This window comes from Thermoactinomyces sp. CICC 10521 (assembly GCF_016055135.1).
In the GTDB taxonomy this organism is placed as follows: domain Bacteria; phylum Bacillota; class Bacilli; order Thermoactinomycetales; family Thermoactinomycetaceae; genus Thermoactinomyces_A; species Thermoactinomyces_A daqus.
On the sequence record NZ_JAECVZ010000007.1, the window covers coordinates 1 to 54394 of the forward strand.

Here is a 54394-nt window from a genome sequence, read left to right on the forward strand (position 1 = left end):
GTTATCCCCGTCTTGCGGGCAGGTTGCCCACGTGTTACTCACCCGTTCGCCGCTAGGTCCGATCCCGAAGGATCTTCCCCCGCACGACTTGCATGTATTAGGCACGCCGCCAGCGTTCATCCTGAGCCAGGATCAAACTCTCCGATAAAGATCTAGCTCAAAAAGAATTAACAGGTCATGCTTCACTCTTTAGTTTTCAAGGAACACATTATTGTTTTTTCTCAATTGCCGCTTTCTTGCGGCGACATTAGCTATATTAACACGCCTCAGAAAAGGTGTCAACATTTTTTTGATAAATATTTAACCGCCATTGATAAAAATCATTTCCCTTTGGCATAAGGAAAACAGATTACCACCTGTTATCCTTTTCTTCTAAAGTCAACCAAACAGGCGGAGACCTTTTGTCCCCGCCTGTTTCGCGTTTCACCTGACGCAGCTTCCCTGCAATCGGTGACGGCACGCGATGCCCGATAACCCCGTATTTGGAGAAATCCGGGGAACACCTGCTTTCCTTTTCCCTGTTGAAATGTGGAGCATTCCGTTCACAATTCTTAAACCTCGTAACGCTCCCCGTTAATTTCAAAACTGGTCGTTACCTTGCTGCTCAACGAATTGGAAACGGAACAGTATTTTTCAACCGACAATTTCACCGCGCGACGCACTTTTTCCTCAGGAAGGTCGCCTGTCAATTTATAGTGCATATGAACATGAGTAAATCGCCGCGGATGCTCTTCTGCCCTTTCCCCGCTCACCTCCATTGAAAAAGATGCAACCTCCAAACGCATCTTGCGCAAAATGTCAACAATATCAATACCCGAGCAGGTGCCTACCGCCGACAAAAGAATTTCTGTCGGGCGCGGTCCCAAATTTTCGCCTCCGACTTCCGGAGAGGCATCAAGTGAAAGTTGATGCCCGGAACCCGTCGTCGTCTCAAAATGCATTTTACCTTTCCAAACAATATCCACTTTCATCTCATTTCCTCCTATCCAAGCGGTTTAACATAAAGAATCAGGCTTGCTTCAATAAGGGCCGCAATCAAAAGCAGCGAAACAATCGTCAAGAGAATGGGGATGATTCTTCTCCGAATCCCCTGCCACTCCTCTTTGCTTCTTTCCATCAGCACAGGGGAGACAAAACTGAAAAACCGGCGAAGCACCGCCATTCCCAGATGAATGCCAAACGCAGCAGCCAAAATCGCCGCCGGAAGCTCAACGATTCCGTGAGGCAGGATCGTTGTCAAAAAAACAAACAGGGGCGAAGCATGACTCTCTGATGCAGCCAGGTGTAAAGTAACCCCCAGCATCAACCCGTTCGTCAGCATTGAAAAGAAAGGAACGAGTCCCAAAAGGAGCCCGAGCCCAATCATCGTAACAGAGGCGAGCAAATTATTGGCAAAAATCGTCAAAAAGGCATGCAGAAAGGTCGGGTTATGGTCGATTGATTTGGCGATTTGCTCCAGTTGGTCAAAAATCCCTGCTGCTTTTAACGTGCGTAACAATCCGTTTGTATTGAGATATCCCATGATGGCACTCACGATAAAAACGACGGTCGACATCCCGATGTACCGGCTTTCCTCCCGCAGTGCCCTGGTCCAGTTTCTCATGCTTCCACTCCTTTTTCGGACAATCCAATCATAACCCTCGTCCATCCGCATACATTTAATTATAGATCGAAACTTGGGAGGGTCGCCAACAATGAACTATTTTCTGGTCTTATCCGGCAAGCGGCTCAAGCGTGCGCTCATGATTTTAATCGCGTTCCTTTTTGCCGCCGGCATCTTTTATGCAGAAAATGAAAACATTCAAGTCTTCATGCCACTTGACCCTGGTCCATCTGCCATTTACAGTGTGGATACCAATAAAAAACAAGTTGCCCTCACCTTTGATATCAGCTGGGGAGAGGAACGCACCGGGCCAATCCTGGATGTATTGGAGCAAAAAGGGTTAAAGAAAGCCACCTTCTTCCTCTCTTCTCCATGGGCCGAAAGTCATCCCGATCTGGTCAAACGCATTGTAGACATGGGATATGAAATCGGAAGCCATGGTCACCGCCATGATAATTATAGCGAGTACAACGATCAGCAAATTCGCACGCAGATTGGAAAAGCCGATGCGATCCTGACAAAATTAACGGGGAAAAAGCCCAAATTAATTCGCTTTCCCAACGGAGACTTTGACAAACGCGTGCTTCAGATCGCCGGACAGATGGGGTACACCACCATTCAATGGGACACGGATTCCTTTGACTGGATGAATCCCGGCAAAGAAAAGATCGTGAAACGCGTATTGAGCAAGGTCCATCCCGGAGATATCATTCTCATGCACGCCAGTGATTCATGCCGCCAAACTCATGAAGCGCTGCCGGAAATTATCGACTCCCTGAGAAAGCAGGGTTATCAGTTTGTGACGGTTTCGGAATTGATCTCCGGTTCCAGAGTGGATACGAAATCGGTCGATTGAGCCCATCACCTCAGCTGAGCTGCACGGAGAGAACAGCAGTATAAACCAATCGGCACAGAAAAAGCCAGGCTTTGCATCATTTGATGCCCGGAGCCGGCTTTTGCTTTGTTTCCTTTCGCAGAAGTTTGCGGTTGGTGCCAGGCGCAGCAAGGCGATGAAGCTGCAGAATTTGCCATGCATTGCAAATGAGGAGAACAATGACGGTATGCAGAATCATGAGCAGCGGAATTTCCCCCGCTTTGGTATGGAAGGTTGGTACCGCCTCAATCACCGTTGCGACTACCATAAAAAAGAATGTGGGAACGTAGGCCGTTTTTTGCGTCCACTTCACCTTGAGTCCGGCAACAATGAACGCGGCGAGCAAGACGGTGAATGGAACGAGCAGATGCAGCCAGAGCGATTCTCCATTAAATTTCGACAAATTGAGATAAACCCAATCTCCCAGCACAATCAACATAAGAAACAGCAGAAACAGATCATAGGCGCTTTTTTGCCGAATCAAACCCTTGGCCAGCCAATTGAAGACGAGGAAAGAGAAAAATCCCAATTCCGCCAGAGCCGCCAATGTCAAACTCAGCAAAAGCTGTTTGGGAATGGGTCCAAATAAATCACTTCCGGCTGACCATTCGAAAATCGAGCTCAGGATCAAGGCGGATGCCCCGCCGATGAACAATGTCGACCAAAACCAATAGAGCAGTTTTTTCAGTGTCATCCCTTATTCTCTCCTGTTCGCTGTCCTGCCTTCGATTTTAGCAGATTTCGATCTTCGCATAAAGAAAAGTCCCCCATGACATATTAAGATTAGCATAGCTTGAAACGGAGGAGCAAAGATTGATACATCGCATAAAGTGGTTTTTTCCGATCCTGACCGTCTTTCTTCTTATTTCCTGCAGCTCCAACCAGTCTCAATCCCAAGAACCCGATTATCAAAAAATCAAAGAGATTACCCTGGATGTTTTACATACGGCCGAAGGCAAAAAAGTACTTCAAGATGTGATGTCCGATCCGGAATTCAAACAAAAGATCATGTTAAACAGCCAGGAGCTGGAAAAAGCATTGGCCAAATCCCTTTCTGATCAAAATTCAAAAAAGGATTGGCAGAAAGTGTTTGGAGATCCGGAAGTGGCAGGCAATCTGGCCAAATCAACACAGGAGCAGTCCAAGCAAACCCTGAAAATCTTGATGAAAGACCCTGAGTATCAAAAGATGATGTTGGATCTGATGAAAGATCCGCAGTTCTCGGCCCATCTTCTGGAACTGATGAAAAGTCAGCAGTACCGCCAGCAAAGCCTGAAAATTTTCCAAGAACTGATGCAAACGCCCAGCTTCCAAAAACAGATTACGCAAATCTTGCAACAAGCGAAAAAGCAAAAACAAGGTAAAGAGGAAGGTTCAGGCGAAGGCGGAGATGGAGGAGAAGGTGGAGACAGCCAGGGAGACAGCGGCAGCTCATGATAAAGCCGATGGGCGGTTGTCTAAAAGACCGCCCATCTTGCTTTCGCTTAAGTTTTAAGAGACCTGCACCTTGCGGATGATTTTACGGGCCAGCTCCTGATACAGAGATGCTGTCGGATGATTTTCCGGGTAAACCGAGGGCGCATACCCGGGATCATCCACACTTTCATATTGCGGGGCTCCGAGCGGAATTTGGGCGAGCAGGTCCACATGAAGCTCCTCAGCCAGCTTCTGACCGCCTCCGCGACCGAAGATATATTCCCGTTCCCCGTATTTATTTTGATACCAGGCCATATTTTCCACCACACCGAGCAACTCGTGTTTTGTCAGATGAACGGCCATCGCTCCCGCCCTGGCGGCGACAAAAGCTGCAGTGGCATGCGGCGTGGTTACAATAATCTCTTTGCTTTTCGGAATCAGTTGATGTACATCAAGAGCAACATCCCCGGTTCCAGGCGGCAAATCGAGAAGCATATAATCGAGGTCCCCCCAATGAACCTCACTGAAAAAGTTGCGCAGCATTTTGCCCAACATCGGCCCGCGCCAGACAACCGGAGAATTGTCTTCCACGAAAAAGCCCATCGACATCACTTTCACGCCAAACCGTTCAACCGGGAGAATCGTGTCACCGATCACCACCGGCCGTTGCTCGATTCCCATCATGTCCGGGACACTGAACCCATAAATATCGGCATCGATCACGCCGACTTTTTTTCCTTCACGGGCAAGAGCCACTGCCAGGTTCACCGTTACCGTTGATTTTCCGACACCGCCCTTGCCGCTGGCAATCGCAATAAATTGAGTAGAGCTGTCCGGTCCCAGAAGCGGACTGCCTGCCTGAGCCTGTCCGCCGCTTTGCCCCTGACGCAGGGAGGAGGCCAGCGCAGCTCTTTCTTCATCCGTCATCGAACCGAAATGAACCTCAACCGTTTCCGCACCCAGATTGCGAATCGCCTGCTCAACGTCTTCCTGAATTTTTATTTTTAATGGACACCCCTGAATCGTCAGAATCACATCGAGTGAAACTTCTTTTCCTTTAATCCGTATATTGCGGATCATATTGAGTTCAACCAAACTCCTATTCAATTCCGGGTCTTTTACTTCCTTTAATGCTTCAAGAATTTTTTCTTTGGTTAACATGGGAAAGACACCTCAGCTGAAAACGTTTTAACTCCATTATAGCACATCACTTATCAAAGAGCGGCGGCGGTTCTTTCCCTGTATAAAACCGTATCAGCCCCAGATAGATCGATGCGGCCACTTTTTTTTGGTACGTATCCGTTGCCAGTAATCGGGCTTCCTCCGGGTTGGACAAAAAACCGACTTCCACCAGGGCGGTCGGAACGGGCGAGTGTTTGAGAATGTATACATCTCCCTTTTGTTTGGCCAGACGGTTGGTATTTTCGAGGTTTCGGATCAGTTCGGCCTGAATAAAGGTGGCCAGCCGTTTGTTCTCTTCACGAACCGGGTTGTAAAAGGTTTGCGCTCCGGACCATCGAGAGGACGGAATCGCATTGAGATGAATGCTGACGAAGGCGTCCACATTTTTCTCCTTAATCAAATAAATGCGGCGCATCAAGTCTTCCGCTTTGCGCAACCGCAACCGTTTGGTATCCGGTTGGGCCAGATCCGTATCCGTTTCACGCGTCAGAAAGACCAGCGCACCCGCTCCATGCAAATAATCCTGCAAGTAACGCGCGATTTTCAGGGTAATCTCTTTTTCGACAATGCCGTCCTGGCTGACTGCCCCTCCATCAGGTCCTCCGTGTCCCGCATCGATCATAATCACTTTGCCCGAAAGCGGCATATACCAAGCATCTTTTACCTGATCAGAAAAAAAGTCCGCAATCCAGAGAAAACCGATCAGAAAAAAAACGACCGCCAGTAGGACAATCTTGGCTGTCCGGCTTTCTTTGATCTTGACCCTCATCGACCTCGCCTCACTTACCCAAACTCTTCAGTTATGTATATGGGACGAAGTCTCTCATTATGTATGCAAGGCGGGACGGACGCTTATTTCTTCTTGCGGCCCGCCTTTTTCCCCATGATAAACCACTGCCTGCCAAGCTCTTGCATCAGAATCTCCACTGATTCGGCACTCCACTCATCCAACCAGCGATGCAGGTTGAATTCATCCATCAACTCTTTGAGCAACCGGTCACATGCTTTTTGTCCAAACAGGGACAAATCATCGTCCTTGCGATTTCTAAAGAAAATGCCTTTTACCCATCCATCCTTTTTGCCTTCCTTCATCCCGGCCACATACGCTTCAAAAACCAGACGGTACAATAATTCCAAAAGGATCACCTTGCGCGAAGCCGGCCAAAAACGGGTCAGCGGATCGACCAATTCGCCTTTGATCCGATCCATTTCCTCCCAAGGGAAACGGGAGAGGGCGCATTCACGTATTTCTTCATCTCTGCGAATGCGCAGATGTTCAATATCGATGATCTCCGCCATCATTCACCGCTCCTTTGTCACACATGGGATATCCATAGTGTTGACAAAGGGATGAAAAAAAACCCCCCGACGAATCGGGGAGTTTTTGAACATTAGCGTTTGGAGAATTGCGGTGCACGACGTGCGGCTTTGAGACCGTATTTTTTACGTTCTTTCATCCGCGGGTCGCGAGTCAGGAAACCAGCTTTTTTCAAGGCCGGGCGCAGTTCCGGATCCACTTTGAGCAGTGCACGGGCAATTCCGTGGCGAATGGCGCCGGCTTGACCGGTGAAACCGCCGCCGTTTACGTTTACGAGCACATCATAACGGTCGAGCGTATTGGTCAACACCAAAGGCTGACGCACAATCGCTTTTAAAGTTTCCAGACCAAAGTAGTCATCGATATTCCGTTTGTTGATGACAATCCGTCCATCGCCGGCAACCAGGCGAACGCGAGCGACCGATTCCTTACGGCGACCGGTTCCATAGAATTGAACTTGTGCCAAATCGGTTACCTCCTTTTATTAACCACGCAGTTCCCACTCAACCGGCTGTTGAGCCTGATGAGGATGTTCGGAACCTGCGTATACTTTTAATTTTTTAAACTGTTGACGACCCAAGCTTCCTTTCGGGAGCATCCCTTTTACAGCGAGTTCGATCATACGCTCGGGATGTTTGATCCGCATTTCGCTGGCCGTAGTCGATTTCAAGCCGCCCGGATATCCGGAATGGCGATAATAAACTTTTTTCGACCATTTTTTCCCGGTCAATTCAACTTGTGCTGCGTTGATGACGATCACAAAATCGCCCGTATCCACGTGGGGAGTAAATTCAGGTTTATGTTTTCCACGCAGGATGGATGCAACTTCAGATGCCAGGCGTCCCAATGTTTTGCCTTTCGCATCTACCACATACCATTTCCGTTCCACTTGCTCTGGCTTTGCCATAAAGGTGGTACGCATCATATTCCCTCCTCTATCAACAACGGGAATTCCGTTAATGTTGTCTTAGGTTAGAAGCATTGAAAAATGTGTGACTTTCTTCGCGCCGAACAAACTCCATCGGGGCATGGAGTGGAAAATACCAAGCGTTATCTTACCTTAAAAAGCGCGCAATGTCAAGAACCTCAAGGGGAGATAACGTTTGCGGAGCGATGAAAATCCTGCCAAGGCCGATATCCAACTTCAAGCAAAATTAATCCTTCCGGCGGAAACGTCGGACCGGCCAGGCGGCGATCCCGCCCCTCGAGAATGGCGGGAATTTGCTCCGGGTCCAAGTTTCTCCTTCCGACTTCATATAACGTGCCGGCAATAATCCGAACCATGTTATACAAAAACCCGTTCCCGGTCACTTCGATAAAAAAGCCGTGCGTATCTTCGCCTACTTCGCAGCGGTAAATCGTGCGCACCCGATCTTCAATCACCGTCTTTGCCGAACAGAAAGAGGTGAAATCATGAGTGCCGACGAGCCGGTCCGCAGCCCTCTGCATGGCTGGCTGATCGACTTCATACGGAAGATGGGTGCGAAAGCGGCGCTCAAACAAATCGGGAATGCGATGACGATCCGTTTGATAACGATACGTTTTCCAATATGCGCTCTTACGGGCATGAAAGTCCGATGCTGCTTCTTCTGCGGACAGAACAAGGATATCCCTGGGAAGCGACCGACGCAAAATATATGGATATTTATCGACAGGAATGGGGCTTGTTGTCTCAAAATGGCAAACTTGCCCCAAAGCATGCACACCTGCATCTGTCCGGCCCGAACCGTATATTTCAATCGGTTCACCGGTGATTCTGGTCAGCGTTTCCTGCAGAGTGCCCTGGATTGTCCGTTGTCCCGGTTGCGCCTGAAAACCGGAAAAATCAGTCCCGTCATAAGCAATGACCAATTTGATCTTCTTCATCATCTTCCTCCGTCCTTCATCCCGAAAGAACCGGGAAACCGCCGCCTATTCCAAAAAGCGGAGAACGAAAAATAAAAGAACTGCCACAATCAAAAGCCACCCATCAAGCGATGAAAATCGAAGCTGCCGCCATTTGGTTCTTCCCTCACTCCCGCGATATCCCCTGGCTTCCATCGCCAATGCCAACTCCTCCGCCCGGCGAAAAGCGGACAAGAACAAGGGGATCAAAACGGGAATATAGCTTTTGAGCCGCTTGATGAAAAAGCCCGTATCGAAATCGGCGCCTCTGGCTGACTGGGCTTTGCGAATCTTTTCCGTCTCTTCCCAGAGCAAGGGGATGAAACGAAGAGCGATCGACATCATCAGCGCGATTTCGTGCACCGGGATTTTAAATCGCTGCAAAGGTTTCAGCAGCCACTCGATGCCGTCGGTCAGATCGATGGGCGAGGTGGTAAATGTCAATAAAGAAGCGACTGAGATGAGGACAAACAACCGTGCTGAGACAAAAACCGCCTGCCTCAGCCCTTCCTGATAAATCGTGATAAACGGAAGTCGCAGCAGGGCTTCCCCGCCTTTGGTCATCAAAAGATGAAGAATCATGGTAAACAAGATGATGAATAATGCCGGACGGATTGCCCGTATAAAAACCGATACGGGAATGCGGGCCATTCCTGCCGCAACCAGCGTGAAGAAGAGCAGCACAGCGGTTGACCGCAAATGGTTTGCCCAGAAAACAAAAATCATAAACACCATTAAAAAGAGCCATTTAGCCCTGGAGTCCATCCGATGAACAAGGGAATCACCCGGGTAATACTGTCCCATTACAATCTGACTCATGGCAGTTCCCTCTTTTTGCGTCTTTCCTCCAGCAATCGTTCCAGCTCATCCAAGGTAAACACATCCTCAGGGAGCGGAGGGTCCAGCTTCCGGTTCAACAACTGAACAAACCGGGTGATCTCCGGCAATTCGAGATGATAGGAAGACAGGATATCAGCTCGGGAGAAGACTGCTTTTGCCGTCCCGCTCAACACGGACCGCCCCTCAGCCAGAACACAGAAACGATCGGCATACCGCACTGCCTGATCCATATCGTGCGAAACGAGAATAACCGTCACCCCGAAATCCTGATTAAGTCGCTTCAAAAGGCTTAAGATTTCCTCCTGCCCCTTCGGGTCCAAACCGGCCGCAGGTTCATCCAGGATCAGAATCTTCGGGCTCATCGCCAAAACTCCGGCAATCGCCACCCGCCTCATCTGTCCGCCGCTGAGCTGAAAGGGGGATCGGTCTGCCAGTTCCGAATCCAAACCAACCCATTCCATCGCCTGCTTCACTCTTCCATCCACTTCAGACTGCGGCAATCCCAGATTCGTCGGTCCAAAAGCGATATCCTTTGCCACTGTTTCTGCAAACAGCTGATGTTCGGGGTATTGAAAAACCAATCCGATCAACCGGCGCACATCGGCCGTCTGTTTGCGATTCGCGTCAATCAGATGGGAACCGATCCTAATTGTGCCCCGCGTTGGCCTGATCAAGCCGGCAATTGCCTGGATCAGCGTTGACTTTCCCGAGCCGGTCACACCCAAAATCGCCGTGAACGATCCGCCCGGAACTGTCAGATTCACCCCGTCGAGCGCTTTCTTCATCCACGGTGTTCCTGACTGGTATACCACTTCTAAATCTCTGACAACGATCTCCATATTTCCTCAACCAGTTCCTCTTTGCCCGAAATCGTCGGAGAAAGCGGCCATCCTTTGCCAAGGAGTCGCTGATGGAGCTCGATCTCCGGCGGAACGGCCAATCCCCACTGCTTTAGCATCACAGCCTTGGGATAAAGCACTTCAGACGGCAAATCAAGTTTCACTTCCCCCTGGTTCATGACAATCACCCGCTCAGCCCTGAACGCTTCCCTGGCGGAATGGGTGATGTGAATGATTGTCTTGCCCATGCGGTGAAGCTCCGCCGCAACCTGGCTCACATCATTTTTCCCCTGCGGGTCCAGCATGGAAGTCGCTTCGTCCAGTACAATCACGTCCGGCGACATGGCCAGCACTCCGGCCAATGCCAGCCGTTGCTTTTGTCCTCCCGAAAGATGGTGGGGCTCTCTCGCATTCATTCCGGAAAGGCCCACTGCCGCCAATGCACGTTCAATCCGATCTTTCATCTCGGAGCGCGGAACTCCCAGATTTTCGAGACCAAACGCGACATCATCCTCAACGGTGGTCGCGACGATCTGATTGTCGGGATTTTGAAACACCATGCCCACTCTGCGGCGTATTTCCCATAAATCGCTTTCGTTTGCCGTAGAGAGCCCTCCCACTTTGACTTCGCCCCGAACTGGCAGCAGAAGCCCGTTCAATAGCCGTGCCAATGTTGACTTTCCTGATCCGTTCGCACCGATGATGCTGACATATTCACCGGTCCGAAAGGTGAGATTGATCTTTTTTAACGCCCATTTTCCGCTTGATTCATTTTCCCCTTGATAACGAAACCAGACGTCAACGACTTGAATCATCGGTTCCATTTTTTCTCCTTAAAAGAAAAAAGGGTAAACGTCAGGACCAACCGGATCCTGCCCTCACCCTTTCTAGCTCATCATTGGTTACTTCACTAATTCCAAATAAACCATTGGAGCACCGTCGCCACGACGAGGTCCCAACTTAAGAATGCGCGTGTAACCACCATTACGCTCTTGGTAACGAGGAGCGATTTCGTCGAACAGCTTTTTCACTGCGTCCACGTTCTTGTTGTGGGTTACTTCTTCACCATCTTTTACTGTGTTGGAACGTGTCTTGCGAACAAACGCAGCCGCTTGACGACGAGCATGAAGATCGCCGCGTTTACCGAGGGTAATCATTTTTTCTACGATTGAACGAACTTCCTTCGCTTTCGCCTCGGTCGTTTCGATGCGTTCGTTGATGATGAGATCCGTTACCAAATCGCGAAGCAACGCCTTGCGCGCTCCGGAATTACGGCCAAGTTTGCTGTATGCCATCGTATTTCCCTCCCCCTACATGTATTAGTCATCTTTGCGCAAAGAGAGTCCAAGTTCAGCCAATTTCTCTTGAACTTCCTCAAGCGACTTCCGTCCGAGGTTGCGCACTTTCATCATGTCTTCTTCCGTTTTTTGTGTGAGCTCTTGAACCGTATTGATGCCGGCTCGTTTGAGACAGTTATAGGAACGTACGGAGAGATCCAGTTCCTCGATGGTCATCTCCATTACTTTTTCTTTCTTGTCTTCTTCTTTTTCGACCATGATTTCGGCATCTTTGGCCTGCTCCGTTAAACCGACGAATAGCATCAAATGCTCGTTCAGGATTTTGGCCCCAAGGCTCACGGCTTCATCTGGCTTTAAGGAGCCATTTGCCCATACTTCCAGGGTCAATTTATCGTAGTTGGTAACTTGTCCAACCCGTGTATTTTCAACTTGGTAGTTTACCCGTTCAATGGGAGTGTAGATCGAGTCAATCGGAATAACTCCGATCGGCTGATCCTCCCGTTTGTTTTTGTCAGCAGATACATATCCGCGACCACGATTCGCGGTCATTCGGATGCGAAGGTGAGCATCTTCGGCCAGAGTTGCGATATGAAGATCCGGATTCAGGACTTCTACATCGCTGTCTGCACGAATATCCCCCGCTTTTACTTCCCCGGGACCCTCGATGTCAATCTCAAGAACTTTCTCTTCATCCGAATGAATTTTAAGAGCCAATTGCTTCAAGTTGAGAATGATCTCCGTGGTATCTTCTACAACTCCAGGAATCGTGGAGAACTCATGCAATACCCCATCAATCTGGATGGTTGTAACGGCCGCACCTGGCAATGACGAGAGCAGGACACGGCGCAGAGAATTGCCCAGGGTAGTGCCGTATCCGCGTTCTAAGGGTTCCACCACAAACTTCCCATATCGATGATCTTCACTGATTTCCACAGTTTCGATCTTCGGCTTTTCGATTTCAATCATACGGCTCACAAACCCTCCTTCAGAACGTCGCGTTCCGGGCGTAATCCCACCTGACGGCAGACATTGATCGTGTATAAGGAATAAGACATGCCAAAATTAGTCCTATCCAGTATACACCATCTACAGGAAAAATAAACCACGGATCAGTTTTAAATCTAAAGAATTAAACACGGCGACGTTTTGGCGGACGGCAACCATTGTGAGGAATCGGTGTGACGTCTTTAATCAGGCTTACTTCCAATCCTGCCGCTTGCAGGGAACGAATTGCTGCTTCACGACCGGCACCCGGTCCTTTCACCAATACATCAACGGTTCTCATACCGTTGTCCATCGCGGTTTTTGCCGCTTGTTCCGCAGCCATTTGCGCGGCAAAAGGCGTGCTTTTACGGGAACCTTTAAAGCCCATCGTACCGGAACTTGCCCAGGCAACCGTATTTCCGCGCGGGTCGGTAATCGTGATAATCGTATTGTTAAAAGTGGAACGGATGTGCGCGATACCAGATTCAACGTTTTTGCGAACGCGACGTTTTACGCGTTGCGTAGTAGTTTTACGCTTTGCCACTGTTCTCCCTCCTTATTCGTTATTTTTTCTTGTTCGCTACCGTACGGCGAGGACCTTTACGGGTACGGGCGTTGGTTTTCGTGCGTTGACCGCGTACCGGCAATCCGCGACGATGGCGAATGCCACGGTAAGAACCGATCTCGATCAACCGTTTGATGTTGAGGGCAACTTCACGGCGAAGATCCCCTTCAACCACCAGGTTTTTATCGATAAAGCTCCGGAGTTTGGACACTTCGTCTTCCGTCAGATCACGAACGCGAGTATCCGGGTTGATTCCGGTAGCTTCCAGAATTCGTTTGGATTGAGAACGACCAATGCCATAGATATAAGTGAGCGCGATCTCTACGCGTTTTTCACGGGGCAAGTCGATACCTGCAATACGCGCCATGCCTTACACCTCCTTGAATTTAACCTTGTTTTTGCTTATGCTTGGGATTTTCGCAGATTACCATGACAGCCCCTTTGCGACGAATCACTTTGCACTTTTCGCAAATGGGCTTCACCGAAGGTCTTACTTTCATTTGAGCTACCTCCTGTCAAATATTAAGAGCCCCCTAAACTTCACAGACCGTCTTTACTTGTAACGGTAAGTGATCCGTCCACGGGTTAAATCATACGGAGAAAGTTGCACCGTCACTCTGTCACCCGGCAAGATGCGGATAAAGTGCATACGGATTTTACCAGAAACATGAGCCAAAACTTCATGACCGTTTTCCAACTCGACGCGGAACATGGCATTTGGCAGGGGCTCCTTGACGATCCCTTCTACCTCGATCACATCTTCTTTGGCCATTGATTCACTCTCCTTTTTGCTCAAGTTTGAGCAGATATTGGTTCAGGGCGTATCGCAACTTCGCATTGTTAACACGACCGTGACTCTTGATGGCGTCAGCTATTTCCAGATTTATCGTATTGGTAACTTGAATATGTTTCAAGTTTTTCTTTTTCGGGCAATCGGCTTTTCGCTGATCCCCATCGGCCAACAAGACAAAATGAGGCTCCTCAATGCCGATGATGACGGCATAATTTCCCGCATCACGCCCCCGCAATACGCGAACGATTTGTCCAAGACGAGGTCGACTGTCGACATCTGCCACGTTTATCACCCTTCACCTGGTTTACACTTTCGTGAGAATCTCATGGCCTTCATCCGTGATCGCAATCGTATGCTCGAAGTGAGCGCACAGAGAACCGTCAGTGGTAACAACCGTCCAGTTATCAGCGAGTGTACGAACAAACCGTTTTCCCGCATTCACCATCGGTTCAATTGCAAGGGTCATACCTGGCTTCAGGCGAGGACCTTTGCCGGGTAAACCGTAATTGGGAATACTCGGAGCTTCATGCAAGTTTTGCCCGATTCCGTGTCCGACATACTCCCGCACGATTGAAAAACCGGCACCTTCGGCATGTTTTTGAATCGCGTGGGAAACATCCCCCAGTCTTGCGCCTGGCTTTGCCTGTTCAAGACCTTTGTACAGGGATTCCTCGGTGACGGTGAGCAAACGTTCGGCTTCAGGGGAAATTTCCCCGACGCCGTACGTCCAAGCAGAATCACCATGATATCCGTCATAGCAGGCACCGATGTCCAAAGAGATGATATCTCCTTCGTTTAACACACGATTCCCCGGAATGCCATGAACCAGTTCCTCGTTCACGGAAGTGCATATGCTGCCCGGAAATCCGTTGTACCCTTTGAAGGAAGGAACAGCACCGAACCCGCGAATCACTTTTTCAGCGATTCGATCCAGCTCCTTGGTGGTGATGCCCGGGTGGATCGCTTTTTTCAGCTCCTGATGAGTCAAATATACGATTTTCCCAGCTTCCCTCATCCGTTCAAGCTCTTTAACCGATTTTAAGATAATCATGCTTTTAAACCTCGAATCAGTGACAAGATGGATTCTGTCACATTTTCGATCGGCTGTTCCCCATCAACACGATGAAGTTTACCAGTCGATTCATAGTAGTGAATCAAGTGTTGGGTTTGCTCAAGATTCACTTTCAAACGTTCTTTCACGGTCTCTATCGCGTCATCCGCCCGCTGATAAAGCTCTCCTCCACAGCGGTCGCAAACCCCTTCGACCTTGGGCGGTGCAAAGAGTACGTGATACGTAGCCCCGCAGTCGCGACAGATCCGTCTGCCCGTGAGGCGTTTAAGAAGTTCCTCTTCTGCAACCTCAATATAAAGAACCAGATCGATCGGGCGATTCAATTCATCCGTTAATTCGTCCAAAGCCTCGGCCTGTGGAACCGTTCTGGGAAAACCGTCCAATAAAAAGCCCTTGGCACAATCATCCTTGCCGAGCCGGTCGCGGACGATCCCGATCGTCACACGGTCAGGTACCAACTGGCCTTTATCCATATAGGACTTGGCTTCCATTCCCAGAGGGGTTTGTTCCTTAACAGCCGCTCGAAACATATCTCCCGTAGAAATATGCGGGATATCCAGCTCTTCCACGATTCGAGCTGCCTGTGTCCCTTTGCCGGCTCCGGGCAATCCCATCAGTACGATATTCAAGCGTCATCCCTCCCGGATCAGAATTCTACGGGCGGTCCGCATGACAGTTCACATCAGTGAGCTGGTGCTCATGCATAGTCCCCGGATGTAGCTCCGGGGGTGGCAAACAGAAAGTCTATTTATGCATAAAGCCCTTGTAATGGCGTTTAATCAGCTGGCTTTCAATCGTCTTCATCGTTTCAAGTGCAACCCCGACCACGATCAGAAGCGAGGTTCCCCCGATTTGCACATTGCTCGGAAGACCGGCAAGATTGATGAAGAAGATCGGCAAAATGGAAATCAGCGACAGAAAAATCGCGCCTGACAGCGTTAGACGATTCATGACCCGGGTTAAATAGGTGGTTGTATTCTTGCCCGGGCGAATCCCAGGAATAAAGCCGCCGTTTTTCTTCATCTGATCAGACAACTGAACCGGGTTAATCTGCACAAAGGTGTAGAAGTAAGTGAAACCGATAATCAGAATCACATACATTGCCGCACCGAGCGGGGAACGGGTGTAATCGAAGTTGTAGATAAACCAATCCGCAACCGGGTGTCCTTGCCAGAAGCTTGCAATCGTAACCGGGAACATCATCAAGGACAAGGCGAAGATTACCGGAATCACACCGGCCGCGTTCACTTTCATCGGAATGTGAGTCGATTGGCCGCCGTACATTTTACGTCCAACCACCCGTTTCGTATATTGAACGGGTATTCTCCTTACGCCCTGTTGGATATAGATCGTGGCGATAATGATAACCACAACCACCAACAAAAGCCCCACCGCTTTCAGGATACCGATAAACAGCTGTGCATTTTTGCCGAAGAAGGACGTATAGATCTGTCCGATGTGCATCGGGATGTTGGCCACGATCCCGGCAAAGATCAGAATGGAAATCCCGTTTCCGATCCCTTTGTCCGTGATCTGCTCACCCAACCACATGAGAAAGGTTGTGCCTGCCGTCAAAGTCAGAGCGATGAGTGCATAGCTCCAGACGCTGGTGTCCAATACAAAGCCCTGGTAGACCCTGTTGAAACCTATGGCAACTCCCACCGACTGGATCAGTGCCAAAACCACCGTAAAATAGCGGGTAAACTGAGCCAGTTTGCGGCGGCCCACCTCTCCCTCTTTTGCCCATCTTGCAAAAGCCGGGATGACATCCATCGTCAGCAACTGCACAATGATCGAAGCGGTGATGTAAGGCATAATCCCCATGGCGAAAATGGAGAAGTTGCGGAATGCCCCACCGGAAAAAGCGTTAATCAAACCAAATACGCCTTGACCGCCTCTCTCCATCATGCTCTGCAAGATCGCCGGGTCCGTGTTAGGAACCGGAATAAAGCTTCCGATTCGAAACACGACCAAGATCAAAAGCGTGAAAAAAATACGACGACGAAGATCTTCCACCTTAAAGATGTTACCCAGGTTCCGGATCATTAGATTACCTCCGTCGCTCCACCAGCGGCGTTGATTTTTTCAATCGCAGAGGCAGAGAATTTTTGAGCTTTTACCGTGAGTTTTTTGTTCAACTCACCATTGCCCAACACTTTCAACCCGTCTTTCAGATCTTTTACAACGCCTTGCTCTTTCAACAGTTCTGGAGTTACGACAGTTCCCTCTTCGAAGCGGTTGAGCACATCCAGGTTGATGATGGCATATTCCACTCGATTCGGGTTGGTAAATCCGCGCTTCGGCAAACGACGGTAAATCGGGTTTTGGCCGCCTTCAAAGCCAGGACGAACACCGCCACCGGAGCGTGCGTTTTGCCCTTTATGGCCTTTTCCGGCCGTTTTACCCTGGCCGGCAGAAATACCGCGGCCAAGCCGTTTTTTCTTGTGACGGGCACCCTCAGCCGGTTTCAGTTCATGCAGTTTCATTCCTCGCACCTCCTCTTTGACAAGTCATGTGCATTATTCGCTGATTTCTTCAACGGAAACGAGGTGTTTCACTTTATTGATCATACCACGGATGGCCGGATTATCTTCATGCGTTACGGTCTGTTCCCGTTTTGTTAAACCGAGTGTACGCAGGGTGACACGTTGCACTTCAGGACGGCCAATCATACTCCGCTTGAGTGTAATTGCCAGTTTCTTTGCCACGGTCATCCCTCCTTATCCCATCAATTCTTCTACGCTTTTTCCGCGCAGTTTTGCTACGTCCTCAGGACGTTTCAAGCTTTGCAAACCGGAAAGTGTGGCACGAACCATGTTGATCGGGTTGTTGGAACCCGTCGATTTGGTGAGAATGTCACCAACACCTGCCGCATTCAATACGTCACGCACAGGACCGCCTGCGATGACACCCGTACCTTTGGAAGCAGGTTTCAGAAGAACACGGCCTGCGCCAAACTCACCGATCGTCTCATGCGGAATGGTTGTCCCCAGAAGAGGAACGGTAACCATATTCTTTTTCGCATCTTCAATCCCTTTGCGGATCGCTTCAGGAACCTCAGCCGCTTTACCAATTCCTGCACCGACCTTGCCTTTGCCGTCACCGACAACAACAAGCGCACTGAAGCTGAAACGGCGTCCGCCCTTCACAACTTTCGCTACGCGATTAATGTTAACCACTTTTTCGATAAACTCGGATTGCGCAGCATCTTTGCGACGTGGCTTTTCTTGCTTGCTCAAAAGTCTAGACCCCCTTCCCGTGCTCCTTCTGCCAAAGCTTTTACACGACCATGATAGAGGTAACCGCCACGGTCGAATACAACCGACTTAAAGCCTTTCTCAACGGCGCGCTTTGCGATCAATTCCCCTACCGCACGAGCCGCATCAACCGTACCGCCGTTGGAGAATTTCTCCTTCAGCTCGGCATCCAAGGTCGAAGCGGATGCAACCGTATGTCCAATCGTGTCATCGATCAATTGCGCATAGATGTTTTTGGAAGAACGGAAAACGTTCAAACGTGGACGCTCAGCAGTACCGAATACTTTTTTGCGGACACGCAGATGACGTTTTGCCCGTTTTTTGTTGCGATCTCCTTTTTGAATCACGGTCCAGCTCACTCCCTTCTTGTTAGGCGATTCGATTATTTACCCGTTTTACCCTCTTTGCGACGGATAACTTCATCGCTGTATTTAATCCCTTTGCCTTTATAAGGTTCAGGTTCACGGTAAGAACGGATTTTCGCAGCCATTTCGCCGACTTTCTCTTTATCGATGCCTTTCACCACAATTTGCGTTTGAGACGGAACGTCGAGTTCAATTCCGTCGATCGGCGTTACATCGATCGGATGAGAATAACCGACGTTTAACACCACGTTGTTTCCTTTTTTCGAAGCACGGTATCCGACACCGACCAATTCAAGCGTTTTGGAGAAACCGTTGGTTACACCCTCAACCATGTTGGCAATCACGCTGCGGGTGGTTCCATGCAAGGCACGATGAGTGCGGTGATCGCTTGGGCGCTCCACGATCACTTGATTGTCCTCCACTTTGATGGCGATATCGGAATGGAAGTTACGAGTTAAGGTACCTTTCGGCCCTTTTACCGTTACGGTGTTTCCTTCCAATTTCACTTCTACACCGTTTGGAATCACAACCGGTTTTTTACCGATACGAGACATTCGATTCACCTCCATCCTTTATGCCGATTACCAAACGTACGCGATAACTTCGCCGCCCACTTTTTGCTGACGGGCTTCTTTATCCGTCAGAATTCCTTTGTTGGTGGACAAAATGGCGATTCCCAAACCACGAAGAACACGTGGAATTTCGTTCGCTTTTACATAAACGCGCAAACCAGGTTTGCTGATCCGTTTCAACCCGGTAATCACTTTTTCGTTGTTCGGTCCGTATTTGAGGAAAATCCGGATGATACCCTGTTTGTTGTCTTCGATATATTCAGCATCGCGAATGAAACCTTCACGTTTCAGGATCTCAGCGATTTCCCTTTTGATACGAGATGCCGGGAACTCAACGCTCTCATGGCGAACCGTGTTAGCGTTGCGAATTCTGGTCAGCATATCTGCAATCGGGTCTGTCATTACCATGCGAAACCCTCCTTCCTATCCTCATTACCAACTTGCTTTTTTAACACCGGGAATCTGCCCTTTGTAGGCCAATTCACGGAAGCAGATCCGACAGAGACGAAACTTGCGTAATACGGCGTGTGGTCGTCCGCAACGTTCGCAACGGGTATAAGCACGAACTTTGAATTTCGGCTTACGTTGGGACTTCACGATCATCGACTTCTTGGCCAAGTGATTCCCTCCTTTACATCGTGGTGACGTACAGTGATTATTTACGGAATGGCATACCCATCAGAGTCAAAAGATCACGTGCTTCCTCGTCGGTATTGGCAGTCGTCACGATAACGACGTCCATCCCGCGAACTTTGTCAACTTTGTCATAAGAAATTTCCGGGAAGATCAATTGCTCTTTCAGACCGAGCGTGTAATTGCCGCGACCGTCAAACGATTTCGGGGAAACACCGCGGAAATCGCGTACACGCGGAAGAGCAACATTGATCAATTTATCGAGGAAATGATACATACGCTCTCCGCGAAGTGTCACCTTTACACCGATCGGCATTCCTTCACGCAATTTGAAGCCGGCAATCGATTTTTTGGCACGTGTGACCACCGGTTTTTGCCCGGAGATGAGCGTCAGGTCTTCTACTGCACCATCCAAAGCTTTGGCATTTTGTACAGCTTCACCCACACCCATGTTAATCACGATTTTTTCAAGTCTTGGAACTTGCATTGGGGATTTGTAGTTGAACTTCTTCATTAACGCAGCGGTTACCTCATTGAGGTAATGCTCTTTCAAACGTGCTGCCATCAGGTACCCTCCCTTCTCTCGCGTTATTTGTCGAGGATTTCACCGGATTTTTTCGCATAACGCACTTTCTTTTTCTCGCCGTTTTTACCCTCGATGAACTTGTAGCCAACCCGGGTCGGCTCCTTCGTTTTCGGGTCTTCAATCATCAGGTTGGAAACGTGAATCGGCGCTTCCTTCTCGATGATGCCGCCCTGAGGGTTATCCTGGGTCGGACGGGAATGTTTTTTCACCAAGTTTACACCTTCGACGAGCACACGATCTTCCTTGGGAAGAACTTTAATTACACGACCGCGGGTGTAAACTTTTTTGCCGTTTTCAAAGTACGGAGCTTCTTTACCGCGCATGACGATTACCATATCGCCTTTTTTGATGTGCATACGGGGCACCTCCTTACCTTCCAGTGTGTTGCCGCAAATCATTTTCAGAACCAAGTATTAAAGAACTTCCGGTGCCAAAGAAATGATTTTCATGAAATCGCGATCACGCAATTCGCGGGCAACAGGTCCGAAGATCCGTGTACCGCGCGGGCTTTTGTCTTCCTTAATCACAACCGCAGCATTTTCATCGAAGCGAATGTAGGATCCATCCGGACGACGGGTCGGACGAACGGTACGTACAACCACGCACTTCACTACATCCCCTTTCTTGACAACGCCACCGGGTGTAGCTTGTTTGACAGAAGCGACGATAATATCACCGATTCCAGCGGTAGATTTTTTGGATCCACCCAATACACGGATGCACATAACTTCTTTCGCACCAGAGTTATCTGCTACACGAAGACGTGTTTGAGGTTGAATCATGGTTTTCCCTCCTTCCCGCGTCATTCACGCGTGCCATGGGTTAAATGATAACAGCTTTCTCTACGATTTCCACCAAACGCCAGCGCTTGTCTTTGGAAAGCGGACGCGTTTCCATGATTCTTACGATGTCGCCTACTTTTGCTTGGTTTTCGGCGTCATGCGCTTTGAACTTTTTGGTATACTTTACGCGTTTACCGTACAGTGGATGTTTCTTGTAGGTCTCAACAGCGACAACGATTGTTTTATCCATTTTATCGCTGACCACTTTGCCGACACGTACTTTACGGCGAGTTGTACGCTCGTTCATCCCTGTTTCCTCCTTTCGATCCCCAGTTCGCGCTCCCGCAAGATCGTTTTGCAACGAGCAATGCTTTTGCGAACCTGACGCAACCGGGCTGGATTATCCAATTGTCCAGTAGCCGATTGGAAGCGGAGGTTAAACAGTTCTTCCTTGTACTGTGCGAGCTTTTGCTCGATCTCGGCGGTGGTCAACTCAACTAGCTCTTTTGCTTTCATTCGTTACCACCCGCTTCTTCTCTTTTTACGAACTTCGTTTTGATCGGCAGCTTATGAGCTGCAAGGCGCATCGCCTCACGTGCCGTCTCTTCTGGAACACCAGCAAGTTCGAACAAGATTTTGCCTGGTTTTACAACAGCCACCCATTTTTCGGGAGAACCTTTACCGCTACCCATCCGTACCTCGAGAGGCTTTTGAGTAATCGGGTGATCAGGGAAAATCTTGATCCATACTTTACCACCACGTTTGATATAACGAGTCATCGCGATCCGGGCAGCCTCGATTTGACGGTTGGTGATCCATGCCGGCTCAAGCGCCTGTAAACCGTATTCACCAAATGCTACTTCCGTACCGCCTTTCGCACGGCCTGTCAGTTTGCGCGGACGATGCGGGCGACGGAATTTCACGCGTTTAGGCATTAGCATCGATTACTCGCCTCCTTCCGCTGCTCCTTTGTTTTTGGTCGGCAAAACTTCACCGCGATAGATCCAAACTTTCACACCGATCCGTCCATAAGTGGTGTGTGCTTCAGCAAAACCATAATCGATATCAGCACGCAATGTATGGAGTGGTACCGTACCTTCGCTGTAGCCTTCGCTGCGGGCAATATCGGCACCGCCGAGACGACCGCTTACCATGGTGCGTACCCCTTTGGCTCCGGCGCGCAAAGAACGCTGAATCGCTTGTTTCATCGCACGGCGGAAAGCAACACGGCGTTCCAGTTGTTGTGCGATATTTTCAGCGACAAGGTAAGCATCAAGCTCCGGATTTTTGATTTCGCTGATGTTGATGTGAACTTTTTTATTGGTGAGCTTCACCAAGGCTTGGCGGAGCGCTTCGACTTCAGAACCGCCTTTCCCGATCACCATGCCGGGTTTCGCCGTATGAATGGTAATGTTGACGCGGTTTGCTGCGCGTTCGATTTCCACAGTGGAAACGGCCGCGTCTTTCAGTCGGTTTTTGATAAACTCGCGAACCTTAATATCTTCATGCAATAGATCAGCATAGTCCTTGTCTGCGTACCATTTGGATTCCCAGTCACGGATAATTCCCACACGCAGACCAACTGGATTTACCTTTTGACCCAAAGCTTCATCCCTCCTTATTTAGTGATTCACGCCTTTTCCGATACAACCACGGTAATGTGGCTGGTGCGCTTGTTAATGCGGCTGGCACGGCCCATCGCACGAGGCATATAACGCTTCATCGTGGGACCTTCATCAACATAAGCTTTCGACACTACCAGGTTGGCAGTATCCAAGTTGTGATTGTGCTCAGCGTTTGCCACGGCAGACGTGAGTACTTTCTCAATGATCGGGGAGGCAGCACGAGGAGTGTAGCGTAAAATCGCCAATGCCTCTTCAACAGACTTGCCACGAATCAAATCGATCACCAAGCGTGCTTTGCGTGGAGCGATACGCACGTATCGTGCTACTGCTTTAGCTTCCATAACGTAACCTCCTCTCTAAACCCGGTCCGGTCCACTTACCGTCTTTTTGTTTTCTTGTCATCGCCTGCATGACCTTTAAACGTACGGGTTGGGACGAATTCTCCCAACTTGTGGCCTACCATATCCTCCGTTACATAAACCGGAACGTGCTTGCGTCCATCATGAACGGCGAATGTGTGTCCAACAAACTCCGGGAAAATGGTAGAACGACGAGACCAAGTTTTGATTACGCGTTTTTCGTTTTTCTCGTTTAATTCATCAACCTTTTTTAACAGATGTGCATCTGCAAATGGTCCCTTTTTCAAGCTGCGGCCCATCTTAGTAACCTCCCTTCGAGTGAGGCTTTTTCACAGCCTATCTGACTACTTTTTACGACGACGGATAATATATTTGTCAGATGCTTTGTTTTTCTTCCGGGTTTTGTAACCCAAGGTCGGTTTGCCCCAAGGAGTCATCGGGGACTTGCGGCCGATCGGTGCACGACCTTCCCCACCACCGTGCGGGTGATCCACAGGGTTCATCACAGAACCGCGAACGGTTGGCCGTTTACCCAGCCAACGGGAACGTCCTGCTTTACCAATCGTGATCAACTCATGATCCAAGTTGCCTACCTGACCGATCGTTGCACGGCAATCCAGGTGAACCATGCGTGTTTCGCCGGAGGTAAGGCGGATGATGGCGTATTTCCCTTCTTTACCGAGCAATTGTGCCGATGCACCTGCTGCGCGGACAAGCTGTCCACCACGGCCCGGTTTAAGTTCGATGTTGTGAATGACCGTACCTACCGGAATATTGCGAAGAGGCAACGCATTTCCCAAACGGATTTCCGCATCAGGACCGGACGAAACGGTCATGCCCACTTTCAATCCGTGAGGAGCGAGAATGTAACGTTTTTCTCCATCCACATAGTGGATCAAAGCAATATTGGCAGAACGGTTCGGATCGTATTCGATCGTAGCCACTTTTCCAGGAATGCCATCTTTATTACGTTTGAAGTCAACCAAACGATATTTGCGTTTATGTCCGCCGCCTTGGTGACGAACAGTCAGTTTCCCCTGGTTGTTGCGGCCTGCCTTTTTCTGCAGAGGTACTACCAGGGATTTTTCCGGTTTATCTGTCGTAATCTCGTCAAAGCTGGAAACAGTCATATGACGACGAGACGGGGTCGTTGGTTTAAAGTGTTTAATTCCCATTCCTTTTCCCTCCTTCTTTTTTAGGATGGATTAAACTTCAAATACCTCGATTGGTTTGCTGTCAGCGGTGAGTTTAACCACAGCTTTCTTTCTCTCAGGTCTGCGACCGCTGTACCGGCCATAACGTTTAATTTTACCGGGAACGCGCATCGTGTTCACTTTCTCCACTTTTACGCCGAAGATCTGCTCAATCGCTTTTTTCACTTCGACTTTATTGGCACGTGGATCCACTTCAAACACGTATTTACGATCCTCCATGAGTTCCGTGGATGCTTCGGTAATGACCGGACGACGGATGATATCGCGAGGGTCTTTCATCGACCAAGCACCTCCTCGACGCGATTCACAGCTCCACGAGTGAGAATCAGCTTGTCATGGTAAAGAACGTCGAGAACGTTCAATCCATCTGCCGGTATAAGTTTCACTCCCGGAATGTTGCGGGCGGAGAGAACAGCATTGTCCTCCAATTGATCGGCAACGATCAGCGCCTTGCGATCAACACCCAGGTTTTTGAGTACTTGTACCATTTCTTTGGTTTTCGGTTGATCCATTTTCAATTCATCGAGCACGACCACTTGGCTGTCCAGCACCTTAGAAGAAAGAGCGGACTTGATCGCCAAACGACGAACCTTTTTCGGTAATTTATAAGCATAGCTGCGCGGTTGCGGTCCAAATACCACACCACCGCCTACCCACAACGGGGAACGAATGCTGCCGTGACGTGCACGACCGGTTCCTTTTTGTCTCCACGGTTTCTTGCCGCCCCCACGAACAGCTGCACGATTTTTCGTTGCATGGGTACCACGGCGCAGGGATGCTTGTTGCATAACCACAGCATCATGCAATACCGCCTGATTCGGGGTAATGCCGAACACTGCATCAGACAGCACGATTTCATCCACCTGCTTGCCGCTCATGTCTAACACTGCCAGCTTAGGCATGGATGCTCCTCCTTTCTTCAATCAATCGCTTACTTGCTTTTTACGGCTGATTTGATCACAACATAGCTGTTTTTCGGTCCAGGTACGGAGCCTTTGATCAAAATCAGGTTTTTGTCAGCATCAACACGAACGATTTCAAGGTTTTGTGTTGTTACACGTTCTCCGCCCATGCGTCCCGGAAGCGTTTGTCCTTTGAATACGCGGTTCGGAGCAATCGCACCCAACGAACCTGGTCCGCGATGGTAACGGGAACCGTGGCTCATCGGACCGCGAGCTTGGTTGTGACGTTTGATCGCACCTGCAAATCCTTTTCCTTTGGATGTGCCGGTGACGTCAACCAGTTCGCCAGCTGCGAAGATGTCTGCTTTGACTACCCCGCCAAGCTCATAGTCAGCCAGGTTTACGCCACGCACTTCTTTGATGAATTTTTGTGCTTTCGCATTTGCTTTCTTCGCATGTCCAAGCTCAGGTTTGTTGGAACGATGTTCCTTCTTCTCTTCAAAACCGAGCTGGATTGCTTCGTAACCATCGGTTTGCAGTTCTTTCTTCTGCAACACCACACACGGTCCCGCTTCAACTACGGTAACTGGAACCACCACGCCATCTTCGTTGAAGATTTGGGTCATCCCAATTTTCTTTCCGAGAATCCCTTTCACTTTGTACACCTCCTACCATCGTAGAGTGAGAGATTACAATTTGATTTCGATGTCGACACCGGACGGCAGATCCAATCTCATCAACGCATCTACGGTTTGCTGAGTTGGATTGACGATGTCAATAAGGCGTTTATGAGTGCGCATTTCGAATTGCTCACGAGAATCTTTATATTTGTGAACAGCGCGCAGGATCGTGTAAACCGTTTTTTCCGTCGGCAACGGAATCGGTCCCGACACGCTGGCACCTGTCCGCTTTGCGGTATCCACGATTTTAACCGCGGATTGATCCAGGATGCGGTGATCGTAAGCTTTTAAACGAATGCGAATCTTTTGCTTTGCCATTATTAACCCTCCTTCTCGCTCATTTTTGCAAATGAACTTCTCCGCGAAAATTTCCCGCCCGGCCATGGCAAAGGGGCCGGGTGTGTCGGCAACCTTTCGCTTCATCGCGTTCATGACAACATTCACGATTATATAGAAAAAAATTGGACGATGCAAGCTTTTTTCGCGTATTTTAGGGAAATGTAATTAAGTTGCGACCCTGACCAGCACTTGCAAAAGCCTACCTGCCATATTTTACAAAATAGTTGGGCCATTTTTCAAGTCTTAAAACAAAAAGCTGCCAGCCCGGAAATCGGGTTGACAGCTTTTTTTGATCGGCAGTGGCCATTACTCGTTAATAACGGTAACAGCACCTGCGCCTACGGTACGTCCACCTTCGCGGATAGCGAAACGGGTACCGTCTTCGATAGCGATCGGCGCGATCAATTCTACTTCCATTTCAACGTTGTCGCCAGGCATGCACATTTCAACGCCTTCCGGCAACTTGATAACACCGGTTACGTCGGTGGTGCGGAAATAAAATTGCGGACGATAACCAGAGAAGAACGGGGTATGACGTCCACCTTCTTCTTTGGAGAGAACGTATACTTGAGCTTTAAATTTGGTGTGCGGTTTCACGCTGCCAGGTTTAGCTAATACTTGACCGCGTTGTACATCTTTACGCTCAATACCGCGGAGGAGTGCACCGATGTTGTCACCAGCTTGAGCTTGGTCGAGCAACTTACGGAACATTTCTACCCCGGTTACAACGGTTTTGCGGGTTTCAGCGAGACCCACGATTTCAACTTCGTCACCAACTTTGATGACACCGCGTTCTACACGGCCGGTAGCAACGGTACCACGACCGGTAATGGTGAATACGTCCTCAACCGGCATGAGGAAGGTTTTGTCGGTGTCACGTTGCGGTTCCGGAATATATTCGTCAACTGCAGACATCAGTTCAATAATGCATTCAGCTTCAGGACCAGTCGGGTTTTCGAGAGCTTTCAGAGCGGATCCACGGATAACCGGGATATCATCTCCTGGGAACTCATACTCGGAGAGAAGTTCACGAACTTCCATTTCTACGAGTTCGAGCAACTCTTCGTCGTCAACCATGTCGCATTTGTTCAGGAATACAACGATGTACGGTACGCCTACCTGACGGGAGAGCAGAATGTGCTCACGGGTTTGCGGCATTGGACCGTCAGCAGCGGATACTACGAGGATCGCTCCGTCCATTTGTGCAGCACCGGTGATCATGTTTTTCACGTAGTCAGCGTGACCCGGGCAGTCAACGTGAGCATAGTGGCGGTTGTCCGTTTCATACTCAACGTGAGCGGTGGAGATGGTGATACCGCGCTCTCTTTCTTCCGGAGCTTTGTCGATTTGGTCGTAAGCTTGTGCTTGAGCTTTACCTTGTTGAGCAAGCACGGTGGTGATTGCAGCGGTCAAAGTGGTTTTACCGTGGTCAACGTGACCGATGGTACCAATGTTAACGTGTGGTTTTGTACGTTCGAACTTGGCTTTTGCCATGACTGATGATCCTCCTTATTTAGGACTAAGTAATATTGTAATAGATTTATGGAAATCCGGGAAGCGGATTAAACCGCTTCACCAGTTTCTTTAACACAAATTAGACATTACTGTCCAGTTGCTTTTTTGATGATCTCATCAGCAATGTTTTTCGGCACTTCTTCGTAGTGATCGAAGAACATTGAGAAGACACCGCGTCCTTGGGTGCGGGAGCGCAGGTTATTTACATAACCGAACATCTCAGCCAACGGAACCATCGCGCGGATGACTTGGGCACCACCGCGAGCTTCCATTCCCTCAACGCGGCCGCGACGGGAGTTGATGTCACCCATCACGTCACCCATGTATTCTTCCGGAACGGTCACTTCCACTTTCATGACCGGTTCGAGAAGAACTGGGTTACATTTGGATTTGGCCGCTTTCAGCGCCATGGAACCAGCGATTTTAAAGGCCATTTCCGAGGAGTCCACATCGTGGTATGAACCATCGACGAGGGTAGCCCGGATATCGACCATCGGGAATCCCGCCAAGACACCGTTTTGCATAGCCTCTTCGATCCCGCTTTGAACAGCCGGGATGTATTCTTTCGGAACCACACCGCCAACGATTTTGTTGACAAATTCGAACCCGCTTCCTTCCGGCAGTGGCTCGAATTCCACCCAAACGTGACCGTATTGTCCACGACCACCGGATTGGCGAACGAATTTCCCTTCCACTTTGGCAGAACTGCGGAAGGTTTCTTTGTAAGCAACTTGCGGTGCACCAACATTCGCTTCCACCTTGAATTCCCGTTTCAGACGGTCAACGATGATTTCAAGGTGAAGCTCACCCATACCCGCAATAATGGTTTGGGCTGTTTCTTCGTCGGTATGCGTGCGGAATGTCGGATCTTCTTCCGCCAGCTTCGCAAGTGCAACAGCCATTTTATCCTGGTCAGCCTTGGATTTCGGTTCGATGGCAATCTCGATTACCGGTTCCGGGAACTCCATCGACTCGAGCAAAATCGGGTTTTTCTCATCGCAAAGCGTTTCACCCGTCGTCGTGTCTTTCAGACCGACAGCTGCAGCGATATCACCTGCGTAAACGGTGTTGATCTCTTCACGGTGGTTCGCATGCATTTGCAGAATCCGACCGATCCGTTCGCGTTTTCCTTTAGTTGCGTTAAGCACATAGGATCCGGAGGATAAGGTACCGGAGTAAACGCGGAAGAAGGTGAGTTTACCCACATAAGGGTCGGTCATGATTTTGAATGCCAAAGCGGCAAAAGGTTCTTCGTCGCTGGAATGGCGAACCGTTTCCGTACCGTCCGGCAATGTACCTTGGATCGCCGGTACGTCAACCGGAGACGGCAGGTAGTCAATCACAGCGTCCAGCAAAGGTTGTACCCCTTTGTTTTTGTAGGAAGAACCACAGAGAACCGGAGTGATTTTCACTTCACAGGTTCCTTTGCGAAGGGCTGCCTTGATCTCCTCGACGGTGAGCTCTTCACCTTCGAGATATTTCATCATCAGCTCTTCATCCAACTCGGCCACTGCTTCCAACAGCGCGGTCCGATACTCTTCGGCTTTTTCCTTGTATTCCTCAGGAATGTCACGAGCTTCGGAAGTGGTACCGAGATCGTCGGTGTAGATAATTGCCTTGTTGGTTACGAGGTCAATGATGCCCTCGAATGTATCTTCAGATCCGATCGGCAATTGAATCGGAACTGCGTTTGCACCAAGGCGCTCTTTCATTTGTTCTACGGCCCCATAGAAGTTCGCACCGAGAATGTCCATTTTGTTAACATAGGCGATGCGTGGAACTCCATAGCGGTCCGCTTGGCGCCAAACGGTCTCAGATTGTGGCTCAACGCCACCTTTTGCACAAAATACTCCCACGGCTCCGTCCAATACACGCAGAGAACGCTCAACCTCTACGGTAAAATCAACATGTCCCGGTGTATCAATGATGTTGATCCGGTGACCTTTCCATTGAGCGGTGGTAGCGGCGGACGTAATCGTAATCCCCCGCTCTTGCTCTTGTTCCATCCAGTCCATGGTTGCGGCGCCATCATGCACCTCACCAATTTTGTGCACGCGACCGGTATAGAACAAAATCCGCTCAGTCGTCGTTGTTTTACCAGCATCGATATGAGCCATAATCCCTATATTACGCGTATTTTGCAAGGAGAATTCACGTGCCATCGGAAATTTCTCCCTTCATGTTGGAAAGAATAGTAGATTACCAGCGATAATGAGCAAATGCACGGTTGGCTTCGGCCATACGATGCGTATCTTCTTTTTTCTTCACAGCTGCGCCGGTATTGTTTGCTGCATCCATAATTTCGTTTGCCAGTCGCTCTTCCATGGTTTTCTCACCACGAAGGCGTGCGTAGGAAACGAGCCAGCGGAGACCGAGGCTGGTACGGCGCTCAGGCTTCACTTCCACCGGAACCTGATAGTTGGCACCGCCCACCCGGCGCGCTTTAACCTCGAGTACCGGCATAACGTTTTTCAGCGCTTGTTCAAACACTTCCATCGGATCATTACCGGTACGTTCGCGGATAATATCAAATGCGTTGTACAAAATACGTTGAGCGATTCCTTTTTTACCATCGTACATCAGGCGATTGATGAGACGGGTAACCAATTTGCTGTTGTAAATTGGATCCGGAAGTGCATCCCGACGAGGTACTGGGCCTTTGCGTGGCATGCTTCTCCCTCCTTTTCTCATTGATTATTCGATCTCAGACATCAACTCTTATGGCAATCGTTATTTTTTCGGACGTTTCGCGCCGTATTTGGAACGACCTTGCATCCGGTTGGCTACGCCGGCCGTATCCAATGCACCGCGGACAATGTGGTAACGAACACCAGGCAAGTCTTTAACACGGCCACCGCGAACAAGAACCACGGAGTGCTCTTGCAGATTGTGTCCAATCCCCGGAATATAAGCCGTAACCTCCGTACCGTTGGTCAGGCGAACACGCGCATATTTACGGAGAGCGGAGTTCGGTTTTTTCGGCGTCATCGTACCCACACGGGTGCAAACACCGCGTTTTTGCGGAGCGCTTTGCGGCACGATCTCTTTTTTCATGCTGTTAAAGGTGTATTGAAGCGCCGGAGATTTGGATTTCGTGATTTTCTTTGTGCGACCTTTGCGCACGAGCTGGTTAATTGTCGGCATACCAGGCACCTCCTTCTACGTTTTGTTAATCAAGACCACAGATCCAGGTGTTTCATCCATGATCATAAAAAAGCTGAACGACTTAAAATTTATAGGGAGTTGACCGCACCCCGGCACCGGAGCGCGATCAACATGATATCAGTCGCTCTCGTTCATTTCAGGATGGCTACGGCTGCCGCCCCCACCTCGATTCCGCAAGCCTTTCCGAGCTTCTTCATCGAGTCCACACAGGTGACAGCGATACCGTGATTTTTGCATAACGACAAGATCGGGTGTGTTACTTGCGGATCCGCATCATCAGCCACGATCACTTCAGCCACTTTTCCTTGTTCAATGGCCTTCTTCGTTTGCTTGGTGCCAATCGTTAACGACGTTGCCTGTTTCACTTTTTCATAAGACATCGAATCGCCCTCCAAAGTGAAATAGTTCCAAGCACACGACGTAATATTACCACCTTGAAATCACAAAGTCAACAAGAAACTAATCAATCAACACCGTTTCCTTGGATGAAGGATCGGTTTCGCCTTGTTCATTCGCCAAACGGGCAGTCAAGTTGCGATAGCGCGTCATACCCGTTCCCGCCGGCACCAGCTTCCCGATAATGACGTTTTCTTTCAAGCCGAGCAGTTTATCCACTTTTCCTTTGATCGCCGCATCGGTAAGAACGCGGGTCGTTTCCTGGAACGAAGCTGCGGAGAGGAACGATTCGGTTTCCAGGGACGCTTTCGTGATCCCCAAAAGAACCGGACGTGCCACTGCCGGGTCGCCTCCCTCAAGAAGGGCTTTGCGGTTGGCCTCTTCGTAATCATGAATATCCACAACCGAGCCTGGCAACAGTTCGGTTGTACCTGCATCAGTGATGCGAACCTTCCGCATCATTTGGCGTACCATGACTTCAACGTGTTTGTCGTTAATTTCCACCCCTTGCAGGCGGTATACTTTTTGCACTTCCTGCAGGAGATAGCGTTGTACGCCGGCGATCCCTTTCACCCGCAACAGTTCTTTCGGATCAACGGAACCCTCTGTCAGCTCGTCACCGGCAGCGACGGTGTCACCGACGGAAACACGCAGACGGGAGCCGTATGGCGCGGTATGAACCTTCGATTCAACATCACCTTCGATTTCAATTTCACGGCGATCCTTGGTTTCGCGAATGTCGACAACCTTACCCGAAATTTCGCTGATGACCGCCTGTCCTTTCGGGTTGCGGGCCTCGAACAATTCCTGAATCCGCGGCAAACCTTGGGTAATATCGTCGCCGGCTACCCCACCGGTATGGAAGGTACGCATCGTCAGCTGCGTTCCCGGTTCCCCGATGGACTGAGCGGCGATAATTCCGACCGCTTCGCCGATTTCCACCGGCGTGCCGAGAGCCAAGTTGCGTCCATAGCATTTTTTGCAGACGCCATGGCGGGTACGGCAAGTCAACACGGAGCGGATGACCACCTGTTTGATTCCGGCTTCGATGATTTGGCTTGCAATATCCTCATCGATCAGCTCATCGCGGCCGATGATGATTTCACCGGTTTCCGGATGGCGCACGGTCTCAAACGAAGTGCGGCCCACGATCCGGTCATACAGATTTTCGATCACTTCATTGCCATCCTGAATAGCAGTGACGGCAAATCCTTTATCCGTGCCACAATCCTCTTCACGCACGATGACATCCTGAGCCACATCGACAAGACGGCGGGTCAGATAACCGGAGTCAGCCGTACGCAACGCCGTATCCGCAAGTCCCTTCCGCGCACCGTGGGTGGAGATGAAGTATTCCAACACGGTCAGCCCCTCACGGAAGTTGGTGCGAATCGGTTGTTCAATAATTTTACCGGCCGGGTTGGCCATCAGTCCGCGCATCCCAGCCAATTGCGTGATCTGGGAGACGTTACCCCGGGCTCCGGAGTTGGCCATCATGTAGATCGGATTGTATTTGCCCATGTTGTTCATGAGAACTTCCGTAATCTTATCCTTGGCGTTGCTCCAGATGGAAATGACGCGCTCATACCGTTCATCATCGGTAATCAAACCGCGGCGGTACTGTTTGAGCACTCTGGCGACTTCTTCTTCGGCGTTCGCCAGGATCTCCTGTTTTTCAGCCGGAACGGTTACATCCGATACCGAGATGGTAATCCCCGCTTTGGTTGAATACTTGTATCCCGTTTCTTTCACCTTGTCGAGGATTTCCGAAGTAATCGTCGTCCCGAAACGGCGGAAACATTCAGCGATGATCGCGCCCAAATGGCCTTTTTTCAGCGCACCGGGATCTTCCATCTTCCGGATGAACTCACGCACGTTGGTTCCTTTCTCAAAGATGAAGTATTTATCCGGTGTTTTGACGAAGTTCGCTTTCCCCGGCTCACTGATATACGGGAATTCTTTCGGGAAAATCTCGTTGAAGATCAGCTTGCCCACGGTTGTAACCAAGAGCGCATTCCGCTGTCTTTCCGTGAAGCTGGTCTTATTGATGTTTTTCGCCGGAACGGCAATCCGGGTATGCAGGGTGATGTAGCCGTTTTGATAGGCGTTGATCGCTTCGGAGGCGGAGTAGTAGATTCCTCCTTCACCCTTTTCCCCTTCTTTTTCGATGGTCAGGTAATAACAACCCAAAACCATGTCCTGTGAAGGGGTGACAACCGGTTTGCCGTCTTTCGGGTTCAGGATGTTTTGCGCCGCCAGCATCAGAAGGCGCGCTTCAGCCTGAGCTTCCGCCGAAAGCGGCACGTGAACGGCCATTTGGTCACCATCAAAGTCGGCGTTGTATGCCGTACAAACGAGCGGGTGAAGACGGATGGCGCGTCCCTCAACTAGGATCGGTTCAAACGCCTGAATCCCGAGACGGTGAAGGGTTGGAGCGCGGTTTAACAGAACCGGATGCTCTTTGATCACTTCTTCCAAAACATCCCAAACTTCCGGATGAACCCGTTCCACTTTGCGTTTGGCACTCTTAATGTTGTGAGCCAATCCCTTGGCCACGAGTTCTTTCATGACAAAAGGCTTGAAGAGTTCCAGGGCCATTTCCTTCGGCAAACCGCATTGGTACATTTTCAGGTACGGTCCGACAACAATAACGGAACGGCCGGAGTAGTCAACCCGTTTTCCCAACAGATTTTGACGGAAACGTCCCTGTTTCCCTTTCAGCATGTGGGAAAGGGATTTGAGCGGACGGTTTCCAGGTCCGGTTACCGGTCTGCCGCGACGGCCGTTATCGATCAGAGCGTCAACGGCTTCCTGCAACATCCGTTTTTCATTCTGAACGATAATATCCGGCGCGCCGAGATCAAGCAGGCGTTTCAAGCGGTTGTTGCGGTTGATCACACGGCGATAGAGATCATTCAGGTCCGAAGTGGCAAAACGCCCTCCGTCCAACTGAACCATCGGACGCAACTCCGGTGGGATGACCGGCAATACGTCGAGGATCATCCATTCCGGACGGTTTCCGGAAGAGCGGAAAGCTTCCAGCACTTCCAGGCGTTTAATCGCCCGGTTGCGGCGTTGCCCCTGAGCTGTGCTCAATTCCTCCTTGAGCATGTCAACCTCTTTGTCAAGATCAATTTCCTGGAGCAAGCGCTTGATCGCTTCGGCCCCCATCATCGCCGTAAAGGCATTGCCGTATTTCTCGCGATACGAGCGATATTCCTTCTCAGACAGCAATTGCTTTTTCTCGAGAGGAGTCGCACCCGGATCGACAACGACATAGGATGCGAAGTAGATCACTTCTTCCAGCGAGCGCGGGGACATGTCCAGAACAAGCCCCATTCTGCTCGGAATCCCCTTGAAATACCAGATATGGGAAACAGGAGCTGCCAATTCAATGTGCCCCATCCGCTCACGGCGCACTTTCGCGCGGGTAACCTCCACACCGCAGCGGTCACAAACGACGCCTTTATAACGGACGCGTTTATATTTGCCACAGTGGCATTCCCAGTCTTTGGTCGGTCCGAAGATCTTTTCACAAAACAAGCCTTCTTTTTCAGGCTTTAACGTACGGTAGTTAATCGTTTCCGGCTTTTTCACCTCGCCGCGGGACCAGGAGCGGATTTTTTCAGGCGATGCGAGGCCGATTTTCATATATTCAAAGTTATTCACATCGAGCATTGGGCGATTCCTCCCTCAGGATTCATCCCGCCAGCGCGCGGGAAGGGCGTGCGGTCACGCCCCGCGCACGACGATCAAGAGTTGGATCGAACGTTGTCATCGTCAACGACCAGGTCGAAACCGAGTTTGTCGTTTGCCGGTTCCTCATCCTCGTCCAGTTCTCGCATCTCGATTTCCTGCTCGTCTTCGGAAAGGATTTTCACGTCCATGCCAAGGCTTTGCAACTCTTTGATCAATACTTTGAATGATTCGGGGACGCCCGGTTCCGGCACATTTTCCCCTTTGACGATCGATTCGTAGGTCTTCACGCGACCGACGACATCGTCAGATTTAACGGTAAGGATCTCCTGCAAGGTGTAAGCTGCACCGTATGCCTCGAGAGCCCATACCTCCATCTCACCAAAGCGTTGACCGCCGAATTGCGCCTTACCGCCCAACGGTTGTTGGGTGACAAGCGAGTACGGACCGGTGGAACGAGCGTGGATTTTATCATCAACCATGTGAGCCAGTTTAATCATGTACATCACACCGACGGTGACGCGATTCTCAAACGGCTCACCGGTACGGCCGTCATACAAGACGGTTTTGCCGTCTTCATCCAGGCCCGCTTCCTTCAGGGTTTCAAATACGTCCGTTTCCGTAGCGCCGTCAAATACCGGAGTCGCCATATGCAGACCCAGCGTTTTGGCCGCCATTCCGAGATGCACTTCCAAAACCTGTCCGATGTTCATCCGCGACGGTACCCCGAGCGGATTCAGGACCACTTGAACCGGTGTGCCATCCGGAAGGAACGGCATATCCTCTTCAGGCATAATCCGCGCGATAACCCCTTTGTTACCGTGGCGGCCGGCCATTTTGTCCCCTTCGGAAATTTTCCGTTTTTGCGCGATGTAGACGCGCACCAGCTGATTGACACCAGGTGGAAGCTCATCTCCGTTTTCACGGGTAAATACTTTTACATCGACGACAATCCCGTCTTGCCCGTGCGGAACACGCAGGGAAGTATCACGCACTTCGCGCGCCTTTTCCCCGAAGATGGCATGCAACAGACGCTCTTCCGCCGTCAGCTCGGTCACACCTTTCGGCGTTACTTTGCCGACGAGAATATCCCCCGGTTTGATTTCTGCGCCAACGCGAATAATTCCGCGTTCGTCCAGATTTTTGAGGGCGTCTTCACCCACGTTTGGAATATCGCGGGTAATTTCTTCAGGACCCAGTTTGGTATCCCGCGCCTCACTCTCGTGTTTTTCAATGTGAATAGAGGTATAAACATCTTCTTTAACCAGCTTTTCACTCAGCAAAATCGCGTCTTCGTAGTTGTACCCTTCCCATGTCATGAAGGCTACCACGACGTTGCGGCCGAGTGCCAATTCACCCTGTTCGGTCGAAGGGCCGTCCGCAAGGGTATCTCCCTTTTTCACCTTCTCGCCCATCCTGACCACCGGGCGTTGGTTAATGCAGGTTCCCTGATTGGAACGGGTGAACTTGGTGAGCTTGTATTTATCAATATCGCCCTGAACAATTTTACCATCCACTTCTTCCTCATGGCGAACCCAAATCTCATCCGCCGTGACCCGGACAACCGTGCCCGGCCGTTTCGCTAAAACCATCACGCCGGAATCGCGCGCAGCCACGTGTTCCATTCCGGTTCCGATGAACGGCGCTTCCGGCTTGAGAAGAGGTACAGCCTGCCGCTGCATGTTGGAACCCATCAGGGCCCGGTTGGAGTCGTCGTTTTCCAGGAACGGAATGCATGCGGTGGCAACGGAGACAACCTGCTTCGGCGATACGTCCATATAATCGACGCGGTCGCGCGGAACAGTGATGATCTCATCCTGGTAACGAACGGTCACCGTTTCTCTGGCAAAGGTTCCGTCATCGTTCAGCGGGGCATTCGCTTGGGCGACATAGTAGTTATCTTCCTCATCCGCCGTCAAATAATCAATCGTATCCGTTACCTGACCGGTATCGGGATCGACACGGCGATAGGGGGTTTCAATAAATCCGTATTCATTTACCCTGGCATACGTGGACAGTGAGTTGATCAAACCGATGTTCGGACCCTCAGGAGTTTCGATCGGACACATCCGACCATAGTGTGAGTGGTGAACGTCACGCACTTCAAACCCTGCACGCTCCCGGGTCAAACCACCGGGCCCCAGCGCGGATAAGCGCCGCTTGTGCGTCAACTCGGCCAACGGGTTCGTTTGGTCCATAAACTGGGACAATTGGCTGCTGCCAAAGAATTCTTTGATCGCAGCGATCACCGGGCGAATGTTGATCAATGCCTGCGGTGTGATTGCATTGGCATCCTGGATCGACATCCGTTCACGAACCACGCGCTCCATCCGGGATAATCCGATCCGGAACTGATTTTGCAGCAGTTCCCCGACCGAACGCAGACGCCGGTTGCCCAAATGGTCGATATCATCGGTGGAACCCACTCCATAGAGCAGGTTGATGAAATAACTGATCGAAGCGATGATATCAGCCGGCGTAATATGTTTGATGGAGTCATCCACTTCTGCATTGGAGATCACTTTCAGCACTTTGCTCTCGTCCGTGGGCGAAAAAATATGCACGGCCTGAAGCTGAATCGGACCATCATCCGGCACACCGCCACGAACCTTGTATTCCTTACGGCCAAACGATTTTTCGCCGGTCAGATACGGGAGCAATTTATCCAAAACGCGCCGCTCCAGCACTTGTCCAGTCTCCGCCAGGATCTCGCCCGTTTCCGGGTCAATGATCGGCTCAGCCAAGCGTTGGTTGAGCAAACGATTTTTGATATGAAGTTTTTTGTTGATTTTATAACGTCCCACAGCCGCCAAATCATAGCGTTTCGGATCAAAGAAACGGGCATAGAGCAGACTGCGTGCATTTTCCGCCGTTGGTGGTTCACCGGGGCGGAGGCGCTCATAAATCTCGATCAGCGCTTTTTCCGTATTTCCGGTATTATCTTTGTCCAAGGTGTTGCGCAGGAACTCATCATCACCCAAGAGATCGATAATCTCGGCATCGCTGCTGAAGCCCAGCGCACGCAAGAGAACGGTTACGGGAATTTTCCGCGTACGGTCGATCCGAACATAAATGATATCCTTGGCATCTGTTTCAAGTTCCAGCCAAGCCCCACGGTTGGGAATTACCGTCGCTGTGTAAGTTGGTTTCCCGTTTTTGTCCACTTTCGTGTTATAATACACACTAGGCGAGCGAACCAATTGGCTGACGATGACGCGCTCGGCACCATTAATGACAAAGGTACCGGTTTCGGTCATGAGCGGGAAGTCACCCATAAACACTTCTTGTTCTTTCACTTCACCTGTCTCTTTGTTGATCAGGCGAACTTTCACCCGCAGAGGTGCGGCATAGGTAACCTGATGATCCTTTGCCTCCTCAACCGTATATTTCGGTTCACCGAGGCTGTAATCGATAAACTCGAGGACCAAGTTACCCGTAAAGTCTTCGATTGGCGAAATATCATGGAACATTTCGCGCAATCCTTCATCCAAAAACCACTGGTACGATTTTTGCTGAATCTCAATCAGATTCGGCAATTCCAATACCTCATTAATGCGAGCATAGCTGCGACGTTGTCGACGCCCACATGGGATCATTTTACCAGCCAAACAAACTCCCCCCTCGCACCCAGTCGAAGCCGCTTTCTGATTAGCGACTGATCACAGTAAAAAAAGAAAATGAGTGAAAATTTGACCTCATTTTACCTAGAAGCAGTCTATTTACCTATTTTATCCAGCTGTATACACAAATAAACCAGCCGGGAAAGAACAGAACACCAAAAAAATGCAAGTCTCATTTAACGAGACTTTCTGCAATTTATAACACTATCACAAGCGGAAAAAGATGTCAACGATCGGTTCCGCAAATGATCCAGTAGCCTTTTTTTTGCGCGACAGCCTGAACATCGCCAAAATGTTGTTCAAGCTCTTTCTTTGCCGAGGCCGCCCCCTGTTGTTTGCGGATGACAATCCAAAGGGAACCCCCTGCCGCGAGCTGTGTTTTCGCTTCGGCAAACAGTCGATAGATTGTCGCTTTTCCGGCCCGGATCGGCGGGTTGAATAGGATATGATTAAATTGAAATTGCTTGATTGCCGAAAATCCATCGCTCACGAAAAGATCGGTATTTGCTTCCGCTTGATTGACACGGGCATTCTCCCTCGCCAGTTCCACCGCTCTTTCATTCACGTCTGCCAGCACCACACGAACGTTTGGGATTGCCTTGGCGATCGCAATCCCGATCACCCCGTAACCGCAGCCGAGGTCAAGCACGGAAGAGCCTGGTTCGATCGTTACCGTCTCGATCAAAAGCCGGCTGCCAAAATCGACTCCCTTTTTCGAGAACACACCGGCATCTGTTTTAAAGGTGAAAGGCATCCCCAGCAGTTTTGCCTTGACTTCCCTTACTTCGCTTTTTACACGAGGATTTGCGGAAAAATAGTGCTCTGTCATGTTCAAAACTCCTTTGGCGGCTGATCGCCGGAAAGAACACGGACCATCATGCAATCCCCGGCCGCACGGGCAGAGACACCGAACGCAAAATAAGAACCCGCCGACCGACGACGGCGGGTCTGGCCGGAGTCAAGCCCATTACTTGATTTCTACAGTTGCACCGGCTTCTTCGAGTTCTGCTTTGATTTTGTCTGCTTCTTCTTTGGACACTCCTTCTTTAATCGGAGAAGGTGCACCGTCAACAAGTGCTTTTGCTTCTTTGAGGCCAAGACCGGTGATACCGCGAACCACTTTGATCACGTTGATTTTGGAAGCACCGGCATTTGCCAGGATCACATCAAATTCGGTTTTTTCTTCAGCAGCTTGACCAGCGCCGCCACCCACTACAGCCACGGGAGCAGCTGCGGTTACGCCGAATTCTTCCTCGATCGCTTTAACAAGATCGTTCAATTCAAGAACGCTCATACCCTTAATCGCTTCAATGATTTGTTCTTTCGACATGAAAGGAACCTCCCTGTTTAAAATATTTCATTTCCTATTAACAGACATTAAGCTTCTGCAGTCTCGGCACCCTCGCCGTTTTTCTCAGCCACTGCTTTAACCGCAAGCGCGAAGTTGCGCACCGGAGCTTGCAGCACGCTGAGCAACATGGACAAGAGACCTTCGCGAGAAGGCAGTTCAGCAAGTGCTTTGATTTCATCAAGGGAAACAGCTTTCCCTTCAACTAGTCCACCTTTGATCTCGAGCGCTTTGTTCTCTTTGGCAAAGGTGTGAAGCACTTTTGCTGGAGCTACCACATCTTCATAGCTGAACGCAATCGCAGTCGGCCCGGTCAAATGCTCGTTCAGTTCGGTCAAGTTCACCTTTTCGGCAGCACGACGGGTCAACGTGTTTTTCAAAACTTGAAATTCGATGCCGGCTTCACGCAGTTGTTTGCGAAGCTCGTTCATTTGTTTTACGTTCAAACCGCGATAGTCAGCTACGATTGTGCTTTTGCTCTTTTCCAGCTTTCCAGCGATTTCATCGACAATCGCTTTTTTCTGTTCGATCGCTTTGGACACGCGGCACACCTCCTCATCAGGAGTTTTTCAGAAAAACAGAAAAAGCCTCCGCAGACAGTCGAAGGCTTAAGTTACAAAAGGATGTATATCCGAACTTACCTCGGTAGGAGATTAAGCGTAACTTACGCGCCTACTGTCTACGGTAACAGCTTTATTCCATTTTTAAAGGAGCGACTATAGGTTACTTTAATAATGACGATTTGTCAACTTTCCAATCGCCAATCCATCTATTGTCAGCGGGCAGTCAAACGTTGGGTGTTCACCGCAACTCCAGGACCCATCGTTGAAGAAACGGTAACGCTCTTCATGTAGGTTCCTTTGGCTGCCGCAGGTTTTGCTTTCAACAATGCTTCAGCAAGCGCCTGAAGGTTTTCGGCAAGTTGCTCAGTGGAGAAGGAAACTTTGCCGATCGCTGCATGCACGTTGCCGGCTTTATCTGCGCGGTACTCGATTTTACCGGCTTTGATTTCTTTTACGGCTTTATCCACTTCAAAAGTAACCGTACCAGTTTTCGGGTTTGGCATGAGTCCTTTCGGACCGAGAATCCGGCCGAGGCGACCCACTTGACCCATCATGTCCGGGGTTGCCACTACCACATCAAAGTCCAGCCATCCTTGGCTGACTTTGTTTACAAGATCCTCATCGCCAACAAAATCCGCACCAGCCGCTTCTGCTTCTTTTGCCTTTTCACCTTTGGCAAAAACAAGCACGCGTTTGGTTTTACCAGTTCCGTGCGGAAGTACAACCGCACCTCTCACTTGTTGGTCCGCTTTTTTCGTGTCGATCCCAAGCCGGAAAGCGGCTTCTACCGTCTCGTCGAATTTGGCGGTAGAGATGCTTTTTACGAGATCCAGCGCTTCTTGAGGCTCGTATTCTTTTTCACGGTCTACTTTGGCCAGTGCCTCAAGATATTTTTTACCATGTTTTGCCACAGACATTTCCTCCCTTCGTGGTCGTAGCGGAAGATCCTCCCACAAGCCCAAGCTGCTCGTGGCAGAACAGCTTAAGCGATCGATCAGTCTTCGATGACAATGCCCATGCTGCGCGCCGTGCCTTCGATCATGCGCATAGCCGCATCCACGTTGGCCGCATTGAGGTCAGGCATTTTAAGTTCAGCGATTTCGCGAACTTTGTCACGTTTGATGGTCGCTACTTTTTTCGTATTCGGCTCGCCGGAACCGGACTCAATTCCTGCTGCTTTCTTGAGCAGAACCGCAGCTGGAGGAGTTTTTGTGATAAAGGTGAAAGAACGGTCTTCAAAAACCGTGATTTCCACCGGAATGATGAGTCCAGCTTGGTCAGCGGTACGAGCGTTAAACTCCTTACAGAAGCCCATGATATTTACCCCAGCTTGACCAAGAGCCGGACCTACAGGCGGTGCCGGATTGGCTTTACCAGCGGGAATTTGCAGCTTGACCACTTTAATCACTTTTTTGGCCACGCTAACCAACCTCCTTCAAACATGTGGTTTTCGCGGGGTTAACCCTCCCACGGAAAGGCAAGCTCCCTGTACAGTCGACGGGCTTGCGCTCGCCCCTAAGACGGGGGTAACAAACAGTACTAATTTAACACAACCTCGTTCAAAACGAAAGCGATTTGCCGACTAAATTTTTTCCACCTGAAAAAAGTCCAGTTCCACAGGCGTTTCACGTCCGAACATATTCACCATTACTTTGAGTTTGGAACGGTTCAGGTCAATCTCATCGATTCGGCCGACGAAATCGGCAAAGGGCCCCTCTTTAACCTTGACGTTTTCACCCACTGTGAAATCAACCGATGCTCTTGATTCTTCCATCCCCATCTGGCGGAGGATCGCGGCGACTTCGTCTGGCATGAGGGGGGTCGGTTTGGAACCAGCCCCTGATGAACCGACAAATCCGGTTACCCCTGGCGTGTTTCGCACGACGTACCACGAGTCATCGGTCATGATCATCTCGACCAATACATACCCCGGAAACACCTTGCGCATCACGGCTTTCTTCTTGCCGTCCTTATGCTCGATCTCTTCTTCCATCGGAACTAAGACGCGAAAAATTTTATCTTGCATATCCATGGAGTGAACGCGTTTTTCCAGGTTGGTTTTCACCTTGTTCTCGTAGCCAGAATACGTGTGAACCACATACCAATTCTTTTCCATGCTCATCAGGGCTGAACCCTGTCCCCCCTTAACCTTCCACCTATTTTGTAATCAAGTTCACCAATTGCAAAATACCAGAGTCAATGATAAAGAAGAAGACGGACAATATCACAACCGTCAACAGCACAACGAGTGTGTAATTGACCATTTCCTGGCGCCCCGGCCAACGGACTTTTTTCAGTTCTTGCACGCTGCCGCGGAAAAATCCGGTTGTACCGGATACGCTTCTGCGAATTCCGCGCCCGATATTGCCGAGAAAAGCAGCCATGGCTGTCACCCCCATCTTATCTCAAGCGTCTAAACCCAAAGCTTATTTCGTTTCACGATGAACTTTGTGCGCGTTGCAACGCGGGCAGTATTTACGGAGTTCCAGGCGATCCGGATGTTTCCGTTTGTTTTTGGTCAGCGCGTAGTTACGAGAACGACAATCCGTGCAAGCCAATGTGATGTTAACCCGCATACCGACACCTCCTCTATCCTTATCACCGTACGTGTGAATGATTATAGAAAATACCCAAACTACATTATCACACCGGCTCCCATCCTGTCAATGTAAAAGCCTCGTGATCTCAGTATTGACAAAATCGATCATCTCACAAACCGATGGTTCCTTTTTTGCCATCTGCCGCAAATCCCCCGTCTTTGGCAAACGCAATCCCGGGGCGGACGTTCGAGCAAATCAACAGACTCCTCCGATCAACTTTTGGAGACAAAGAAAGATCAAGGGCACCACTTCCCGGCCGGCAACGGACTTTTACGGCAAAACCGCAATGGGCCGGGCGAAATCCCGCTAGATAAAAAATCGCGTTTATACCCGCTTTTTCGACAAAAAAATCCATCCCGGGTCGAACCGCCGTCAGTGCGTGAATGACGGAGATTTTTTGCTTATTTTTTTTAGTTCGGCAAAAAGGGATATGATGATTTTTGTCGAATTAAACAAAAAACAGGTGGGGGGCACCTGTTTTTGAAGACGGAAACCAACTTTGTCTGTTTTTTGGTGATTAAAGGGAAATCTCACGTACTTCGAGATATCTTTCCAATTTTCTTTTTACCCGTTGCAGGGCATTGTCGATCGATTTGACATGTCGATTTAAGTCGACAGCGATCTCTTGGTACGAACGCCCGTCCAAGTAGAGCATAAGAACTTTTCTTTCCAAATCACTAAGAATTTTCGCTATTTTATCTTCAATATCGTTATACTCTTCCTGGCTGATATAAATCTCTTCTGGGTTTGATAGACTTCCCGGAATCTTGTCCAACAACGTCCGGTCTGTATCGTCGTCGTAAGCAGGCTTGTCCAGTGATACATAAGAGTTTAGCGGAATGTGTTTTTGACGAGTAGCTGTTTTGATTGCAGTGATAATCTGGCGTGTGATACATAACTCGGCAAAGGCCTTAAATGACGCAAGCTTGTCTCCTTTAAAGTCGCGAATCGCTTTAAATAGGCCAATCATTCCCTCCTGTACGATATCTTCGTGATCGGCTCCGATGAGAAAGTAAGACCTGGCTTTTGCTCTGACGAAATTTTTGTACTTATTGATCAAATATTCGAGCGCTTGATGATCTCCTACGCGAACGCCATATACCAGCTCTTCGTCGGCCATTGTCTTGTAATCAACTTCACTGTCAAATACGACGGAATGGCTGGATTGCAAGTTTACACTCACCGCTTTCCCTCCCGACCAAGTGCCTATAAACCCACAGTAACGATATTATATCCGAAATGAAACAAAAACGTCAAATTTTCACCTATTTTTTCCTTCTCCAATTCTCAAGTTTTTGCTTGATTTCCCCATTCAATCGCTCTTCCAAGGTATTTCTTTGTCGTTCATTCTTCTCCTTTCTCAATTTTTCGCTCAAATTCTTTTTGGCCAGCCGGATTTCCTCCAACAGTTCCCGCGAGGAGATCCGGTAAGCTCCCTGACCAAAAACCATGCGCTGTTCCAGGTAATCGGATGTGGCCACATAGATCGACCGATGCGGACTTTTGTATTTTTTTACAAAGCGTTCAATAAACTCATCAGCCGTTTCCTCCCGGCGCGTATAGTAAATCGCTATCTTTTCCTGGTTGGTCTCTACCTGTGCCCCCGGCGTTTGATGCGCATCGAACACCAGAAATACACGGCGGCCGGTCATCGCTTGATATTCGGACAAGTCACGGATTAATTTTCCCCGCTCTTCCTCCAATGAAACGGGATTCCATCGCACTTGCGGATCTGCGCCGATGACATTGTAACCGTCGACAACCAACCATTCTTCACGCCTAACCATTGGTCGTCCGGCCGCGCAACACTTCATACATAAAAATTCCCGCCGCCACCGATGCGTTGAGAGAGGTCACCTTTCCCTTCATGGGCAGTCTGGCAAGAAAATCGCATTTTTCCTTGAGAAGACGACTCATTCCTTGCCCTTCGCTCCCGATGACAACAGCGACCGGTCCTTTATAATCCACTTCCGTATAGAGCGTTTCCGCTGCCCCGTCGCTTCCGACCAGCCAAACGCCACGTTCTTTCAATTCATCCGCCAAGCGGTTCAAGTTGGTTACCCGGGCGACCGGAACATATTCAATCGCTCCGGCGGACGTTTTGGCGACAACCGAGGTCAGCCCTGCCGCTCTCCGTTTCGGGATGATCACGCCATGCACCCCCGCCGCATCGGCAGAACGCAAAATCGATCCCAGATTGTGCGGATCTTCAATGCCGTCAAGCAGGACAAAAAACGGCGGTTCCCCTCTTTCTTCAGCACGGCGGAACAAATCATCCACGGTCGCATAGTTGTAAGCAGCGACCTGCGCCAACACGCCCTGATGGTTATTCCCTTCCGCCAACTGATCCAAACGGGCACGCGGAACCCACTGGACGGGGATCTTTTTCTCCCTGGCCTTGCGCAGGATTTCCTGGATGCTGTTTTTGTTGATTCCCTCTGCCAGCAAAATTTTCTCAATCTCTCTTCCCGACCTCAGTGCTTCAAGGACTGTATGTCTGCCAAAAGCCCAATCACTCATCTGAATCCGTCTCCTTTTCCACTGTTGCAATGGCTTTCTGCATTAATTGGCTTAACCGTTCTTCGTCTCCCCGGCAGTATAAATAGCCGACCAAAGCTTCCAGGCCCGTACTCATCCGGTAATCCGTCACCTTTGCTTTTTTGGGGACGCTGCCTGACTTGGCATTGCGCCCCCGCTTGAGGATCTCCCGTTCTTCGTCCGCCAGTTCCCCTTCCAACTCACGGTAAATTTTTGCCTGGGCACCGGCGGAAACATAGCGCGTCGCCTCTTTTTGCAAATCGTGGGGCCGGCTCACTCCGCGGGCGACCAAGTGGGAACGGATGAAAACTTCATACACGGCATCGCCGAGATAAGCGAGCAGTAGAGGATTCAACTCTTCCGGAGCCTTTCCGATACTCTCCATCATGCCCAAAAGGGAGTGCTTCATTTCCGTTTCCACCTTACCCCTTGCGGAGTATCCTCGACGATGATCCCCATTCCCAAAAGCTGGTCGCGGATCGCGTCGGCCCGGGCAAAATCCCGCTGTTTCCGTGCTTCCTGCCTCTGTGCGATCAGCGCTTCAATCTCTTCGTCCAGATTAACTTCCGCTTCCGTCGCCACGAGTCCCAGGATTTCCTGTCCATAGGTTTTAAACCAGGAAAGAAGGGCTTCCGTCTCTTCTTTGGAGACAACGGGTCTGGCAATCCACTCATTGGACAGCTTTACCGCTTCAAACAGCACGCTGATCGCATTGGCCGTGTTGAAATCATCGTTCATCGCCGCTTCAAATTCTTTTTTATAGCGATCCAGGCTGGCCGCGAGGTCGGGAGAAATCTCTCCTTCAAGAGCCGTTTCCGCCCGGTGCTTCAGATTGTCCACCGCTGTCTGCAATCGTTCAATGCTGGATTCTGCCTGTTTCATAACCTCCTCGTTGAAGGAAATGGGATGGCGGTACTGCACGGACAAGAGGAAGTAACGCAACACTGCCGGATCATATTCCCGGCGCAACTCGACGACGCGTTTCACATTTCCCAGCGATTTGGACATCTTCTCGTTGCCCATGTTCATAAATCCGTTATGGAGCCAGTACCGGGCAAACGGTTTTCCCGTCCACGCCTCGCTCTGGGCAATCTCGTTTTCGTGGTGCGGAAAGCACAAGTCCGCTCCGCCGGCATGGATATCCAAGGTGTCACCCAGATATTTGCGGGCCATCACGGAGCATTCGATATGCCATCCCGGACGCCCTGGCCCCCAAGGGGTATCCCAGCTGATCTCACCGGGTTTCGCCGCCTTCCACAGCGCAAAATCCAAGGGGTTTTCCTTCTCTTCATTTACTTCGATCCGCGCTCCCGATTTCAGTTCATCGAGCGATTGGTGCGACAGCTTTCCGTACCCCTCTTTCTTCAGGGTGCGAAAGTAAACATCTCCGTCTTTTACATAGGCGTAACCTTTGTCGATCAACACGCTGATCGCCTCAATCATTTCATCGATATGGCGGGTTGCGCGGGGATGAACATCGGCCCGTTCCACACCGAGCGCGTCCATATCCTCAAAATAGGCCTTGATATAGCGCTCGGCAATTTCCGGCACCGATTGTCCGGTTTCCTTGGACGCTCCAATCAGGCGATCATCCACGTCCGTAAAGTTTTGCACATAGGTGACGCGATAGCCGAGATAGCGCAAATATCGGCGCACAACGTCAAAAAAGACGAACACGCGGGCGTTGCCGATATGGATGTAGTTATACACAGTCGGTCCGCATACATACATGCGCACTTCGCCTTCGTGAACAGTTTTCAGCTCTTCCTTACTTCTCGTCAATGTATTGTAAAGCCGGACGGTCATTGTTTGTCGTTCCTCCTTGCTTTTCTTCCGTCTCTTTCAGCTTTCTCTTCAGTTCCGCCACTTCTTTTTTCAATTCACTGATCTCATTGGACAGCGAGCGGCAAATTTCCGCAACTGGGTCGGGCAAATTGCAATGATCCAGATCATTATTCACCCGGATGCCATCTTGAATCACAACGCGCCCCGGCACTCCGACCACTGTGGAGTTCGGGGGGACTTCACGCAAAACAACCGATCCTGCACCGATTTTGGCAAAACGGCCGACCCGAATCGAGCCCAGCACTTTCGCCCCGGCGGCGATCAACACGTGATCCTCGATCGTTGGATGGCGTTTGCCTTTTTCCTTCCCGGTCCCCCCCAGGGTAACGCCCTGGTAAATGGTTACATAATCCCCGATTTCACACGTTTCTCCGATGACAACCCCCATCCCGTGGTCAATGAAAACGCCCCGGCCGATCTTCGCTCCCGGGTGAATTTCAATCCCCGTAAAAAAGCGGCTCAGTTGGGAGATAATCCTTGCAATCAGGAGCAGGCGCCTCTTGAAAAACCAGTGGGCAATCCGGTGTGACCAAAGCGCATGCAATCCTGAGTAGGTCAAAATCACTTCCAATGCGCTCCTCGCCGCAGGATCCCGGTCAAATACCGCCTGAATATCAGCTTGCAACGTTTTGCGCAGTTCTCTTAAACCTTTGAAAAAAGCCATCTTGTTCCCCCTCCCCATTTGAACCAAAATAAAACGCCTCTGCAGCAGATTTTGCTGCAGAGACGGCGAAAACCGCGGTTCCACTCTGCTTGAATTCAAGAGAGAATTCCACTTTTACCCATAACGGCGGGTTAAACCGGACTTCCCCTACTCTGAACTGCGGTTCATTTCAGGGGTCAGCTCTTGGGGGCATTCGGGAACCGGCGAAGGGAACTTTTCACCAACCAGTTCCTCTCTGGGACATTCGCCGCAGGTTCCCTACTCTCCCAATCATCGCTTTGACGAACAGGGATGTTGTTTTCTATTTTCGCGAACGGTTCAGCCCTTGTCAATGACCGAACGCAGCCGGTTTACGACGCTTTCTTTTCCGATCAGGGCCAGGGTCTCACGCAAATCAGGGCCGTGATCCTGCCCGGTCACTGCGACGCGAATCGGCATGAACAAACGTTTTCCTTTATAGCCTGTTTCTTTCTGTATTTCTTTAAACATCGTTTTGATGGTTTCAGGCTCAAAACGGTCAGCTTCCTGCACTTTTTGCAAAAATGCCCCGAGCACTGCCGGCACATGCTCTTCGCGCAGCACTTCTGCGGCCGAATCCCCGTAGGTTACTTCGTCTTGGAAGAACAGATCCGTCAGCTCAACAATTTGCGCCACATACTCCAGTTGCTCCTGATAAAGGGAAACCAGACGGGTCACCCACTCCTCCTGTTCCGGAGAGAGCGGTGTTGTCACCCGTCCGGCCTTTTCCAGATAAGGAATCGCCAGCCGGGTGATGCGCTCAAGCGGTGCCTGCTTAATATATTGGCCGTTCATCCATTTCAATTTGCCCGTATCGAAAATGGCAGGGGCCTTGGAAACGCGACTCAGGGAAAAAGCCTGAATCAATTCGTCTTTGGAGAAGATCTCTTCCTCTCCTTCAGGCGACCAGCCCAACAGGGCGATAAAGTTGATAATTGCTTCCGGCAGGTAACCCAGTTCCTTGTATTGATCAATAAACTGGATGATCGTTTCATCGCGCTTGCTCATCTTTTTGCCTTCCGCATTCAAAATCAGCGGAATATGCGCAAACTGCGGAACCTCAAAGCCGAGCGCTTCATAGATCAAAATCTGTTTCGGCGTGTTGGACAGGTGCTCTTCCCCACGGATCACGTGGGTGATCTTCATCAATGCATCGTCGACGACAACGGCAAAGTTGTAAGTCGGGCGCCCGTCCGGACGACGAATCACAAAATCACCGATCCCGTCGGATTCAAACCTGACCGTACCGCGGATCTCATCGTCAAAAATGATCGTTTTCCCTTCCGGAACGCGGAACCGAACGCTGGGAACCCTCCCTTCCTCTTCAAACCGCGCCCGCTCTTCCGGAGTAAGATCGCGATCCCAACCGCTGTATTTCGGGGTCTCTCCACGGGCCAACTGCTCTTCCCGCTCTTTTTCGATCTCTTCCGGAGTCGCATAGCTTAAGTATGCTTTTCCCTCCGAAAGCAACTGGTCAATATAACGATTATAAATATCGGTTCGTTCCATGCAACGGTAAGGGGCGTAAGGACCGCCCACATCAACCGATTCATCCCATTCAATTCCAAGCCATTTCAGCATGGCCATCTGTTTTTCATCCGCTCCGGGAACATTCCGCTCCGTGTCGGTATCCTCGATCCGGACAATAAAATCGCCGCCGTTCTTCTTGGCATGCAAATAGCTAAACAGCGCCGTCCGCGCACCGCCAATATGCAAATGGCCGGTCGGACTCGGTGCATATCTTGTGCGAACTCTAGCCATTCCCCTACTACTCCTTTTGCTTAAGATCAGTTTATGCGTTGCAGCCGGTTTTGACTAAACAAACGACAGCCATTGCGGCAATCCCTTCTCCCCGGCCGGTAAATCCTAGTTTTTCCGTTGTGGTTGCTTTCACATTGACATCGGTTTGCTCCGCTTCGAGCAATTGCGCGATCCGCTCGCGCATCTCCGGTATGTACGGCGCCATCTTCGGCTTTTGAGCGATAATGGTCGCATCGACATTCCCCAGTCTGTATCCCCGTTCTTTCACCAGCTCCCAGACATGCGACAGCAATTTTGCACTGTCGGCATCCTTAAAAGCGGGATCCGTATCAGGGAAATGCTTTCCAATATCCCCCAAAGCCAACGCGCCCAAGACAGCATCGGTGATGGCGTGCAGAAGGACGTCAGCATCCGAGTGCCCCAGTAAACCTTTTTCATACGGAATCGTTACACCGCCAATCACGCAGGGGCGATTTTCCGCCAACTGATGCACATCAAATCCTTGACCTATGCGAATCATGTTTTTTTCCCCTCATCTGGTAAATCGCTTCCGCCAAAATCAAATCGTCGGGAGTGGTCAGTTTGATGTTCGTATACTCACCGGCAACCACTTTTACCTCGATCCCCAGTGCTTCCATCAACATGGAATCATCAGTGACGAGCAGGTTTCTCTCCTGTCCGAGCTCATGGGCCCGCAGCAGATGCTCCCGGCGAAATGCCTGTGGTGTTTGCACAGCCCACAAGCGCCTGCGGTCGGGCGTTTGCTCAACCGTGCAGTTTTCATTGACCACTTTGATTGTATCCTTGACAGGAACGGCCAAGATAGCCGCATGATGCTGATAAACCTCCGCCAGCAGGCGGGAAATCGTTTCCTGACTCACAAACGGACGCACAGCATCATGGACGAGAACCCATTCACTCGTCAAACGTTTCAACCCTTCATAAACACTGTGCTGCCGTTCCTCTCCGCCGACGACGACATCGGCCACCTTGGTCATCCCGTCTTGTTTGATCCATTTCTTGATCCGTTCTATTTCAGCCTCTTTGCTTGCGATGACGATTTCATCAATTTCCGGATGCGTTTCAAAAATGCGAAGTGTGTGAAGCAGCACCGGCTTTTCATGAAACAGCAGGAACTGTTTGCTCTCCCTGGTGCCCATTCTCTTCCCTTGTCCCGCCGCCGGAATGACTACTCCAACGCTCAAGAGTCGATCTCCTTTCAGATCCAAGCCTGTCGGAAGAATAGCGGAAGAGATTCTGCGTCCGGGCCCTTGCCGCCTCCCAAGAAAGCGGACAAAAACCGCCGGATTAAAAAAATCCCATCCACATCCCGCATTGGTTTAATCAATATCCTTGTTTCAGACAAAACAATGCCCGTCTCGGTTTAGAATAAACCAACCACGGGCGTTAAGGCAATGTTTTTCTGTTATTTTTACAAGGCGCGCTCCAATAGCTTGGGCTTTGCGAAGATCATGCGTCCGGCCGAGGTCTGAAGCACACTGGTGACCAATACATCAATCTGATCCCCGATGTACTCCCGCCCGCCCTCAATTACGATCATCGTCCCGTCATCGAGATAGGCCACACCCTGGCCGTGCTCTTTTCCGTCTTTGATCACTTGCACATTGATCTCTTCGCCCGGCAGAACAACCGGTTTGACGGCATTGGCCAAATCATTGATGTTCAGAACACTTACCCCTTGAAGTTCGCAAACTTTGTTCAAGTTGAAGTCATTTGTCACCACTTTGCCGGACAGCACTTTGGCCAGCTTCACCAGCTTGCTGTCCACTTCCTGCACTTCTTCAAAATCGCCTTCGTAAATCAGGACTTTGATATTCAACTCTTTTTGAATCTTGTTGAGAATATCCAATCCACGGCGGCCGCGGTTCCGCTTCAATACATCGGAAGAATCGGCAATATGTTGAAGCTCTTCCAATACAAAGCTGGGGATCACCAGCGTCCCTTCCAGAAAACCGGTGCGGCAAATGTCAGCAATTCTCCCGTCGATAATTACGCTGGTATCGAGAATCTTATGCTCGGAGAAATGCTTTTCTTCCTTTTTGTTTTTGCTCTCCCGATTCTGGCGGCCCAGCTTAAAAATGGAAATAAGTTCATCGCGTTTTTTATACCCCACTCTGAATCCAAGATATCCGAACAAACCGGAAAAGATAAAAGGCAAGACGCGATTAACCCCGGGTATGGGCAGTTGCGTTAAGGGCTGTTGGATCAGAAAGGCGATCACCAAACCGAAGATCAAGCCCAAAAGACCAAATAACCCGTCGACCGCCGGAATTTTCATCAAACGTTCTTCGCTCCAACGAATCCACTTGACCACATTGTTCGATATCCAAAAGGTGGCCACAAACATGACCAGCGCACCAAGCGTAGCACCGATATAATGCGGAGCCGGCACTTCGCCAAAATTCAGAGGAGATCGTTGAAGCACCCCGAAAAACTGCGGTCCGAAATAGAATCCGGCGGATGCTCCGATCAAGGTAAAAGCCAATTGTACAAAGCGTTTCAGCACGGGGCTTCACCTCCTCCCTTCCTTCTGCTATTACTCATTATAGACATTCTTCCAAAATGAAAACCTCTAAGTGCTCATTTTCTTATGTCCTTTTTGTAACAACGATAAAAACAAAGAATCAGTTCTGTTGCGATGATGATAAAATACCGTCAATTAACTTAAATGCTGCAGCTTCATCCAAATCCCTGGCCAACGCCAGCTCGCTGATTAAAATCTGTTTCGCATTCTCCAACATTTTTCGTTCCCCCGTGGAGAGGCCTTTTTCCTCGTCCCTCACCATCAGGGACCGCACGACATCAGCCACCTCGTAGATGTCACCGCTTCTCATTTTGTCCAAATTGGCCCGGTAGCGACGGTTCCAGTTCAATGTATCTTTGATGTCCCGTTTCTTCATTCGTTCTAAAACTTTATCCACGGTCGAATGGTCAACGACTTCCCTGAGTCCGATGTTTTCGACATTGTTGAGCGGAACCATCACTTTCATATCACCAATCGGCATCCTCATGACATAGTACTTTTGCCGCTCACCCAGGATCTCTTTCTCCTCGATCGCTTCGATGATGCCAGCACCATGCATAGGATAGACCACTTTGTCGCCAATGTTGAACAAAACGTCCACCTCCAGAGGGCAATGTCTATTTCCAAGATATCACAAAACTTAAACTCAGTCAATAAAATAAAAATCATTATCTTAGCATATCTGCATTTACTACGTCAATAACTTTTTTCATGAAAAAGACCTAAACTATTTAGTCAAAAAATTGACACTTATGGAGGCCGCTTTATATAATGAAAGTGATCTATGTTCCATCTGTACGGCAGCGGGCATGTTTGCGAAAATCAAAAAGGGGTGAAAGGCATGGGTGAAGATAACCTTCATTCCTTTCAAAAACTAGTTTCTGAGCTTTTGCTGCGCCATCGGAGTTTTTTAGATGTTGTCAGCAAGTTTCAGGAATCCAATTCCCGCGTTAATCGCGCACTCATGAAAGCGGTTACAGAATGCGGGTGCCTCCATGTGGAAGCCGGACGGCAGAACTTTCCCAAGGAACGGTCGGTTCACGAGTGGAAAGATCACTTGAAAACCCATCTGTCCGGCCGGTTATGTGACCATTGCCTCGAAATTGTCAAGGCGGAAATGGGCAAAAACCTTTTTTACCTTACGGCTCTTTGCAATCTGCTGAACATCCCGCTCACCGATGTGGTCAAACAGGAATCCGATCAATTGTCAACATTGGGAGTTTTTAACCTCCGATAAGAAAATATAAATCCGTTCACGGAAAACAAAGTGCCTTAAAAGCAAAACAACCCCGGATTCCAGGGTTGTTTTGCACCGTTATTTCAGGTCTTCCACCGGTTCTTCATTTTCTTCCTTCCGCTTGCGTTCAAGCCCTTTCTTCACCCCGTACAGAGCGTAAAGGGCCAGCGGAATAAAAATCACCTTGGGCAATTCATAAGGATATTTCAGCGCGGAGACGGCAACGGCCAGCAGAAACAACGGAGCAATCCAGATCATCGACCTGGGAATGGCCACTTTTTTAAACGCCGGGTATTTAATCTGGCTCACCATCAGGAAAGAGAGGAAGAGCATGGCAGCCATCCATACATAAACGTTGTGCACATACACGTTATATAAGGCCATCGTCGCCAGAATCCCTCCGGCCGCGGTGATCGGCAAGCCGATAAAATACCCCGGCTCACCGGGATGCACGTTGAACCTGGCCAGCCTCAGCGCACCGCAAATCGGGAAAATGGCCGTGACAAGCCAACCTTCAGGGCCGGTGTATTTAAATGTGGAAACATACATAATGATTGCGGGAGCGACACCAAAGGAAATAACATCAGATAACGAATCCAGTTCCTTTCCAAACTCACTCTGGGTGTTTAACATCCGTGCCACCCGTCCGTCCAAACCGTCGAGCAACATCCCGATGATGACCATGATCGCGGCATATTTCCAGGAGTCATGAACAGCCAATAAAATCGAAATGATTCCTAAAAACAAGTTCCCAACCGTAAAACAACTGGGCAACGCTTTCGCAAACATAAGGGAACCTCCTAAATAATTAATACCTGGTAAAGGTGGCGAAAAGCGCCCTACTCGTAACATTTTCTCTCAATTTTCTGTAATGGTTTCATTCTAGGTTATTTAGATATGT

General features: G+C 49.9%; 75 protein-coding genes, 1 rRNA gene and 2 other annotated features (1 of these 78 cut by a window edge). Of the genes, 3 read left to right on the top strand and 73 right to left on the bottom strand.

Annotated elements, in window-relative coordinates:
* The 3 genes from I8U17_RS06685 to I8U17_RS06695 form a co-directional block, all read right to left on the bottom strand.
* A 16S ribosomal RNA gene (locus I8U17_RS06685) occupies positions 1 to 148 on the bottom strand; the annotation flags it as partial.
* Positions 149 to 551: 403 nt separating this feature from the next.
* A complete protein-coding gene (locus tag I8U17_RS06690) occupies positions 552 to 971 on the bottom strand; it encodes an OsmC family protein (RefSeq protein WP_033100577.1) in 420 nt (139 codons plus the stop codon).
* Between the two features lie 11 nt (positions 972 to 982).
* Complete coding sequence (locus I8U17_RS06695) at positions 983 to 1603, bottom strand: stage II sporulation protein M (RefSeq protein ID WP_033100578.1); 621 nt, start codon at positions 1601 to 1603, stop codon at positions 983 to 985.
* Between the two features lie 91 nt (positions 1604 to 1694).
* Here I8U17_RS06695 and pdaB point away from each other — a divergent pair, with 91 nt between their 5' ends.
* Positions 1695 to 2459, top strand: coding sequence for a polysaccharide deacetylase family sporulation protein PdaB (gene pdaB / locus I8U17_RS06700; protein ID WP_033100579.1), 765 nt, complete (start codon positions 1695 to 1697; stop codon positions 2457 to 2459).
* A gap of 76 nt (positions 2460 to 2535) precedes the next feature.
* Here the strand turns inward: pdaB and I8U17_RS06705 are convergent, their stop codons facing one another.
* Positions 2536 to 3171: a KinB-signaling pathway activation protein gene (locus tag I8U17_RS06705; RefSeq protein ID WP_198059198.1), complete on the bottom strand. Its 636-nt coding sequence runs from the start codon at positions 3169 to 3171 to the stop codon at positions 2536 to 2538.
* Positions 3172 to 3290: 119 nt separating this feature from the next.
* Here I8U17_RS06705 and gerD point away from each other — a divergent pair, with 119 nt between their 5' ends.
* Positions 3291 to 3914, top strand: a complete 624-nt coding sequence (gene gerD / locus I8U17_RS06710) for a spore germination lipoprotein GerD (RefSeq protein WP_052154119.1) — start codon at positions 3291 to 3293, stop codon at positions 3912 to 3914.
* 54 nt (positions 3915 to 3968) lie between these two features.
* On the opposite strand, the gene I8U17_RS06715 is transcribed toward gerD, so the two are convergent.
* The 67 genes from I8U17_RS06715 to I8U17_RS07045 form a co-directional block, all read right to left on the bottom strand.
* Complete coding sequence (locus I8U17_RS06715) at positions 3969 to 5054, bottom strand: Mrp/NBP35 family ATP-binding protein (protein WP_033100581.1); 1086 nt, start codon at positions 5052 to 5054, stop codon at positions 3969 to 3971.
* A gap of 46 nt (positions 5055 to 5100) precedes the next feature.
* On the bottom strand, positions 5101 to 5844 hold the full coding sequence (cwlD, locus tag I8U17_RS06720; protein ID WP_033100582.1) for an N-acetylmuramoyl-L-alanine amidase CwlD: 744 nt from the start codon (positions 5842 to 5844) through the stop codon (positions 5101 to 5103).
* Between the two features lie 83 nt (positions 5845 to 5927).
* The gene (locus I8U17_RS06725; protein WP_033100583.1) at positions 5928 to 6374 is read right to left on the bottom strand and encodes a hypothetical protein; all 447 of its coding nucleotides are present in this window, start codon (positions 6372 to 6374) and stop codon (positions 5928 to 5930) included.
* Positions 6375 to 6466: 92 nt separating this feature from the next.
* Positions 6467 to 6859 (bottom strand): 30S ribosomal protein S9, encoded by a 393-nt coding sequence (gene rpsI, locus I8U17_RS06730; RefSeq protein ID WP_033100584.1) that lies wholly within the window; start codon positions 6857 to 6859, stop codon positions 6467 to 6469.
* An 18-nt stretch (positions 6860 to 6877) separates the two neighbouring features.
* Positions 6878 to 7315, bottom strand: coding sequence for a 50S ribosomal protein L13 (rplM, locus tag I8U17_RS06735; protein WP_033100585.1), 438 nt, complete (start codon positions 7313 to 7315; stop codon positions 6878 to 6880).
* A gap of 164 nt (positions 7316 to 7479) precedes the next feature.
* The gene (gene truA / locus I8U17_RS06740; protein ID WP_052154120.1) at positions 7480 to 8259 is read right to left on the bottom strand and encodes a tRNA pseudouridine(38-40) synthase TruA; all 780 of its coding nucleotides are present in this window, start codon (positions 8257 to 8259) and stop codon (positions 7480 to 7482) included.
* A 45-nt stretch (positions 8260 to 8304) separates the two neighbouring features.
* A complete protein-coding gene (locus I8U17_RS06745) occupies positions 8305 to 9096 on the bottom strand; it encodes an energy-coupling factor transporter transmembrane component T family protein (protein ID WP_198059199.1) in 792 nt (263 codons plus the stop codon).
* Complete coding sequence (locus tag I8U17_RS06750) at positions 9093 to 9956, bottom strand: energy-coupling factor transporter ATPase (RefSeq protein ID WP_198056023.1); 864 nt, start codon at positions 9954 to 9956, stop codon at positions 9093 to 9095. Before I8U17_RS06750 ends, I8U17_RS06745 begins: the two co-directional genes overlap by 4 nt.
* Positions 9932 to 10780, bottom strand: coding sequence for an energy-coupling factor transporter ATPase (locus I8U17_RS06755; RefSeq protein ID WP_033100588.1), 849 nt, complete (start codon positions 10778 to 10780; stop codon positions 9932 to 9934). Before I8U17_RS06755 ends, I8U17_RS06750 begins: the two co-directional genes overlap by 25 nt.
* A gap of 78 nt (positions 10781 to 10858) precedes the next feature.
* Positions 10859 to 11251, bottom strand: a complete 393-nt coding sequence (gene rplQ, locus I8U17_RS06760; protein ID WP_033100589.1) for a 50S ribosomal protein L17 — start codon at positions 11249 to 11251, stop codon at positions 10859 to 10861.
* A 24-nt stretch (positions 11252 to 11275) separates the two neighbouring features.
* Complete coding sequence (locus I8U17_RS06765; RefSeq protein ID WP_198056022.1) at positions 11276 to 12220, bottom strand: DNA-directed RNA polymerase subunit alpha; 945 nt, start codon at positions 12218 to 12220, stop codon at positions 11276 to 11278.
* 163 nt (positions 12221 to 12383) lie between these two features.
* Complete coding sequence (gene rpsK, locus I8U17_RS06770) at positions 12384 to 12782, bottom strand: 30S ribosomal protein S11 (protein WP_198056021.1); 399 nt, start codon at positions 12780 to 12782, stop codon at positions 12384 to 12386.
* Positions 12783 to 12801: 19 nt separating this feature from the next.
* Positions 12802 to 13170 carry a 30S ribosomal protein S13 gene (gene rpsM, locus I8U17_RS06775; RefSeq protein ID WP_033100592.1) on the bottom strand — a complete coding sequence of 123 codons (369 nt, stop codon included), beginning with the start codon at positions 13168 to 13170 and terminating at the stop codon, positions 12802 to 12804.
* A gap of 19 nt (positions 13171 to 13189) precedes the next feature.
* Positions 13190 to 13303 carry a 50S ribosomal protein L36 gene (gene rpmJ / locus I8U17_RS06780; RefSeq protein ID WP_022738894.1) on the bottom strand — a complete coding sequence of 38 codons (114 nt, stop codon included), beginning with the start codon at positions 13301 to 13303 and terminating at the stop codon, positions 13190 to 13192.
* 53 nt (positions 13304 to 13356) lie between these two features.
* Positions 13357 to 13575, bottom strand: coding sequence for a translation initiation factor IF-1 (gene infA / locus I8U17_RS06785; RefSeq protein WP_033100593.1), 219 nt, complete (start codon positions 13573 to 13575; stop codon positions 13357 to 13359).
* A gap of 4 nt (positions 13576 to 13579) precedes the next feature.
* Positions 13580 to 13879, bottom strand: coding sequence for a KOW domain-containing RNA-binding protein (locus I8U17_RS06790; protein ID WP_033100594.1), 300 nt, complete (start codon positions 13877 to 13879; stop codon positions 13580 to 13582).
* Between the two features lie 21 nt (positions 13880 to 13900).
* Positions 13901 to 14647 (bottom strand): type I methionyl aminopeptidase, encoded by a 747-nt coding sequence (map, locus tag I8U17_RS06795; protein ID WP_198056020.1) that lies wholly within the window; start codon positions 14645 to 14647, stop codon positions 13901 to 13903.
* The gene (locus I8U17_RS06800; protein ID WP_033100596.1) at positions 14644 to 15297 is read right to left on the bottom strand and encodes an adenylate kinase; all 654 of its coding nucleotides are present in this window, start codon (positions 15295 to 15297) and stop codon (positions 14644 to 14646) included. Before I8U17_RS06800 ends, map begins: the two co-directional genes overlap by 4 nt.
* 115 nt (positions 15298 to 15412) lie before the next feature.
* Entirely contained in the window at positions 15413 to 16714 is a 1302-nt protein-coding gene (gene secY, locus I8U17_RS06805; RefSeq protein WP_033100597.1) for a preprotein translocase subunit SecY, read from the bottom strand.
* Positions 16714 to 17154 (bottom strand): 50S ribosomal protein L15, encoded by a 441-nt coding sequence (gene rplO, locus I8U17_RS06810; RefSeq protein ID WP_033100598.1) that lies wholly within the window; start codon positions 17152 to 17154, stop codon positions 16714 to 16716. Before rplO ends, secY begins: the two co-directional genes overlap by 1 nt.
* Before the next feature lie 33 nt (positions 17155 to 17187).
* Complete coding sequence (gene rpmD / locus I8U17_RS06815) at positions 17188 to 17382, bottom strand: 50S ribosomal protein L30 (protein ID WP_152568519.1); 195 nt, start codon at positions 17380 to 17382, stop codon at positions 17188 to 17190.
* A gap of 6 nt (positions 17383 to 17388) precedes the next feature.
* A complete protein-coding gene (gene rpsE, locus I8U17_RS06820; RefSeq protein ID WP_038020747.1) occupies positions 17389 to 17907 on the bottom strand; it encodes a 30S ribosomal protein S5 in 519 nt (172 codons plus the stop codon).
* Positions 17904 to 18272 (bottom strand): 50S ribosomal protein L18, encoded by a 369-nt coding sequence (gene rplR, locus I8U17_RS06825; protein WP_033100600.1) that lies wholly within the window; start codon positions 18270 to 18272, stop codon positions 17904 to 17906. Before rplR ends, rpsE begins: the two co-directional genes overlap by 4 nt.
* Before the next feature lie 35 nt (positions 18273 to 18307).
* The gene (rplF, locus tag I8U17_RS06830; RefSeq protein WP_033100601.1) at positions 18308 to 18844 is read right to left on the bottom strand and encodes a 50S ribosomal protein L6; all 537 of its coding nucleotides are present in this window, start codon (positions 18842 to 18844) and stop codon (positions 18308 to 18310) included.
* A gap of 27 nt (positions 18845 to 18871) precedes the next feature.
* The gene (gene rpsH, locus I8U17_RS06835; protein WP_198056019.1) at positions 18872 to 19270 is read right to left on the bottom strand and encodes a 30S ribosomal protein S8; all 399 of its coding nucleotides are present in this window, start codon (positions 19268 to 19270) and stop codon (positions 18872 to 18874) included.
* A 24-nt stretch (positions 19271 to 19294) separates the two neighbouring features.
* Complete coding sequence (locus I8U17_RS06840; RefSeq protein WP_033100603.1) at positions 19295 to 19480, bottom strand: type Z 30S ribosomal protein S14; 186 nt, start codon at positions 19478 to 19480, stop codon at positions 19295 to 19297.
* 37 nt (positions 19481 to 19517) lie between these two features.
* Positions 19518 to 20060: a 50S ribosomal protein L5 gene (gene rplE / locus I8U17_RS06845; protein WP_033100604.1), complete on the bottom strand. Its 543-nt coding sequence runs from the start codon at positions 20058 to 20060 to the stop codon at positions 19518 to 19520.
* 23 nt (positions 20061 to 20083) lie between these two features.
* Positions 20084 to 20437, bottom strand: a complete 354-nt coding sequence (rplX, locus tag I8U17_RS06850) for a 50S ribosomal protein L24 (protein WP_033100605.1) — start codon at positions 20435 to 20437, stop codon at positions 20084 to 20086.
* A 57-nt stretch (positions 20438 to 20494) separates the two neighbouring features.
* Positions 20495 to 20863, bottom strand: coding sequence for a 50S ribosomal protein L14 (rplN, locus tag I8U17_RS06855; protein WP_033100606.1), 369 nt, complete (start codon positions 20861 to 20863; stop codon positions 20495 to 20497).
* Between the two features lie 40 nt (positions 20864 to 20903).
* Complete coding sequence (rpsQ, locus tag I8U17_RS06860) at positions 20904 to 21170, bottom strand: 30S ribosomal protein S17 (protein WP_033100607.1); 267 nt, start codon at positions 21168 to 21170, stop codon at positions 20904 to 20906.
* On the bottom strand, positions 21167 to 21379 hold the full coding sequence (gene rpmC, locus I8U17_RS06865) for a 50S ribosomal protein L29 (RefSeq protein ID WP_033100608.1): 213 nt from the start codon (positions 21377 to 21379) through the stop codon (positions 21167 to 21169). Before rpmC ends, rpsQ begins: the two co-directional genes overlap by 4 nt.
* Positions 21376 to 21804 (bottom strand): 50S ribosomal protein L16, encoded by a 429-nt coding sequence (rplP, locus tag I8U17_RS06870; protein ID WP_033100609.1) that lies wholly within the window; start codon positions 21802 to 21804, stop codon positions 21376 to 21378. The genes rpmC and rplP overlap by 4 nt, the downstream gene beginning before the upstream one ends.
* A gap of 3 nt (positions 21805 to 21807) precedes the next feature.
* Complete coding sequence (rpsC, locus tag I8U17_RS06875) at positions 21808 to 22467, bottom strand: 30S ribosomal protein S3 (protein ID WP_198056018.1); 660 nt, start codon at positions 22465 to 22467, stop codon at positions 21808 to 21810.
* Positions 22468 to 22493: 26 nt separating this feature from the next.
* Entirely contained in the window at positions 22494 to 22829 is a 336-nt protein-coding gene (gene rplV, locus I8U17_RS06880) for a 50S ribosomal protein L22 (RefSeq protein WP_033100611.1), read from the bottom strand.
* A 35-nt stretch (positions 22830 to 22864) separates the two neighbouring features.
* Positions 22865 to 23146 (bottom strand): 30S ribosomal protein S19, encoded by a 282-nt coding sequence (gene rpsS / locus I8U17_RS06885; protein ID WP_033100612.1) that lies wholly within the window; start codon positions 23144 to 23146, stop codon positions 22865 to 22867.
* 45 nt (positions 23147 to 23191) lie between these two features.
* The gene (gene rplB / locus I8U17_RS06890) at positions 23192 to 24022 is read right to left on the bottom strand and encodes a 50S ribosomal protein L2 (RefSeq protein WP_033100613.1); all 831 of its coding nucleotides are present in this window, start codon (positions 24020 to 24022) and stop codon (positions 23192 to 23194) included.
* 30 nt (positions 24023 to 24052) lie between these two features.
* Complete coding sequence (gene rplW, locus I8U17_RS06895; RefSeq protein WP_033100614.1) at positions 24053 to 24340, bottom strand: 50S ribosomal protein L23; 288 nt, start codon at positions 24338 to 24340, stop codon at positions 24053 to 24055.
* Positions 24337 to 24963, bottom strand: a complete 627-nt coding sequence (gene rplD / locus I8U17_RS06900) for a 50S ribosomal protein L4 (RefSeq protein ID WP_033100615.1) — start codon at positions 24961 to 24963, stop codon at positions 24337 to 24339. The genes rplW and rplD overlap by 4 nt, the downstream gene beginning before the upstream one ends.
* 29 nt (positions 24964 to 24992) lie before the next feature.
* Positions 24993 to 25619: a 50S ribosomal protein L3 gene (gene rplC / locus I8U17_RS06905; RefSeq protein ID WP_038020749.1), complete on the bottom strand. Its 627-nt coding sequence runs from the start codon at positions 25617 to 25619 to the stop codon at positions 24993 to 24995.
* Positions 25620 to 25652: 33 nt separating this feature from the next.
* On the bottom strand, positions 25653 to 25961 hold the full coding sequence (gene rpsJ, locus I8U17_RS06910) for a 30S ribosomal protein S10 (RefSeq protein ID WP_033100616.1): 309 nt from the start codon (positions 25959 to 25961) through the stop codon (positions 25653 to 25655).
* Between the two features lie 327 nt (positions 25962 to 26288).
* Positions 26289 to 27476 (bottom strand): elongation factor Tu, encoded by a 1188-nt coding sequence (gene tuf, locus I8U17_RS06915; protein WP_033100617.1) that lies wholly within the window; start codon positions 27474 to 27476, stop codon positions 26289 to 26291.
* A 107-nt stretch (positions 27477 to 27583) separates the two neighbouring features.
* Positions 27584 to 29659, bottom strand: a complete 2076-nt coding sequence (gene fusA / locus I8U17_RS06920; RefSeq protein ID WP_033100618.1) for an elongation factor G — start codon at positions 29657 to 29659, stop codon at positions 27584 to 27586.
* Positions 29660 to 29696: 37 nt separating this feature from the next.
* The gene (rpsG, locus tag I8U17_RS06925; protein WP_033100619.1) at positions 29697 to 30167 is read right to left on the bottom strand and encodes a 30S ribosomal protein S7; all 471 of its coding nucleotides are present in this window, start codon (positions 30165 to 30167) and stop codon (positions 29697 to 29699) included.
* A gap of 60 nt (positions 30168 to 30227) precedes the next feature.
* Positions 30228 to 30641, bottom strand: a complete 414-nt coding sequence (gene rpsL / locus I8U17_RS06930) for a 30S ribosomal protein S12 (RefSeq protein ID WP_033100620.1) — start codon at positions 30639 to 30641, stop codon at positions 30228 to 30230.
* 152 nt (positions 30642 to 30793) lie between these two features.
* Complete coding sequence (locus I8U17_RS06935) at positions 30794 to 31042, bottom strand: 50S ribosomal protein L7ae-like protein (RefSeq protein ID WP_033100621.1); 249 nt, start codon at positions 31040 to 31042, stop codon at positions 30794 to 30796.
* A 79-nt stretch (positions 31043 to 31121) separates the two neighbouring features.
* Positions 31122 to 34736 carry a DNA-directed RNA polymerase subunit beta' gene (rpoC, locus tag I8U17_RS06940; protein ID WP_198056017.1) on the bottom strand — a complete coding sequence of 1205 codons (3615 nt, stop codon included), beginning with the start codon at positions 34734 to 34736 and terminating at the stop codon, positions 31122 to 31124.
* Between the two features lie 74 nt (positions 34737 to 34810).
* Positions 34811 to 38350, bottom strand: coding sequence for a DNA-directed RNA polymerase subunit beta (gene rpoB, locus I8U17_RS06945; RefSeq protein WP_370589223.1), 3540 nt, complete (start codon positions 38348 to 38350; stop codon positions 34811 to 34813).
* Positions 38351 to 38600: 250 nt separating this feature from the next.
* Positions 38601 to 39203, bottom strand: a complete 603-nt coding sequence (locus I8U17_RS06950; RefSeq protein WP_198059200.1) for a class I SAM-dependent methyltransferase — start codon at positions 39201 to 39203, stop codon at positions 38601 to 38603.
* 138 nt (positions 39204 to 39341) lie between these two features.
* A complete protein-coding gene (gene rplL, locus I8U17_RS06955; protein ID WP_033100625.1) occupies positions 39342 to 39704 on the bottom strand; it encodes a 50S ribosomal protein L7/L12 in 363 nt (120 codons plus the stop codon).
* Between the two features lie 47 nt (positions 39705 to 39751).
* A complete protein-coding gene (gene rplJ, locus I8U17_RS06960; protein WP_198056015.1) occupies positions 39752 to 40264 on the bottom strand; it encodes a 50S ribosomal protein L10 in 513 nt (170 codons plus the stop codon).
* A gap of 27 nt (positions 40265 to 40291) precedes the next feature.
* Positions 40292 to 40425, bottom strand: a sequence feature (ribosomal protein L10 leader region).
* A gap of 72 nt (positions 40426 to 40497) precedes the next feature.
* Positions 40498 to 41196 (bottom strand): 50S ribosomal protein L1, encoded by a 699-nt coding sequence (gene rplA / locus I8U17_RS06965; RefSeq protein WP_033100627.1) that lies wholly within the window; start codon positions 41194 to 41196, stop codon positions 40498 to 40500.
* A gap of 83 nt (positions 41197 to 41279) precedes the next feature.
* On the bottom strand, positions 41280 to 41705 hold the full coding sequence (rplK, locus tag I8U17_RS06970; protein ID WP_033100628.1) for a 50S ribosomal protein L11: 426 nt from the start codon (positions 41703 to 41705) through the stop codon (positions 41280 to 41282).
* A gap of 162 nt (positions 41706 to 41867) precedes the next feature.
* Positions 41868 to 42401 carry a transcription termination/antitermination protein NusG gene (gene nusG, locus I8U17_RS06975; RefSeq protein ID WP_198056034.1) on the bottom strand — a complete coding sequence of 178 codons (534 nt, stop codon included), beginning with the start codon at positions 42399 to 42401 and terminating at the stop codon, positions 41868 to 41870.
* Positions 42402 to 42441: 40 nt separating this feature from the next.
* The gene (gene secE, locus I8U17_RS06980) at positions 42442 to 42669 is read right to left on the bottom strand and encodes a preprotein translocase subunit SecE (protein ID WP_052154121.1); all 228 of its coding nucleotides are present in this window, start codon (positions 42667 to 42669) and stop codon (positions 42442 to 42444) included.
* A gap of 42 nt (positions 42670 to 42711) precedes the next feature.
* Positions 42712 to 42861 (bottom strand): 50S ribosomal protein L33, encoded by a 150-nt coding sequence (gene rpmG / locus I8U17_RS06985; RefSeq protein ID WP_033100629.1) that lies wholly within the window; start codon positions 42859 to 42861, stop codon positions 42712 to 42714.
* A 133-nt stretch (positions 42862 to 42994) separates the two neighbouring features.
* Positions 42995 to 43240 (bottom strand): hypothetical protein, encoded by a 246-nt coding sequence (locus I8U17_RS06990; protein ID WP_198056014.1) that lies wholly within the window; start codon positions 43238 to 43240, stop codon positions 42995 to 42997.
* A gap of 162 nt (positions 43241 to 43402) precedes the next feature.
* Positions 43403 to 44056, bottom strand: a complete 654-nt coding sequence (gene sigH / locus I8U17_RS06995) for an RNA polymerase sporulation sigma factor SigH (RefSeq protein WP_220184955.1) — start codon at positions 44054 to 44056, stop codon at positions 43403 to 43405.
* Between the two features lie 94 nt (positions 44057 to 44150).
* Entirely contained in the window at positions 44151 to 44672 is a 522-nt protein-coding gene (locus tag I8U17_RS07000; protein WP_033100631.1) for an NYN domain-containing protein, read from the bottom strand.
* Positions 44665 to 45405: a 23S rRNA (guanosine(2251)-2'-O)-methyltransferase RlmB gene (rlmB, locus tag I8U17_RS07005; RefSeq protein ID WP_033100632.1), complete on the bottom strand. Its 741-nt coding sequence runs from the start codon at positions 45403 to 45405 to the stop codon at positions 44665 to 44667. Before rlmB ends, I8U17_RS07000 begins: the two co-directional genes overlap by 8 nt.
* Complete coding sequence (locus tag I8U17_RS07010) at positions 45398 to 45832, bottom strand: Mini-ribonuclease 3 (RefSeq protein ID WP_232330953.1); 435 nt, start codon at positions 45830 to 45832, stop codon at positions 45398 to 45400. Before I8U17_RS07010 ends, rlmB begins: the two co-directional genes overlap by 8 nt.
* Entirely contained in the window at positions 45829 to 47229 is a 1401-nt protein-coding gene (gene cysS / locus I8U17_RS07015) for a cysteine--tRNA ligase (RefSeq protein ID WP_198056013.1), read from the bottom strand. The genes I8U17_RS07010 and cysS overlap by 4 nt, the downstream gene beginning before the upstream one ends.
* Positions 47192 to 47932, bottom strand: coding sequence for a serine O-acetyltransferase (cysE, locus tag I8U17_RS07020; RefSeq protein WP_081943797.1), 741 nt, complete (start codon positions 47930 to 47932; stop codon positions 47192 to 47194). The genes cysS and cysE overlap by 38 nt, the downstream gene beginning before the upstream one ends.
* Positions 47933 to 47987: 55 nt before the next feature.
* Positions 47988 to 48215, bottom strand: a binding site (T-box leader).
* Between the two features lie 35 nt (positions 48216 to 48250).
* On the bottom strand, positions 48251 to 49711 hold the full coding sequence (gltX, locus tag I8U17_RS07025) for a glutamate--tRNA ligase (protein WP_198059201.1): 1461 nt from the start codon (positions 49709 to 49711) through the stop codon (positions 48251 to 48253).
* 31 nt (positions 49712 to 49742) lie between these two features.
* Positions 49743 to 50231, bottom strand: coding sequence for a 2-C-methyl-D-erythritol 2,4-cyclodiphosphate synthase (gene ispF / locus I8U17_RS07030; protein WP_033100635.1), 489 nt, complete (start codon positions 50229 to 50231; stop codon positions 49743 to 49745).
* The gene (gene ispD, locus I8U17_RS07035) at positions 50206 to 50871 is read right to left on the bottom strand and encodes a 2-C-methyl-D-erythritol 4-phosphate cytidylyltransferase (RefSeq protein ID WP_198059214.1); all 666 of its coding nucleotides are present in this window, start codon (positions 50869 to 50871) and stop codon (positions 50206 to 50208) included. Before ispD ends, ispF begins: the two co-directional genes overlap by 26 nt.
* A 272-nt stretch (positions 50872 to 51143) precedes the next feature.
* Positions 51144 to 52238: a PIN/TRAM domain-containing protein gene (locus tag I8U17_RS07040; RefSeq protein ID WP_033100637.1), complete on the bottom strand. Its 1095-nt coding sequence runs from the start codon at positions 52236 to 52238 to the stop codon at positions 51144 to 51146.
* Positions 52239 to 52356: 118 nt separating this feature from the next.
* Positions 52357 to 52857 (bottom strand): CarD family transcriptional regulator, encoded by a 501-nt coding sequence (locus tag I8U17_RS07045; RefSeq protein ID WP_268745617.1) that lies wholly within the window; start codon positions 52855 to 52857, stop codon positions 52357 to 52359.
* Between the two features lie 240 nt (positions 52858 to 53097).
* On the opposite strand from I8U17_RS07045, the gene I8U17_RS07050 reads away from it, so the two are divergent.
* On the top strand, positions 53098 to 53493 hold the full coding sequence (locus I8U17_RS07050) for a nucleoside triphosphate pyrophosphohydrolase family protein (protein WP_033100726.1): 396 nt from the start codon (positions 53098 to 53100) through the stop codon (positions 53491 to 53493).
* A gap of 78 nt (positions 53494 to 53571) precedes the next feature.
* On the opposite strand, the gene pssA is transcribed toward I8U17_RS07050, so the two are convergent.
* Both pssA and disA read right to left on the bottom strand, forming a co-directional pair.
* A complete protein-coding gene (gene pssA / locus I8U17_RS07055) occupies positions 53572 to 54282 on the bottom strand; it encodes a CDP-diacylglycerol--serine O-phosphatidyltransferase (RefSeq protein WP_033100639.1) in 711 nt (236 codons plus the stop codon).
* A 102-nt stretch (positions 54283 to 54384) separates the two neighbouring features.
* A protein-coding gene (disA, locus tag I8U17_RS07060) for a DNA integrity scanning diadenylate cyclase DisA (RefSeq protein ID WP_033100640.1) crosses the window boundary here: on the bottom strand, positions 54385 to 54394 show its 3' portion. It continues 1067 nt past the right edge of the window; 10 of the gene's 1077 nt are visible here — the last part of the coding sequence; the start codon falls outside the window, past its right edge; its stop codon occupies positions 54385 to 54387.

Coding starts and splice junctions, on each gene's coding strand:
- rplO (WP_033100598.1), bottom strand. CDS start 17,154: ATGAAACTGCATGAACTGAAACCGGCTGAGGGTGCCCGTCACAAGAAA.
- rpsQ (WP_033100607.1), bottom strand. CDS start 21,170: ATGAACGAGCGTACAACTCGCCGTAAAGTACGTGTCGGCAAAGTGGTC.
- cysE (WP_081943797.1), bottom strand. CDS start 47,932: ATGGCTTTTTTCAAAGGTTTAAGAGAACTGCGCAAAACGTTGCAAGCT.
- rplM (WP_033100585.1), bottom strand. CDS start 7,315: ATGCGTACCACCTTTATGGCAAAGCCAGAGCAAGTGGAACGGAAATGG.
- secE (WP_052154121.1), bottom strand. CDS start 42,669: ATGGCTGCTTTTCTCGGCAATATCGGGCGCGGAATTCGCAGAAGCGTA.
- I8U17_RS07010 (WP_232330953.1), bottom strand. CDS start 45,832: ATGAAGCACTCCCTTTTGGGCATGATGGAGAGTATCGGAAAGGCTCCG.
- ispF (WP_033100635.1), bottom strand. CDS start 50,231: ATGATTCGCATAGGTCAAGGATTTGATGTGCATCAGTTGGCGGAAAAT.
- rplP (WP_033100609.1), bottom strand. CDS start 21,804: ATGCTAATGCCTAAACGCGTGAAATTCCGTCGCCCGCATCGTCCGCGC.
- rpoC (WP_198056017.1), bottom strand. CDS start 34,736: ATGCTCGATGTGAATAACTTTGAATATATGAAAATCGGCCTCGCATCG.
- rpmG (WP_033100629.1), bottom strand. CDS start 42,861: ATGCGGGTTAACATCACATTGGCTTGCACGGATTGTCGTTCTCGTAAC.
- I8U17_RS06765 (WP_198056022.1), bottom strand. CDS start 12,220: ATGATTGAAATCGAAAAGCCGAAGATCGAAACTGTGGAAATCAGTGAA.
- I8U17_RS06745 (WP_198059199.1), bottom strand. CDS start 9,096: ATGAGTCAGATTGTAATGGGACAGTATTACCCGGGTGATTCCCTTGTT.
- cwlD (WP_033100582.1), bottom strand. CDS start 5,844: ATGAGGGTCAAGATCAAAGAAAGCCGGACAGCCAAGATTGTCCTACTG.
- secY (WP_033100597.1), bottom strand. CDS start 16,714: ATGATCCGGAACCTGGGTAACATCTTTAAGGTGGAAGATCTTCGTCGT.
- pssA (WP_033100639.1), bottom strand. CDS start 54,282: ATGTTTGCGAAAGCGTTGCCCAGTTGTTTTACGGTTGGGAACTTGTTT.
- cysS (WP_198056013.1), bottom strand. CDS start 47,229: ATGACCGTCCGGCTTTACAATACATTGACGAGAAGTAAGGAAGAGCTG.
- I8U17_RS06755 (WP_033100588.1), bottom strand. CDS start 10,780: ATGGAACCGATGATTCAAGTCGTTGACGTCTGGTTTCGTTATCAAGGG.
- gltX (WP_198059201.1), bottom strand. CDS start 49,711: ATGGCTAGAGTTCGCACAAGATATGCACCGAGTCCGACCGGCCATTTG.
- rpmD (WP_152568519.1), bottom strand. CDS start 17,382: ATGACCGTGGCAAAGAAACTGGCAATTACACTCAAGCGGAGTATGATT.
- rpsG (WP_033100619.1), bottom strand. CDS start 30,167: ATGCCACGCAAAGGCCCAGTACCTCGTCGGGATGCACTTCCGGATCCA.
- pdaB (WP_033100579.1), top strand. CDS start 1,695: ATGAACTATTTTCTGGTCTTATCCGGCAAGCGGCTCAAGCGTGCGCTC.
- rpsM (WP_033100592.1), bottom strand. CDS start 13,170: ATGGCGCGTATTGCAGGTATCGACTTGCCCCGTGAAAAACGCGTAGAG.
- rlmB (WP_033100632.1), bottom strand. CDS start 45,405: ATGAGTGATTGGGCTTTTGGCAGACATACAGTCCTTGAAGCACTGAGG.
- I8U17_RS06725 (WP_033100583.1), bottom strand. CDS start 6,374: ATGGCGGAGATCATCGATATTGAACATCTGCGCATTCGCAGAGATGAA.
- fusA (WP_033100618.1), bottom strand. CDS start 29,659: ATGGCACGTGAATTCTCCTTGCAAAATACGCGTAATATAGGGATTATG.
- I8U17_RS07000 (WP_033100631.1), bottom strand. CDS start 44,672: ATGGTTAGGCGTGAAGAATGGTTGGTTGTCGACGGTTACAATGTCATC.
- rplD (WP_033100615.1), bottom strand. CDS start 24,963: ATGCCTAAGCTGGCAGTGTTAGACATGAGCGGCAAGCAGGTGGATGAA.
- rpsJ (WP_033100616.1), bottom strand. CDS start 25,961: ATGGCAAAGCAAAAGATTCGCATTCGTTTAAAAGCTTACGATCACCGC.
- rpmC (WP_033100608.1), bottom strand. CDS start 21,379: ATGAAAGCAAAAGAGCTAGTTGAGTTGACCACCGCCGAGATCGAGCAA.
- rpsS (WP_033100612.1), bottom strand. CDS start 23,146: ATGGGCCGCAGCTTGAAAAAGGGACCATTTGCAGATGCACATCTGTTA.
- I8U17_RS06715 (WP_033100581.1), bottom strand. CDS start 5,054: ATGTTAACCAAAGAAAAAATTCTTGAAGCATTAAAGGAAGTAAAAGAC.
- I8U17_RS06695 (WP_033100578.1), bottom strand. CDS start 1,603: ATGAGAAACTGGACCAGGGCACTGCGGGAGGAAAGCCGGTACATCGGG.
- ispD (WP_198059214.1), bottom strand. CDS start 50,871: ATGGGCACCAGGGAGAGCAAACAGTTCCTGCTGTTTCATGAAAAGCCG.
- rpsL (WP_033100620.1), bottom strand. CDS start 30,641: ATGCCGACAATTAACCAGCTCGTGCGCAAAGGTCGCACAAAGAAAATC.
- rplB (WP_033100613.1), bottom strand. CDS start 24,022: ATGGGAATTAAACACTTTAAACCAACGACCCCGTCTCGTCGTCATATG.
- map (WP_198056020.1), bottom strand. CDS start 14,647: ATGATTATCTTAAAATCGGTTAAAGAGCTTGAACGGATGAGGGAAGCT.
- I8U17_RS06990 (WP_198056014.1), bottom strand. CDS start 43,240: ATGGATTTTTTTGTCGAAAAAGCGGGTATAAACGCGATTTTTTATCTA.
- rpsH (WP_198056019.1), bottom strand. CDS start 19,270: ATGGTAATGACAGACCCGATTGCAGATATGCTGACCAGAATTCGCAAC.
- I8U17_RS06935 (WP_033100621.1), bottom strand. CDS start 31,042: ATGTCTTATGAAAAAGTGAAACAGGCAACGTCGTTAACGATTGGCACC.
- rplL (WP_033100625.1), bottom strand. CDS start 39,704: ATGTCGAAAGAACAAATCATTGAAGCGATTAAGGGTATGAGCGTTCTT.
- rpmJ (WP_022738894.1), bottom strand. CDS start 13,303: ATGAAAGTAAGACCTTCGGTGAAGCCCATTTGCGAAAAGTGCAAAGTG.
- rplE (WP_033100604.1), bottom strand. CDS start 20,060: ATGGCAGCACGTTTGAAAGAGCATTACCTCAATGAGGTAACCGCTGCG.
- nusG (WP_198056034.1), bottom strand. CDS start 42,401: ATGGAAAAGAATTGGTATGTGGTTCACACGTATTCTGGCTACGAGAAC.
- I8U17_RS06950 (WP_198059200.1), bottom strand. CDS start 39,203: ATGACAGAGCACTATTTTTCCGCAAATCCTCGTGTAAAAAGCGAAGTA.
- rpoB (WP_370589223.1), bottom strand. CDS start 38,350: ATGATCCCATGTGGGCGTCGACAACGTCGCAGCTATGCTCGCATTAAT.
- rplN (WP_033100606.1), bottom strand. CDS start 20,863: ATGATTCAACCTCAAACACGTCTTCGTGTAGCAGATAACTCTGGTGCG.
- rplW (WP_033100614.1), bottom strand. CDS start 24,340: ATGAAAGACCCTCGCGATATCATCCGTCGTCCGGTCATTACCGAAGCA.
- infA (WP_033100593.1), bottom strand. CDS start 13,575: ATGGCCAAAGAAGATGTGATCGAGGTAGAAGGGATCGTCAAGGAGCCC.
- rplF (WP_033100601.1), bottom strand. CDS start 18,844: ATGTCTCGTATCGGTAAAAAACCGGTTGTGATTCCAAACGGTGTAGAA.
- I8U17_RS07050 (WP_033100726.1), top strand. CDS start 53,098: ATGGGTGAAGATAACCTTCATTCCTTTCAAAAACTAGTTTCTGAGCTT.
- I8U17_RS06690 (WP_033100577.1), bottom strand. CDS start 971: ATGAAAGTGGATATTGTTTGGAAAGGTAAAATGCATTTTGAGACGACG.
- tuf (WP_033100617.1), bottom strand. CDS start 27,476: ATGGCAAAAGCCAAGTTCGAACGTACAAAACCACACGTTAACATTGGT.
- I8U17_RS06750 (WP_198056023.1), bottom strand. CDS start 9,956: ATGGAGATCGTTGTCAGAGATTTAGAAGTGGTATACCAGTCAGGAACA.
- I8U17_RS06705 (WP_198059198.1), bottom strand. CDS start 3,171: ATGACACTGAAAAAACTGCTCTATTGGTTTTGGTCGACATTGTTCATC.
- truA (WP_052154120.1), bottom strand. CDS start 8,259: ATGAAGAAGATCAAATTGGTCATTGCTTATGACGGGACTGATTTTTCC.
- rplV (WP_033100611.1), bottom strand. CDS start 22,829: ATGGAAGCTAAAGCAGTAGCACGATACGTGCGTATCGCTCCACGCAAA.
- rplX (WP_033100605.1), bottom strand. CDS start 20,437: ATGCACATCAAAAAAGGCGATATGGTAATCGTCATGCGCGGTAAAGAA.
- rplQ (WP_033100589.1), bottom strand. CDS start 11,251: ATGGCATACAGCAAACTTGGCCGTAATTCCGGAGCGCGCAAGGCGTTG.